At 70.0% G+C, this 56,866-nt stretch carries 51 protein-coding genes and 2 riboswitches; of the genes, 18 read left to right on the top strand and 33 right to left on the bottom strand.

The window, feature by feature from the left end; translation table 11 throughout:
* Positions 1-277 precede the first annotated feature (277 nt).
* Positions 278-604 carry a hypothetical protein gene (locus AB0368_RS34200; RefSeq protein WP_366158165.1) on the top strand — a complete coding sequence of 109 codons (327 nt, stop codon included), beginning with the start codon at positions 278-280 and terminating at the stop codon, positions 602-604.
* Positions 601-1,977 carry an MAB_1171c family putative transporter gene (locus tag AB0368_RS34195; RefSeq protein WP_366158164.1) on the top strand — a complete coding sequence of 459 codons (1,377 nt, stop codon included), beginning with the start codon at positions 601-603 and terminating at the stop codon, positions 1,975-1,977. The genes AB0368_RS34200 and AB0368_RS34195 overlap by 4 nt, the downstream gene beginning before the upstream one ends.
* Here the strand turns inward: AB0368_RS34195 and AB0368_RS34190 are convergent.
* Positions 1,971-2,390 carry a helix-turn-helix domain-containing protein gene (locus AB0368_RS34190; RefSeq protein ID WP_366158163.1) on the bottom strand — a complete coding sequence of 140 codons (420 nt, stop codon included), beginning with the start codon at positions 2,388-2,390 and terminating at the stop codon, positions 1,971-1,973. The two genes, AB0368_RS34195 and AB0368_RS34190, sit on opposite strands and share 7 nt — an antisense overlap.
* A 461-nt stretch (positions 2,391-2,851) precedes the next feature.
* Between AB0368_RS34190 and AB0368_RS34185 the strand changes: the two genes are divergently transcribed.
* A complete protein-coding gene (locus tag AB0368_RS34185) occupies positions 2,852-4,063 on the top strand; it encodes a cytochrome P450 (protein WP_366158162.1) in 1,212 nt (403 codons plus the stop codon).
* 453 nt (positions 4,064-4,516) lie between these two features.
* On the opposite strand, the gene def is transcribed toward AB0368_RS34185, so the two are convergent.
* The 7 genes from def to AB0368_RS34150 form a co-directional block, all read right to left on the bottom strand.
* The gene (def, locus tag AB0368_RS34180) at positions 4,517-5,053 is read right to left on the bottom strand and encodes a peptide deformylase (protein ID WP_366158161.1); all 537 of its coding nucleotides are present in this window, start codon (positions 5,051-5,053) and stop codon (positions 4,517-4,519) included.
* 23 nt (positions 5,054-5,076) lie between these two features.
* The gene (locus AB0368_RS34175) at positions 5,077-5,850 is read right to left on the bottom strand and encodes a sulfite exporter TauE/SafE family protein (RefSeq protein WP_366158160.1); all 774 of its coding nucleotides are present in this window, start codon (positions 5,848-5,850) and stop codon (positions 5,077-5,079) included.
* Between the two features lie 114 nt (positions 5,851-5,964).
* Positions 5,965-7,068: a M48 family metallopeptidase gene (locus AB0368_RS34170; RefSeq protein WP_366158159.1), complete on the bottom strand. Its 1,104-nt coding sequence runs from the start codon at positions 7,066-7,068 to the stop codon at positions 5,965-5,967.
* Positions 7,069-7,403: 335 nt separating this feature from the next.
* Positions 7,404-7,901: a pyridoxamine 5'-phosphate oxidase family protein gene (locus AB0368_RS34165; protein ID WP_366158158.1), complete on the bottom strand. Its 498-nt coding sequence runs from the start codon at positions 7,899-7,901 to the stop codon at positions 7,404-7,406.
* The gene (locus AB0368_RS34160; protein ID WP_366158157.1) at positions 7,901-9,088 is read right to left on the bottom strand and encodes a DUF6596 domain-containing protein; all 1,188 of its coding nucleotides are present in this window, start codon (positions 9,086-9,088) and stop codon (positions 7,901-7,903) included. The genes AB0368_RS34165 and AB0368_RS34160 overlap by 1 nt, the downstream gene beginning before the upstream one ends.
* Positions 9,085-9,414 (bottom strand): YciI family protein, encoded by a 330-nt coding sequence (locus AB0368_RS34155; protein ID WP_366158156.1) that lies wholly within the window; start codon positions 9,412-9,414, stop codon positions 9,085-9,087. Before AB0368_RS34155 ends, AB0368_RS34160 begins: the two co-directional genes overlap by 4 nt.
* Positions 9,415-9,494: 80 nt before the next feature.
* Positions 9,495-10,532: a LacI family DNA-binding transcriptional regulator gene (locus tag AB0368_RS34150; protein ID WP_366158155.1), complete on the bottom strand. Its 1,038-nt coding sequence runs from the start codon at positions 10,530-10,532 to the stop codon at positions 9,495-9,497.
* Positions 10,533-10,871: 339 nt separating this feature from the next.
* A riboswitch (S-adenosyl-L-homocysteine riboswitch) is annotated at positions 10,872-10,952 on the top strand.
* A gap of 17 nt (positions 10,953-10,969) precedes the next feature.
* On the opposite strand from AB0368_RS34150, the gene ahcY reads away from it, so the two are divergent.
* The 3 genes from ahcY to AB0368_RS34135 all read left to right on the top strand — a co-directional run bounded on the left by ahcY (position 10,970) and on the right by AB0368_RS34135 (position 14,661).
* Positions 10,970-12,430 carry an adenosylhomocysteinase gene (gene ahcY / locus AB0368_RS34145; RefSeq protein WP_366158154.1) on the top strand — a complete coding sequence of 487 codons (1,461 nt, stop codon included), beginning with the start codon at positions 10,970-10,972 and terminating at the stop codon, positions 12,428-12,430.
* A gap of 91 nt (positions 12,431-12,521) precedes the next feature.
* Positions 12,522-14,177 (top strand): Na+/H+ antiporter, encoded by a 1,656-nt coding sequence (locus AB0368_RS34140; protein WP_366158153.1) that lies wholly within the window; start codon positions 12,522-12,524, stop codon positions 14,175-14,177.
* Positions 14,170-14,661 (top strand): hypothetical protein, encoded by a 492-nt coding sequence (locus tag AB0368_RS34135; RefSeq protein ID WP_366158152.1) that lies wholly within the window; start codon positions 14,170-14,172, stop codon positions 14,659-14,661. The genes AB0368_RS34140 and AB0368_RS34135 overlap by 8 nt, the downstream gene beginning before the upstream one ends.
* A gap of 20 nt (positions 14,662-14,681) precedes the next feature.
* Here the strand turns inward: AB0368_RS34135 and AB0368_RS34130 are convergent, their stop codons facing one another.
* From AB0368_RS34130 to AB0368_RS34080, 11 genes are all read right to left on the bottom strand, one after another.
* Complete coding sequence (locus AB0368_RS34130; RefSeq protein ID WP_366158151.1) at positions 14,682-16,280, bottom strand: ABC transporter permease; 1,599 nt, start codon at positions 16,278-16,280, stop codon at positions 14,682-14,684.
* Positions 16,277-17,173, bottom strand: coding sequence for an ABC transporter ATP-binding protein (locus AB0368_RS34125; protein ID WP_366158150.1), 897 nt, complete (start codon positions 17,171-17,173; stop codon positions 16,277-16,279). The genes AB0368_RS34130 and AB0368_RS34125 overlap by 4 nt, the downstream gene beginning before the upstream one ends.
* Before the next feature lie 2 nt (positions 17,174-17,175).
* On the bottom strand, positions 17,176-17,799 hold the full coding sequence (locus tag AB0368_RS34120; protein WP_366158149.1) for a TetR family transcriptional regulator: 624 nt from the start codon (positions 17,797-17,799) through the stop codon (positions 17,176-17,178).
* Positions 17,796-18,437 carry an aspartate/glutamate racemase family protein gene (locus AB0368_RS34115; RefSeq protein WP_366158148.1) on the bottom strand — a complete coding sequence of 214 codons (642 nt, stop codon included), beginning with the start codon at positions 18,435-18,437 and terminating at the stop codon, positions 17,796-17,798. The genes AB0368_RS34120 and AB0368_RS34115 overlap by 4 nt, the downstream gene beginning before the upstream one ends.
* A 26-nt stretch (positions 18,438-18,463) precedes the next feature.
* On the bottom strand, positions 18,464-18,799 hold the full coding sequence (locus AB0368_RS34110; protein ID WP_366158147.1) for an STAS domain-containing protein: 336 nt from the start codon (positions 18,797-18,799) through the stop codon (positions 18,464-18,466).
* Positions 18,800-18,882: 83 nt separating this feature from the next.
* Entirely contained in the window at positions 18,883-19,455 is a 573-nt protein-coding gene (locus AB0368_RS34105; protein WP_366158146.1) for an LUD domain-containing protein, read from the bottom strand.
* Positions 19,452-20,870, bottom strand: coding sequence for a lactate utilization protein B (locus AB0368_RS34100; protein ID WP_366158145.1), 1,419 nt, complete (start codon positions 20,868-20,870; stop codon positions 19,452-19,454). The genes AB0368_RS34105 and AB0368_RS34100 overlap by 4 nt, the downstream gene beginning before the upstream one ends.
* Positions 20,867-21,604 (bottom strand): (Fe-S)-binding protein, encoded by a 738-nt coding sequence (locus AB0368_RS34095; RefSeq protein WP_366158144.1) that lies wholly within the window; start codon positions 21,602-21,604, stop codon positions 20,867-20,869. Before AB0368_RS34095 ends, AB0368_RS34100 begins: the two co-directional genes overlap by 4 nt.
* Positions 21,595-23,001 carry a rhamnulokinase family protein gene (locus AB0368_RS34090; protein ID WP_366158143.1) on the bottom strand — a complete coding sequence of 469 codons (1,407 nt, stop codon included), beginning with the start codon at positions 22,999-23,001 and terminating at the stop codon, positions 21,595-21,597. The genes AB0368_RS34095 and AB0368_RS34090 overlap by 10 nt, the downstream gene beginning before the upstream one ends.
* Positions 22,998-25,028 carry a bifunctional aldolase/short-chain dehydrogenase gene (locus AB0368_RS34085; protein ID WP_366158142.1) on the bottom strand — a complete coding sequence of 677 codons (2,031 nt, stop codon included), beginning with the start codon at positions 25,026-25,028 and terminating at the stop codon, positions 22,998-23,000. Before AB0368_RS34085 ends, AB0368_RS34090 begins: the two co-directional genes overlap by 4 nt.
* A 100-nt stretch (positions 25,029-25,128) precedes the next feature.
* Positions 25,129-26,163, bottom strand: a complete 1,035-nt coding sequence (locus AB0368_RS34080) for a LacI family DNA-binding transcriptional regulator (protein ID WP_366158141.1) — start codon at positions 26,161-26,163, stop codon at positions 25,129-25,131.
* A 138-nt stretch (positions 26,164-26,301) separates the two neighbouring features.
* Between AB0368_RS34080 and AB0368_RS34075 the strand changes: the two genes are divergently transcribed.
* From AB0368_RS34075 to rhaI, 5 genes are read left to right on the top strand one after another with little or no spacing between them, the layout of a single operon-like run.
* Positions 26,302-27,792 (top strand): sugar ABC transporter ATP-binding protein, encoded by a 1,491-nt coding sequence (locus AB0368_RS34075; RefSeq protein ID WP_366158140.1) that lies wholly within the window; start codon positions 26,302-26,304, stop codon positions 27,790-27,792.
* Positions 27,789-28,808: an ABC transporter permease gene (locus tag AB0368_RS34070; RefSeq protein ID WP_366158139.1), complete on the top strand. Its 1,020-nt coding sequence runs from the start codon at positions 27,789-27,791 to the stop codon at positions 28,806-28,808. Before AB0368_RS34075 ends, AB0368_RS34070 begins: the two co-directional genes overlap by 4 nt.
* Positions 28,801-29,790: an ABC transporter permease gene (locus AB0368_RS34065; RefSeq protein WP_366158138.1), complete on the top strand. Its 990-nt coding sequence runs from the start codon at positions 28,801-28,803 to the stop codon at positions 29,788-29,790. Before AB0368_RS34070 ends, AB0368_RS34065 begins: the two co-directional genes overlap by 8 nt.
* Before the next feature lie 25 nt (positions 29,791-29,815).
* Complete coding sequence (rhaS, locus tag AB0368_RS34060; RefSeq protein ID WP_366158137.1) at positions 29,816-30,892, top strand: rhamnose ABC transporter substrate-binding protein; 1,077 nt, start codon at positions 29,816-29,818, stop codon at positions 30,890-30,892.
* A 14-nt stretch (positions 30,893-30,906) separates the two neighbouring features.
* Positions 30,907-32,073, top strand: a complete 1,167-nt coding sequence (gene rhaI / locus AB0368_RS34055; RefSeq protein ID WP_366158136.1) for an L-rhamnose isomerase — start codon at positions 30,907-30,909, stop codon at positions 32,071-32,073.
* Here rhaI and AB0368_RS34050 read toward each other — a convergent pair.
* The 5 genes from AB0368_RS34050 to AB0368_RS34030 all read right to left on the bottom strand — a co-directional run bounded on the left by AB0368_RS34050 (position 32,070) and on the right by AB0368_RS34030 (position 36,777).
* Positions 32,070-32,624, bottom strand: a complete 555-nt coding sequence (locus AB0368_RS34050; RefSeq protein WP_366158135.1) for a DUF1062 domain-containing protein — start codon at positions 32,622-32,624, stop codon at positions 32,070-32,072. The genes rhaI and AB0368_RS34050 overlap by 4 nt on opposite strands.
* A 184-nt stretch (positions 32,625-32,808) precedes the next feature.
* The gene (locus AB0368_RS34045; RefSeq protein ID WP_366158134.1) at positions 32,809-33,867 is read right to left on the bottom strand and encodes a DUF2332 domain-containing protein; all 1,059 of its coding nucleotides are present in this window, start codon (positions 33,865-33,867) and stop codon (positions 32,809-32,811) included.
* Between the two features lie 53 nt (positions 33,868-33,920).
* Positions 33,921-34,694, bottom strand: coding sequence for an ATP-binding cassette domain-containing protein (locus AB0368_RS34040; protein WP_366158133.1), 774 nt, complete (start codon positions 34,692-34,694; stop codon positions 33,921-33,923).
* Positions 34,691-35,743 (bottom strand): ABC transporter permease, encoded by a 1,053-nt coding sequence (locus AB0368_RS34035; protein WP_366158132.1) that lies wholly within the window; start codon positions 35,741-35,743, stop codon positions 34,691-34,693. The genes AB0368_RS34040 and AB0368_RS34035 overlap by 4 nt, the downstream gene beginning before the upstream one ends.
* Complete coding sequence (locus AB0368_RS34030; RefSeq protein WP_366158131.1) at positions 35,716-36,777, bottom strand: sugar ABC transporter substrate-binding protein; 1,062 nt, start codon at positions 36,775-36,777, stop codon at positions 35,716-35,718. The genes AB0368_RS34035 and AB0368_RS34030 overlap by 28 nt, the downstream gene beginning before the upstream one ends.
* A gap of 142 nt (positions 36,778-36,919) precedes the next feature.
* Here AB0368_RS34030 and AB0368_RS34025 point away from each other — a divergent pair, with 142 nt between their 5' ends.
* Positions 36,920-37,909: a substrate-binding domain-containing protein gene (locus tag AB0368_RS34025; RefSeq protein ID WP_366158130.1), complete on the top strand. Its 990-nt coding sequence runs from the start codon at positions 36,920-36,922 to the stop codon at positions 37,907-37,909.
* Here the strand turns inward: AB0368_RS34025 and AB0368_RS34020 are convergent.
* The gene (locus tag AB0368_RS34020; RefSeq protein WP_366158129.1) at positions 37,893-40,076 is read right to left on the bottom strand and encodes a discoidin domain-containing protein; all 2,184 of its coding nucleotides are present in this window, start codon (positions 40,074-40,076) and stop codon (positions 37,893-37,895) included. The genes AB0368_RS34025 and AB0368_RS34020 overlap by 17 nt on opposite strands.
* A 500-nt stretch (positions 40,077-40,576) precedes the next feature.
* Between AB0368_RS34020 and AB0368_RS34015 the strand changes: the two genes are divergently transcribed.
* Positions 40,577-41,074 (top strand): metallophosphoesterase, encoded by a 498-nt coding sequence (locus AB0368_RS34015; protein WP_366158128.1) that lies wholly within the window; start codon positions 40,577-40,579, stop codon positions 41,072-41,074.
* An 11-nt stretch (positions 41,075-41,085) separates the two neighbouring features.
* Here the strand turns inward: AB0368_RS34015 and AB0368_RS34010 are convergent, their stop codons facing one another.
* From AB0368_RS34010 to add, 3 genes are all read right to left on the bottom strand, one after another.
* Complete coding sequence (locus AB0368_RS34010) at positions 41,086-42,177, bottom strand: L-dopachrome tautomerase-related protein (protein ID WP_366158127.1); 1,092 nt, start codon at positions 42,175-42,177, stop codon at positions 41,086-41,088.
* A 76-nt stretch (positions 42,178-42,253) separates the two neighbouring features.
* Positions 42,254-43,678, bottom strand: a complete 1,425-nt coding sequence (locus AB0368_RS34005) for a glycine hydroxymethyltransferase (protein ID WP_366158126.1) — start codon at positions 43,676-43,678, stop codon at positions 42,254-42,256.
* A gap of 19 nt (positions 43,679-43,697) precedes the next feature.
* Positions 43,698-43,789, bottom strand: a riboswitch (ZMP/ZTP riboswitch).
* 27 nt (positions 43,790-43,816) lie between these two features.
* Positions 43,817-44,740, bottom strand: a complete 924-nt coding sequence (gene add, locus AB0368_RS34000) for an adenosine deaminase (protein WP_366158125.1) — start codon at positions 44,738-44,740, stop codon at positions 43,817-43,819.
* Positions 44,741-44,786: 46 nt separating this feature from the next.
* On the opposite strand from add, the gene AB0368_RS33995 reads away from it, so the two are divergent.
* Both AB0368_RS33995 and AB0368_RS33990 read left to right on the top strand, forming a co-directional pair.
* Positions 44,787-46,346, top strand: a complete 1,560-nt coding sequence (locus AB0368_RS33995) for a sodium:proton antiporter (RefSeq protein WP_366158124.1) — start codon at positions 44,787-44,789, stop codon at positions 46,344-46,346.
* A 102-nt stretch (positions 46,347-46,448) separates the two neighbouring features.
* Complete coding sequence (locus AB0368_RS33990) at positions 46,449-46,616, top strand: rRNA adenine N-6-methyltransferase family protein (RefSeq protein ID WP_366158123.1); 168 nt, start codon at positions 46,449-46,451, stop codon at positions 46,614-46,616.
* Positions 46,617-46,702: 86 nt separating this feature from the next.
* On the opposite strand, the gene AB0368_RS33985 is transcribed toward AB0368_RS33990, so the two are convergent.
* From AB0368_RS33985 to AB0368_RS33970, 4 genes are all read right to left on the bottom strand, one after another.
* Positions 46,703-47,233, bottom strand: coding sequence for an NUDIX hydrolase (locus AB0368_RS33985; protein ID WP_366158122.1), 531 nt, complete (start codon positions 47,231-47,233; stop codon positions 46,703-46,705).
* Positions 47,199-48,665, bottom strand: a complete 1,467-nt coding sequence (locus tag AB0368_RS33980) for a DNA-binding protein (protein ID WP_366158121.1) — start codon at positions 48,663-48,665, stop codon at positions 47,199-47,201. The genes AB0368_RS33985 and AB0368_RS33980 overlap by 35 nt, the downstream gene beginning before the upstream one ends.
* 433 nt (positions 48,666-49,098) lie before the next feature.
* Positions 49,099-49,245, bottom strand: coding sequence for a hypothetical protein (locus tag AB0368_RS33975; RefSeq protein WP_366158120.1), 147 nt, complete (start codon positions 49,243-49,245; stop codon positions 49,099-49,101).
* An 11-nt stretch (positions 49,246-49,256) separates the two neighbouring features.
* Positions 49,257-52,217: a discoidin domain-containing protein gene (locus AB0368_RS33970; RefSeq protein ID WP_366158203.1), complete on the bottom strand. Its 2,961-nt coding sequence runs from the start codon at positions 52,215-52,217 to the stop codon at positions 49,257-49,259.
* A 463-nt stretch (positions 52,218-52,680) separates the two neighbouring features.
* Here AB0368_RS33970 and AB0368_RS33965 point away from each other — a divergent pair, with 463 nt between their 5' ends.
* Positions 52,681-54,138 carry a sulfatase gene (locus AB0368_RS33965; protein ID WP_366158119.1) on the top strand — a complete coding sequence of 486 codons (1,458 nt, stop codon included), beginning with the start codon at positions 52,681-52,683 and terminating at the stop codon, positions 54,136-54,138.
* Between the two features lie 7 nt (positions 54,139-54,145).
* Here AB0368_RS33965 and AB0368_RS33960 read toward each other — a convergent pair whose 3' ends face one another.
* On the bottom strand, positions 54,146-54,949 hold the full coding sequence (locus AB0368_RS33960; RefSeq protein ID WP_366158118.1) for an SDR family NAD(P)-dependent oxidoreductase: 804 nt from the start codon (positions 54,947-54,949) through the stop codon (positions 54,146-54,148).
* Between the two features lie 114 nt (positions 54,950-55,063).
* On the opposite strand from AB0368_RS33960, the gene AB0368_RS33955 reads away from it, so the two are divergent.
* Both AB0368_RS33955 and AB0368_RS33950 read left to right on the top strand, forming a co-directional pair.
* On the top strand, positions 55,064-56,248 hold the full coding sequence (locus AB0368_RS33955) for a zinc-dependent alcohol dehydrogenase (RefSeq protein WP_366158117.1): 1,185 nt from the start codon (positions 55,064-55,066) through the stop codon (positions 56,246-56,248).
* A 324-nt stretch (positions 56,249-56,572) separates the two neighbouring features.
* Positions 56,573-56,866 (top strand): sigma-70 family RNA polymerase sigma factor (locus AB0368_RS33950; protein WP_366158202.1); only part of this gene is annotated, 294 nt, incomplete at its 3' end.

Here is a 56,866-nt window from a genome sequence, read left to right as displayed (position 1 = left end):
CAGATGCCCCACGAACGCGGGCCATCACCCAGCAGCAGCAATTGTGTCCGGAGCGTGAAATTGCGGGTAGCCTTGCGGGCCGGTGGACCGAGACCGGGGGGATCGGGTGAGTCGGCTCCGCAGGCGCTGCGAACGACACCTCGACGGGGTGCCCATCCCCCAACCCTTCGACCTCGATGCATTCTGCGCCACAGTGGCCACCCACCGAGGACGCCCGCTCACGCTTCAGCCGCTGCTCGGTCTAGCCTCCGGCGCCCCCTGTGGACTGTGGATATCCGTGCCCGCCGCCGACTACGTGTTCTACGATCCGGACACCTCCCGGCTGCATGCCGAACACATCGTCCTGCACGAACTCGGCCACATGTTGAGCGGTCACACGACCGAGCTCGATCTGGGCAATGCCGCGGTTGCTCGGCTCGTACCAGACCTCAATCCCCGTACCGTTGAGAAGATTTTGGGTCGAGTCAGTTACACGACTGCCCAGGAGCGGGAGGCGGAGATGCTCGCCTCGCTGATCCGCGCGCGGGCCGCACAGGACCGGAGGGCCGATCTGCCCGGCGGCACGCTGGGTCGTGTCGCCGAAGTGCTGAAGTTCCGTCCTTGAACGGCGTACTCACCGGCGCCCTGCTGACACTGTTGTGGGCCACGGTGCTGGTCCGGTTTCCTACCCTGTGGCGCGATGCCCAGCAGCGCGCCATCTGGGCGACCCTCTGCACGCTCGCGCTGGCCAAGACGATCGCAACCCCTGGAGTGAACGCCCAGCTCCGCGATGTCGCCACTCAACCCCAGGTCATCCCCCACCTGATCGGCGTGGCGACCGCATTCTTCCTGCTGCGCTTCATCTCGCTCATCACCGACTACTACTCGTCACGACCGCGGGCGGCTCGCTACCAGCTGCTGCTCGCCGTTGTCGTCGCGGCGGTGCTGCTCACACTGATCATGATCACCCCGGGAGGCATCAAGACCAAGGGCACAGATCTCATGAGTACGGCCACAGCCCCGTCAGCAGCGGCGTACTGGGTGACGTTGAACGGCTACCTGGGTACGGTGCTCGCCATCGCGGGCGTGCTGTTCTGGCGGGTCAGCCGTTCGGCGTCCGCCGGTCTCCTCCGCAATGGGCTGCGAGTCATCACCGTGGGCACGCTGATCATGGCGGTGTACGCGACGCTCAAGACAGCCCTGATCGTCGTGCACGCCTTCGGTGTCACCATCGACGTCGAGCCGATCGAGCCGACCGCCAACGGGCTCCGCACGACAGGGACGATCCTGGCCGTGATCGGCGCCGCGGTCCCCGCGACAGGCAAGATTCGCTCGATCGTACGGTCGTATCGATCCCTGTGGGCGCTCCGTCCACTATGGCGGGTGATCCGCCGCACGTTCCCCGAGATCATCCTCTTCTCCCGGCGACGCGCCCTGGTGGAGTTGGCCGGATTGGACGACGTGCACCTGCGGCTCTACCGCCGGGTGATCGAGATCCGCGACGGCATGCTGGCGCTCCGCGACTACCTCCCGGCCGACGCGCTGGACGACGCCCGCACCTTCCTCGCCAACCCCGTCATAACACCGGAGTCAGCTGCTTCCGGCGCGGACGCAGCGCTTATCAAGGACGATGGCAACCCGACCACAGCACCGAAGTCAGCCCACTTCGTCGCGGCGCTGGTTCAGGCCTGCGGCGACCCCAGCACAGCATCGAAGTCAGCCGCTTCCGATGCGGCGCTGATCGAGGCATGCGGCATCGCCCTGGCGTTGCAACGGCATCGGGCCGGCGCCCCCGCCGCGACGAGCGGCCGGTGGTCCGACATGAGCACGTCTCCTGGAAGCGGCTCGGAGCCGTCCGATGAGCGAGCGTTGACCGACGAGGTTTCCTGGCTCAGTGCGGTCAGCGCCGCCTTCCGTCGCAAGGAGCCGCGCCGGTTCGCCGGTCACGCATGCGCGTCCGCGCGAGGCGACCCTTCGGACCACATCGCCGGTCAGTGACCGTCCTTGGCGCGGTCGCGTTCCAGCTCCCACACCTTCCGCACCAGCTCCCCTATCGTGTCGCGGCTGCTCGGCGACACGTCCGCCGCCCGCAGAGCGATCTCAGTGACCTGTGCGTCCTTCAGAGTCCGCAGCAGCTGCAGCTGGCCGTCGATCTTCCGGGCCTCGTCGTCGTCCAGAAAGTAAGCGACCGGAACCCCGAAAAACCCCGCCAGGCCCTTCAAGTGCTGAACCGTCGGGTTGTCGCGGCGGCCGGTCCGGAGCTGCCAGATGTACGTGTGGGAAATCTGAATCCCCTGCTCGGCACGGATCGCCTCGGCGACGGCCATATAGCTGATCTCGCCCTGGCCGGCGGCGCGGACCTGGGTGAACAGCCGGTCCAGCTTCTCGGCGATGGAGAACTCACGGGGCATGCCGTCCCCCTCCTCGCCGGATCCGGCGGCTCTTCCTCGGCCCGCACGGGGACATCGGTTGCCCTCGTGCGTGCTGTGCGCTGATACGAACCTTCGCGGCATCCGGAACGCAATCCGCGAGCACTGCGTCGCCGTTGGGACGAAGGAGCCACCCGACGAACCAGCCGCTGGAACGAAACAGCCGCTGGAACGATGAAGCCGCCCGGACGAAACTGCCGCCCGGACGAACGAGGCACTGGGCGAACGAGGTGCCGGGCAAACGCGGTGCTGGACGAACAATCACGCGAACGAAGGGATCGTACCGACCAGGCCGGCCGCCACATTGATGCCCATGAGCAACCATTGGCTGCACATCCCCCGATGCTGGGCACCACCGACGACCATAAACTCACGTTGATGACACTGAGGCTGAGCGTAAACCATGGACGACGGTCACTCAAGCCGCCGGTAGGCTCGGCATCATGACGGCCATCGTGGAGAGTTCAGAGGTATCGACGCTGCTCGACGAGTTGACGCGGATGACCGGGCGCGAGGATCCGTACCCGCGTTATCGCCGGCTTCGGGAGATCTCACCGATCGTGCGCGCGGACGACGGTGCTCTCGTGATCACTCGGCATGTCGATTGTGTGGCGGTCACTCGCGATTCCCGGCTCGGTCATATGCCGCCGCACATGATCGATTTCGTGAGTCCGGGGTGGCAGGACCACCCCGCTCTGCGACAACTTTTCACGAGCCTTCTGGTCACCAACCCGCCGGACCACACCCGCCTGCGCCGCCTGGTCAGTTCGTCGTTCACGGCGCGGCGGGTGCAGGCGTTGCAGCCGCGCATCACCGAGATGGTCGGCGAACTGCTCGATGGCATGACCGGCGATGTGGATTTCGTCGAGGCGTTCGCCTTCCCGCTTCCGGTCAACGTCATCGGTGAGCTGCTGGGGATCCCGGAGCCGGACCGCGCCCAGTTCCAGGGGCTTGTCCGGGACTGGACGCGGGTTCTGGAGCTCGTCGACTCGGACGTGCTGAAGTCGGCCGACCCCGCCGCGGCGACGATCCGGGAGTATCTCGCCGGCCTCACCGCCGAGCGGCGCCGGAAGCCCGCCGACGACCTGATCAGCGCGCTGGTCGCCGCCGAGGACGACGGCGAGAAGCTCACCGAGGACGAGTTGCTCACGATGGCCGCTTTGCTCTTCGCCGCCGGCTTCGAGACCACGACGAACCTGCTGGCCAACAGCGTGGTCGCGCTGCTGCGCAACCCCGAGCAGCTCACCCTGTTGCGCACCGATCCGGGCCTCGCGCCGAGCGCGGTCGAGGAGCTTCTCCGGTACGACACCCCGGTGCAACTCATCAGCCGGGTGACATGGGACGACGTCGAGGTGGCGGGCGTACCCGTGTCGGGAGGTGAGCGCGTCGTGGCGTACCTGGGTGCCGGCAACCGCGACCCGGAACGGTTCCCGGAACCGGACCGGCTGGATCTCACCCGCGCCGACAACGCGCCCCTGTCGTTCGGCGGCGGCATCCACTACTGCCTGGGTGCGCCGCTGGCCCGCCTGGAGGCGCAGATCGCGCTTCCGGCGTTGGTCGACCGCTTCCCGAAGCTCGATTTCGCGGCGGCGCCGGAGCGCCGGGACAGCCTGGCGATCCGTGGCTACACGAGGCTGCCGATCAGCGTCGGCTGAGGGCGGGAATGGCCGCGGGTGAAGGCTCCGGGACCGGAAATAGGAGCGCCGCTGCGAATTCCACGGGGGAAGAACTCGCAACGGCGTCGTGGGAAAGAGTATCGACCGTGGCGGTTGTTGTCCATCCGTACCGGCGATCATGAGTGACCGGCCGAAACGGCATACTCACCCGCCGGTCAGCAGGGGTTGACTCGGCGGATCCGGTGCCGGGGTCGGCCACTGCGTCACCCCAGGCCAGCCGGTTGGCCGAGGCGATCGGTGCGGAAAGCCCCGGCCGGCGCGCAACCCGCCACGACGACAGCAGCAGCGACAAGCGCGGCCACCCCAACGACGACGGCCACAAGACAGGGGCCGCCCGACAAAGAGGGAAACGAAGAGGGGGACGAAAGCGGGACGCGGGCGAGACAGGCAGCGCCGGCACGAGGGCGGCGATGGCGGCAAGGCGACGCGGCGTTACTCGGTAACGCCGACGCTCGGGGCGTCCGCGCTCTCGGTGAGCATCTTCTTCCGCTTCTTCGCCGGCAACCGGTCGACGTACAGCAGCCCGTCCAGGTGGTCGGTTTCGTGTTGCAGGCAGCGCGCCAACAGGCCCGTACCGTCGATCCGGACCGCATTGCCGTGCATGTCGACGCCGACCACCGAGGCCGTCGCCGGGCGGCCCACGTCGGCGCGGACGCCCGGGACCGACAGGCAGCCTTCGCTATCGACTTCCAGGCCTCGGTCCTGGGGCGGGTCGAGGACCGGGTTCACCACGTGGGCGACGACGTGGTTGCCGGTGTCGTCGGGGCAGTCGACCACGAAGACCCGGGCATCGACGCCGATCTGGTTCGCCGCCAGGCCCACGCCGTCCGCCGCCGCCATGCTGGCGAACATGTCGGCGATCAGTTGCTGGAGGTCGTCGTCGAAGACCGTGACGTCGGCGCAGCGGCGGTGGAGTACGGGGTTGCCGTAGCGCGTGATCGGTCGTGGGGTTCCGGCACGGGTCTGCACGCCGTCAATAGTACGAAGGTCGTTCAGGCCGAACCTTGCACGAGGTACAGGACGCCGATGCCCGTGGCCAGCGCGCCGAGGAGCAGCCGCAGTCCTTTCTCCGGCAGGCGTGGTTGCAGGCGGGCGCCCAGGTAGCCGCCGATCAGCCCGCCGGCGCCGCACGAGAGGCCGACCAGCCAGTGCGGTGCGATGGCGCCGTCCGCGCCGAGCGCGAGGAGTGCGAAGGTGCCGGCGCCCACGATCGACGTCACGAAGGTCGATGCGAGGGCGGCCGGTCCGACGACCGCGACCGGCATGCCGCGGCCGACCAGGATCGGGCCGAGGAGGGAGCCGCCGCCGATGCCGTAGATCCCGCCCACGACGCCGACCGCCAGGGACAGCAGGGTCACGCTGCGGGGGCTCGGCCTTGTGCCGGTCGGCACCCCGCTTCTGACGGTACGGACACAGAGCCACACGCCCAGCGGCAGCAGGAACACCGCCACGATGAGCCGGAAGGCGCGCGGCCCCGGCACGGCGTACACGCGCAGGAGCGCGCCGACGACCACGCCGGGCACGGTGCCGCAGAGCATCAGCCGGGTGAGCGGGCCCGCGAGTGCGCCGCGGCGGCCGTACCGGAGCAGGGCTCCCGGGCCGGAGACGACGTTGAAGAGCAGGTTCGTCGGGGTCACGGCCGGATTGGGTACGGCCAGGACGCTCAGCTGTACGGGCAGCAGGAACACCGCCCCGGACACCCCGACGGGAGTTGTGAGCAGCGCGATGACCAACCCGGCCGCAAGACCGGCGACAACCTCAAGCACCGGTCGAGTCTCCCCCGAGCCGGGCCGGGCAAGGGAATGACCGCCGCCCGTCGCCTCGAACGGGGGTCGTGGCGACGGGCGGCGATCGGGTCAGCGGACAGCGAGAGGCAACGATCAGGAAGCGGGGGTGTCGTCGGGCGGCGGGCTCGTCCGGCGGGCCGCCCGGCTGGCCGCTCCGGCCGCCGTGTTCGCCCAGTCGCGGGCCTTGCCGGCCTGGGTGCCGGCCCAGTCCCCGAGGTCCGCGGCGCCGCCCGTCACCCGGCGTGCCAGCGTCACCAGCGGGTCCTGGGAGGTCTCGAACGTCTCGCGGTAGTGCGACGCCGCGGCCTTCACGTCGGCGGTGACCGAGGCGTTGCCGTCGGAGTCGCGACGGTCGTACTCGCCGGTGAGGACGCGGGCGTACTCGCCGGAGTCGACCCAGCGGCGGAGCTCGGCGGCGCGGGCGACCGGGACCGGGTGGCTGCTCCACGCGGTCATGCCGATCTTGTGGATGCTGTCGCGGAGGTCGCCGCCGCCCTGGTACTCGGCGGCCTGCTCGAGGAACGCCGCCGTGTCGATCTGGGAGAGGTCGCCGCCGCCGGCGAGCTTCATCAGCAGGCGCGTCGAGGCTGCCGGGTCCTGGCCCGCGAGCAGGCCCGCGCGGTCGGCGGACAGCTCGGCCTTGCGCCACCACTCGTACATGGCGGCGATGATGGCGCGCAGGGCGATGGCGCCGATCGGGATCCAGCTGACGTTGGTCGCCCACCTGGTGAGGATCACCATGATCGTCTTGTAGACGGCGTGGCCGCTGCGGACGTGGCCGATCTCGTGACCGAGCAGGGCGCGCAGTTCGTCGTCGTCGAGCTTCTCCACGGCCGCGGTGGTGATGACGATGAACGGCTTGTCCATGCCGATCGCCTCGCCGTGGATCATCGGGGCCTGGGTGACGTACAGCTCGGGCAGCTCGGCCACGTCGAGCGTCGCGGCGGCCTCGGTGAAGCGCTCGTAGACGCGCGGGTACTGCCGGTGGTCGACCCGGATCGAGCCGGCCAGGTAGGCCAGGCGGAAGCCTCGTTCGTTCCACATGCCGAAGAACGCCTTGACGACGTCGTCGAAGCCGCGCAGCTCCCGCAGGGCGGTCAGGGCGCCGCGGTCGGCGGGGTGTTCCCAGGCGCGGGAGCTGATGCCGGTCAGCGTGACCCGCTGCCGAGCGGGCCGATTCTCGTCGTCGATCGTCATAGTGGTCCTTCCAGGCCGACGCCTTCCCGTGAAGGCTCTACGGCCTTAGAGCTTGGCCTCGCGCGCCCGGGTCGCGCATCGGCTCCGAGCCGGAACTGCACGCAAGCACCTCCGACTTTCGGCCGATCGGGGCAACGGGGGCTCCCCCTAGGGGTAAGGAACGGACAAAACCTCAACCTGAGGTGTTCTTGATGGATCGGCCGCCTTGTACGAACGCGTAACGCGCCCATCCTCTACAGGCATGACGGGTCTCGGCGGCGCTGCGCCGGCACGGGGCGGCGAGGGCCCGGTGGCCGACGTGCGGCGCAGCGCCGAGCGCCTCCGCGAGATCCTGCTCAGCTGAACCGGTAGCGGGTCTGGGTGTACGGGTTCTTGCCGAACGACAGCACCTTGTCCGGCGCGACCCCGAACACCCAGGCCGTACGCCCGTCCGCGTCGTGGAACGCCTCCTCGTCGACCTCGAAGTCCCAGTCCAGCTTGGTCTTCCACAGCGCGGCCAGGTGACTGAGGCGGTCCCGGCCGGTCACGCGTACGGCGGTGCCCTCGACCACCACGTCCAGCCCCTCGTGCAGCCGGTTGGTGCCGGTGGTGAGCACGCAGGCGGGGTTGGCCAGCAGGTTCGCCGACTTCTGCTCCTGATCGCCGGTGCAGAAGTGCAGCACACCCTCGTCCCAGACGGCGGGCAGCGGCGTGACGTGCGGGCGGCCGGATCGCCGTACCGTAGAGAGCCAGAACATCTCCGAGCCGGTCAGCACGGCGAGCGCGTCGGCCCAGGGCACTGCCGAGGCGCCCGGCTCGCTGAAGTCTCCGTTGAAGTCCACGATCGGTTCCATCAGCCCTCTTCCTCGGTGAGTTCTTCGGCGCGCGCCAGGAGGGCCCGCCGTTCGGTGTCGGAATGCGCGGCCGCGGCGGCCTGCTCGTACAGGGTCACCGCCCGCTCGCGGTCGCCGGCGCGAGCGGTCAGGTCGGCTTCTGCGGCCACGGTGAGCGGGTAGCCGTCGAGGCCGCCGGCCGCGCGCGCCTCGGCGAGCAGGGCCAGTCCCGCCGCGGGGCCGTGCGCGTACCCGTGGGCCACCGCTCTGTTGAGCCGGACGACGGGCGACGGCACCAGCGTCACGAGCCGGTCGTAGAGGGCGGCGATGCGTGGCCAGTCGGTGACGTCGGCGATGTGGCAGGCGGCGATGTGGGCCTGCACGGCGTACGGCCCGGTGGCTGCGGGCAGCAGGGACAGCGCCTCGGCGATCGCGTCGTGGTCCCAGCGGGTGCGATCCTGGCGGTCCAGGGTGAGCAGGTTGTCGTCCCGGTCGCGCCGGGCGTTCCGGCGCGAATGCTGGAGCAGGAACAGCGCGAGCACGGCGCGCACCTCCGGCTGGTCCGGCATCAACTCGGCGAGCAACCGGGCAAGCCGGATCGCCTCGCCCGCAAACGCCGGCTCGCCGTCGGCGTCGTAGCCGCGAGTGAAGAGCAGGTACAGCACCGCGAGCACGCCGGGCAGCCGCTCGGCCAACGCCGGCCCGGACGGCACCCGGTACGGGATCCCGGCCTGCGCAATCTTGGTCTTCGCCCGGGTGAGCCGCCGGGTCATCGTCGGCTCGGTGACGAGGAAGGCGCGCGCGATGTCGGCGGTCGGCACGCCCGCGACGGTACGCAGGGTCAGCGCGACCCGCGCCTCGAGCGATAGCGCGGGGTGGCAGCAGGTGAAGATCAGCCGGAGCCGGTCGTCGGACGCGGGGGCCGGCTCCGCGCCGGAGGTGAGCACCGCCAGCTCCGCCAGCTTGCGGCGTTCGACGGTCGCGCGCCGCAGCACGTCGATCGCGCGGTTGCGCGCGACCGTCGCCAACCAGCCGCCGGGATTCGCCGGCACGCCCTCGGCCGGCCACTTCTCCAGCGCGAGAGCGAGCGCCTCCTGCGCGCAGTCCTCGGCGAGCTGCCAGTCGCCGGTGACCCGGATCAGTCCTGCGACGATCCGGGCCCGCGACTCCACGCCCGCGGCGGCGACCGCGATGGCGACGTCGGTCATCCCTGAGCGAACGGCCGCAGCTCGACCCGGCCGTTCCAGGCCATCGGGTGGGCGCGGGCCACCTCGATGGCCTCGTCGAGGTCGGCGCACTCGAGAATGTCGAAGCCCACGATCACCTCCTTGGTCTCGGCGAACGGGCCGTCCGACAGCAGCAGCTCACCGCCGCGGACCCGGACCGTGGTCGCCGACGCCGGCGGAACCAGCTGGTTGCCCTCCACGCGGCGGCCCGCGGCGTCGTTCTCGGCGACCCACTGCTCGATGTCGGGCACCTGCGACTCGTCGGTCTCGGGCTCGGTGTCGGTGCAGACGAACATCATGTACTTCATCTCAGCGTCCTTCCCTCGGTGGTGATCCACCCTCGTGACGAACGGCCGGCGCGGATCCGGACAGCATCGCACCGCGAATCTCAGAATTCCGCCGGCGGCGCGTTGTGCGGGGTGATGACCTGGATCGCCGACGGGTTCGACCGTACGGGTCCGGGCAGCGCACCTTGCGCCTGCATGACGACGTGGCAGGCGCGGCGCAGGTCCTGCCGCAGGTCGTGGTGGAGCACCGCGGAGAGCCGGCGCTCGCGCAGCAGGACGGTGTTCTCCCCGTCCAGGTCGTGGGCGACGAAGACGTCGTAGCGCCGGTTCTCCCGATCGAAGGCGTCGACCACCGCCGCGTTCCCGCCGGCGCCCGCGTACAGGGAGTAGACGGCGCGGACCGCCGGGTTGCCGGCCAGCACCTCGCGGGTTCCGATGTGGACGGCCTCGGGACGGTTCTCCTCGTCCACGACCTCGAACATGCGGCGGCCCGCGGCCCGGGTGCGCATCTCGGCCCGGAATCCCATCTCCCGCTCGTCCTCGCCGCGGAACGAGCCGTGCCCCCGGACGACCAGGACGTCGCCGGCGCGTTCGGCCAGCCACTCCTGCACGAGGTAGGCGGCGGTGGCGCCGGCCGCGCGGTTGTCGATGCCGACGTACGCGGCGCGCGGGCTGGTCGGCAGGTCGGTCACCAGCGTCACCACCGGGATGCCCTGCCGGGCCAGCCGGGCGACGGCGGCCACGATCTCCGGTACGTCCGGTGCCTTGAGGATCACGCCGTGCGACTTGGTCCGGCCGACCTTGTCGAGCACCGCCACCAGATCGGTCACGCCGGCGCTGTCGAGCAGGTGGAACCGGGAACGGATCACTGCCGGGCGCATCGCGGGCACCTCGGCCTCCAGCGCCGCGCGGACGCCGGTGGAGAACCGCGCCGGGGCCTGCACGATCACGTCGATCATGAAGGTACGGCCGCCGACGCGCAGCTGGGACTGCTGCCGGTCGAGGTCCGCGATCGCCTGCTCCACCTCGCGGACGGTGCTCGACCGGACGCCGCCGCGCCGGTGCAGCACCCGGTCCACTGTGGCCGGGCTGAGGCCGGACTGGGCGGCGATCTCGCGGATGCGGTACGGGTGCTTCACCCCGTACACGATGAGTGGTTTTTGAGGTCTTTTCAAGGTAGTTTGATGTTGTTTCCCTCCCAAGCCTGACGGCATAGACATCTGCCTTGATGACTTCCCGGAGCTGGTCGGGCGGACCACCGACCCGGCCGACGCCGCCTTCTTCAACCCGGCCCCTCTTCCACGGCGCCGGCTCGAACCGCAGCTGATGCGGCAGGCACTCGCCGAGTAGTGGGACACGTCACAATTCGAGAAGGCCCTGCGCGATCAGCAGGAGCGACGCGGGACCTCCGCCGGAGCGGGTTCCCGATCTTGGAATCGCGGCGTTATGGTAGTTGGGCGCCCGACGTGGCGCTGCCCCTTGCCGAGAGGCGCTGCGACGGACCTGCCGGTCCGCCACGCTCGGCGTGCGGGCCAATGTCGCAAGGGCGCCTCCTTACGAGGGGGTGCCCTTCTCCATGTCGTCCCGTCTTCAGCAACTCAACGGCATCGACTTCGCGGTGGCGGACCTGTCGCTGGCCGCCTTCGGCCGGCACCAGATGCGTCTCGCCGAGCATGAGATGCCCGGCCTGATGTCGATCCGCGAAGAGTTCAAGGCCGCGCAGCCGCTGCGCGGCGCGCGGATCGCCGGCTCGCTGCACATGACCATCCAGACCGCCGTGCTCATCGAGACGCTCGTCGCGCTCGGTGCGCAGGTCCGCTGGGTCTCCTGCAACATCTTCTCCACCCAGGACGAGGCCGCCGCGGCCATCGTCGTCGGCCCCGAGGGCACGGTTGAGGCCCCCTCCGGGACCCCGGTCTTCGCCTGGAAGGGCGAGACGCTGGAGGAGTACTGGTGGTGCACCGAGCAGCTCTTCGACTTCGGTGACGGCCTCGGCCCGAACATGATCCTCGACGACGGCGGCGACGCCACCCTGCTGGTGCACAAGGGCGTCGAGTTCGAGAAGGCCGGCGCGGTCCCCGCGACCACCGCCGAGGACAACCACGAGTACACGATCATCCTCGACACCCTGCGCCGCAGCCTGGCGTCGGACGGCCGGCGGTTCACCAAGATCGCTGCCGAGGTCCGTGGCGTCACCGAGGAGACCACCACCGGCGTGGCGCGCCTCTACAAGTTCGCCAAGGTCGGCGAGCTGCTCTTCCCGGCGATCAACGTCAACGACTCGGTCACCAAGAGCAAGTTCGACAACAAGTACGGCATCCGCCACTCGCTGGTCGACGGCCTGAACCGGGCCACCGACGTCATGCTCGGCGGCAAGCTGGCCGTGGTCTGCGGCTACGGCGACGTCGGCAAGGGCTCGGCCGAGACGCTGCGGGGCCAGGGTGCCCGCGTCGTGGTCACCGAGGTCGACCCGATCTGCGCGCTCCAGGCAGCGATGGACGGCATGCAGGTCGCCCGCATCGAGGACGTGGTCTCCGAGGCCGACCTCTTCATCACCACGACCGGCGGCACCGAGATCATCACGGTCGAGCACATGGCCGCGATGAAGCACAACGCGATCGTCGGCAACGTCGGCCACTTCGACGACGAGATCGACATGGCCGGCCTCGCCAAGGTCCCGGGCATCGAGAAGGTCGAGGTCAAGCCGCAGGTCCACGAGTGGCGCTTCCCGGACGGGCACGCGGTCATCGTGCTCTCCGAGGGCCGCCTGATGAACCTGGGCAACGCCACCGGCCACCCGAGCTTCGTGATGTCGAACTCCTTCACCAACCAGGTGATCGCGCAGATCGAGCTCTGGACCAAGCCGGACGCGTACGACAACCAGGTCTACGTGCTGCCGAAGCACCTGGACGAGAAGGTCGCCCGGCTGCACCTGGACGCGCTCGGCGTCCGGCTCACCGAGCTGACCAAGAAGCAGGCGGAGTACCTGGGCGTGCCGGTCGAGGGACCGTACAAGCCCGACCACTACCGCTACTGATCCACGGGCTGGGGCCGCGCCGCAGGGCGCGGCCCCAGCGCATGACTCCTCCCCGCCTCGCACGGCACCTCCCGTCCGGGAGAATGTGCCGGTGAGTGTCGAGACCACGTTGCTGTTCATCCTCGCCGGTGTCGCGGTGATCGTCGGGGTCCGCTGGTTCGCCGACCGCACCGGATTGCCCGCGGCCGCCCTTCTCACCCTCCTCGGGATCCTCTACGCCCTCCTGCCCGGCCCCAACGTCGACCTCGAACCCGAGCTGATCCTGACTCTGGTCCTGCCGCCGCTGTTGTACAGCGCGGCGCTCGACTCCTCACTGATCGACATCCGCCGCAACCTGCGTACCGTGATCAGCCTGTCCGTGGTCCTGGTCCTGGTCACCGCGCTGCTGATCGGCATCGGATTCCACTTCTTCGTGGCCGGGGCGACGCTCGCCGCCGGCGTCGCGCTCGGCGCCGCGGTGGCCCCTCCCGACCCGGTCGCGGCCCTGGCGGTGGGCAAGAAGGTCGGCCTGCCACGCAACATCGTCACGCTGGTGCAGGGTGAGGGCCTGCTCAACGACGCGACCGCGCTGACGCTGCTGAGCGTGGCGGTGTCCGCCGCCGTGGGCCACAAGTTCTCGTTCTCCGCCGCGGTCGGCGAGTTCGTCATCTCCGCGACCGGAGGGGTGATCGCGGGCATCGTGGTCGCGTACGTGGTACGGGCCGCCCGCCCGATCCAGCGCGACCCGCTGATCGCGAACGCGGTGTCGCTGGCCACGCCGTTCGTCGCCTACCTGCTGGCCGAGCGGGTGCACGTGTCGGGCGTGCTCGCGGTGGTGGTGGCGGGCCTGATCGTCGGCCACGACGCGGGCCGGCTGGCCTCCGGCGCCAGCCGGCTGCAGGTCACCGCGGTCTGGCGGCTGGTCGACTTCCTCCTCGAGGGCCTGGTCTTCCTGCTGATCGGCCAGCAGCTCCCCCGGGTGATCGACGGCCTGTCCGAGTACCCGACCTCGACGATCGTCATCGCGGTGGCGGTCTCGGTGGGCGTCGTGCTGCTGCTCCGGCCGCTGTTCCTGGTGCTGACCCAGATGTTGCCCCGCTCGATGCACGCTCGGCTCGGTGGCGATCCCGCCTCGGACGAGGACACGAGCGCGCGGGAGCGCCGCCTCGACGGCCGGGAGATCGTCGCGCTCAGCTGGTCCGGCACCCGGGGCGTGATCACCCTCGCGGCGGTCTTCACGATCCCGGCGCGGACCCGCAGCGGGCAGTCCTTCCCCGACCTGGACCTGCTGTTGTTCTGCGCGTTCGTGGTCGTCCTGGTTACCCTGGTGGGACAGGGCATCACGTTCGCACCTCTGGTCCGGATGTTGGGCCTCAAGGCGAACGAGGCGGACAAGGTGCGGCTGCGCAACGAGGCTCGCTCGGCGTCGGTGCAGACTGCGCTCGACCGGCTGGAGGAGATCCAGCAGCAGCGCCACGACCACGTGGAGGACCACGCCATCGAGACGATGCGCAAACAGCTCGGCTCGCGCCTGGATCGCTACCGGCGGCGCCTGGACCTGCTCGAGCTGGCGGACTCGGACGAGGTCCCGGTCTCGCCGCAGTACGAGGCCGCGCTGCGGGTCCGCCGCTCGGTCATCGATGCCCAGCGCGAGGAACTGCTGCGCTGGCGCGACGCCGGCCGGCTCTCGGACGAGGGGATGCGGGTGCTCGAACGCGAACTCGACCACGAAGAACGCCTGCTGCCCGACAGGCCGGCCCATGGATGAGCTGATCCGGATCTTCCGCCGGTGCCGCCGCTTCGAGGAAGTGCTCGCCGCCGGGTACGGCGACCTGAGCAGCAGCCCCGAGCGGGTCCTCCTGTACGGCAAGCAGGTGTTCATCGGCGCGCCCGGGCAGGGCTACGTCACCCTGACCGTCCCGGAGCTCGGCCAGTTGCTGCGCATCGGCGTGGCCGACGAGCCCACGGTGCATCCGGACCTCGACGCCGAGGACCAGCTGCGACCGGTCCTGATCGACCTCACCAGCATGTACCTGAGCGTGCACCGAGCCATCGAGTGCAAGACGGTCACCCTCTACGTGGACGACGATTTCGCCGACGGGCGGGTCCGCGGGGTGGCCTTCCAGCTCGACGACGGGACCAGCCTGGTCGTCGACCCGGCCACGGTCGACGGCATCGCCCTGGGCGACGAGCGCGACCTGTGGCGGATCGCGGACAACGGCGACGTACGCGCGGTCGAGATCCCGGTCTAGCCGGCGCCGCGCGGGCGCGGTCAGGTGGCGGGCACGTCCCGGCGCCGGAACCCGGCCAGGCCCGCACCGGCGAGAACCACCGCGATCGCCGTGAGCACCACGAACGGGGTGGCGGACGGCTCCCCGCCGGGCAGGTGCGGGATGTGGGTGAACGGCGAGACGTCCATGACCCACTGGCTCAGGTCGAGGGTCGCGCCCACCAGCAGGAGCAGCACACACGCCGCCACCGCGCCCCAGGCCGCCGGGGCCGCCCCGGGCACCGCGCCGAAGAGCAACACGGTCAACGCGGCCAGCACCCAGACCGCGGGGAGCTGGGCCATCATGCCGCCCAGCACGGCCGGGAACTCACCGCCGAGGTCGTCCATCGCCAGCCCGGTCACCACGCCGCAGACGGCACCCCCGACGGCCAGCGCCAGCGCCGGACCGGCCAGCGAGAAGAGCAGGTGGCTGCCCATCCAGCGCAGCCGCCCCTGCGCGGTGGCCAGGACCGACTCCGCGTGGCCCGAGCTCTCCTCGTCGCGCATGCGCAGGGTGGCCTGTACGGCGTACGCCGCGGCGACCAGTCCCATGACCCCGCTGACCCCGGCGAGGAAGCTGTCAGTGGCACCCGACGCGCCGCCCATCCGCTCGAACATCCGCGCCAGCTCGGGGTTCTCCGCGGTGAGGTCGGCGACGCTGCGGACGACCGCGCCGAAGACCAGGCCCAGCGCCGCGAAACCGGCGATCCAACCGGCCAGCAGTCCACGGTGCAGCCGCCAGGCGAGCGCAACGGGACCGCGAAGTCCGGCGGCCGCCCGTGCGGGACCCGGACGGGGCGCCAGCAGGCCCGCGCCGACATCCCGCCGGGAGGCCAATGCCACCGCCGCCTGGGCGAGCAGGGCCGTGAACGCGATCGCGAGCGCGCCGGGCCACCAGCGGTCGGCGCCGTACGGGAACACCTGCTGCACCCACCCGATCGGCGACAACCAGGACAGCCAGGAGATCGCGCCGCCACCGATGGCGCTGACGTCCCCGGCGAGGCGGAGCACGTACGCGACGCCGAGCGCGACGACAGCGATCGACCGGGCGCTGCGGGCGCCGGCGGCCACCTGGGCGGCGACCGCACCGACGCCGGCGAACACGCAGCCGACGAGGGCGAACCCGGCGGCCATCAGCACCGAACCGGTGCCGGGCAGGCCCTGGGCGATCATGGCCGCGGTCAGGATCAGACCCAGCAGCACGTTGGCGCCCCACGTGACGATCAGCGCCGCGGCCAGCCCCGCGTGCCGCCCGACGACACCGGCGCCGATCAGCTCGGTCCGCCCGGCCTCCTCGTCGGCCCGCGTGTGCCGGATGACGGTGAGGAGGCTGAACAGCCCGATCATCACCGGCAGGAAGCCACCGCGCCAGGCCACCAGCTCGCCCAGATCGGAGCCGTGCAGCGGTCCGTAGAGCCCGACGAAACCCGCGTTGCCGGCGCTGACCCGGGCGTACTCCAGGCGGTCGGCCGCCGTGGGGAACAGGTCCTTGAAGGAGCTGGCGTACAGGGCGGGAACGAGGCCCAGGACCACGGCCCACAGCGGCAGCAGCAAGCGGTCGCGCCGCAGGACGAGGCGGATCAGCCGCCCGGTGCCGGTCATCGGACCGGGTCCTTCTGGTACTGCCGGAGGAACAGCTCCTCGAGCGTCGGCGGCTGGCTGGTCAGGCTGCGGACCCCGACGTCGACGAGCCGGCGCAGCGCAGGCTCGAGCGCATCCGTGTCGACGTCGAAGGTGACCCGGTGGTCGTGCGTACGCAGCCCGTGCACCCCCGGCAGCGCAGCGAGGCCGTCGACCGGGCCGGTGAGCTCCGCCTCGATCGTCGTACGGGTGAGGTGGCGCAGCTGCGACAGGGTGCCGGTCTCGACCGTCCGGCCCTCCCGGATGATGGTGACCCGGTCGCAGAGCGCCTCCACCTCGCTGAGGATGTGGCTGGAGAGCAGGACGGTCCGGTCCCCGCGGCGCTGCTCCTCCCGCACCACATCGCGGAACACCGACTCCATGAGCGGGTCGAGGCCGGAGGTCGGCTCGTCGAGGATCAGCAGCTCCACATCGGACGCGAGCGCGGCGACCAGGGCGACCTTCTGCCGGTTGCCCTTGGAGTAGGTACGGCCCTTCTTCCGCGGGTCCAGGTCGAAGCGCTCCAGCAGCTCGTCCCGGCGCCGGGGGTCGACGCCGCCGCGGAGCCGGCTGAGCAGGTCGATGACCTCGCCGCCGGACAGGCTCGGCCACAGCGTGACGTCGCCGGGCACGTACGCGAGCCGCCGATGCAGCGCGGTCGCGTCGGACCACGGGTCGCCGCCGAGCAGCCGGGCACTGCCGCCGCCCGCACGCATCAGCCCGAGCAGGATGCGGATGGTGGTGGTTTTCCCGGCGCCGTTCGGGCCCAGGAAGCCGTGCACCTCACCGGTCTCCACGTGCAGGTCCAGGCCGTCGAGGGCCCGGACGCGCCCGAAGCTCTTGGCGAGCCCGGTGACACTGATCGCCTCGGTCATCGCTACTCCTGAGATGAGATGAGCCGGTCCAGGACGGCGTACGCCTGGTCGGCGAGGTCGGCGGAGAGCATGGGCTGGGCGAAGATCTCGACGGCAGCCCGGAACATGCGGGCCTGCCCGGCCGGGGTGCGGGTGTCCACCCCGATCGCCGCGGAGATCTGCTCGCGCAGCAGGTACATGCCCATCTTGAGGGCGACGAGGACGGCCGCGTACGCCCGCGGGTCCGAGGACTTGACGGGCGCGGTCGCCAGCCAGCGTTCACCCTCGTCGACCATCCGCTCGAACATCTTGGTGCCCGTCGGTGAACCGTCCATCGTCGACCGGACCACGTACGTCTGCAGTACCAGCGGAGCGGCCTGGATCGCGTCGAGCAGACCCTGTTCGCCGTAGCCGGTCCCGTCGAGGTAGGGCGCGCGGATGCGGGCGAGCTCGGCCATGACGTAGTCGTCGCAGGCGTCGCGCAGGCCTTCCTTGGAGCCGAAGTGATGCCGCAGCAGGCCGGAGGAGACCCCGGCCGCCTCGGCGATGTCGCGGATGGTCGCGCCGCCGATGCCGCGCTCGGCGAAGAGGGCGATCGCCGCCTCCCGGATGCGGGCGCGGGCAGTCAAGTCCGTCGAGCTACTCACATGTATAGCTTACTACACAACTGTGTAGCGTGCTGCACCGCGATACGCGGGCTGCTCAACACGGGCTTGCCGCAGTCGGCCAGCAGTGGTTCGGCGGGCGCCATGCTCGCCTGCGCCAGCACGATCACCTCTGTCTCCAGCGTGCGGGCGTAGGCGGCGATGCGGTGGGCGTACCCGTCGAGGTCACCGGCCTCGAACAGGGGCCAGGCGTGCGGGCAGAGCGCGTCGATGATCTCGGTGCCGGGCGAGGCGCACGACGTCAGCAGCTCCCGGGTCGGCGCGAGCGTCGAGGCTACGGTCGCCAGGATCGCGATCCGGCGCCCCGCGGCGACGGCCGCCTCCGCCATCGGACGGTCGACCCGCACCACCTGCACGCCGGCCGCGTCGCTCAGCCGTTCGGCGTACCCGCTCAGGGTCGAGCATGTGCAGACCACCACGTCGGCCCCCGCGGCGGCCACCTCGCGGAGCCGGAGCAGCAGCCGGCGCCGGATCGCCTCGTCCACCCCGCGCTCCCGGGCCTCGGCGAGCAGGCTCTCGTCGACCACATGGACGTCCTGGCCAGGACCGAGCTCGCGCACCAGGGCGCGGAACGTGTCGACGTGGGCGTACGCGGTGTGCAGGAATCCGATCGTGGTCACCGGCTCAGCGTGCCGGACGGCCGCGGTCAGGGACAGAAGATGTGATCCAGGGCGGTGATCTCCAGGACCCGGCGGATCCGCGGCGGGACCTTGATCAGGACCAGCTCGCACTCGGGCGTCCGCTGCTGGACCAGCGCGTTGATGCCCGAGGAGTCCATGAACGTGACCTTGCTCAGGTCCACCTCGACACGCCGGCGACCGGGCACGGCGGCGGCCAGCGCCTCGGCGAACAGGCCGGCCGTCGACTGGTCGATCTCCCCCACGCACCGCAGGCGCAGGTAGTCGGCCGTCTGCTCCACCGTGGCCACGCTGAGCTCGGTTTCCGGCACGACGAGCGGTTCGCCGGTCAGGCGTTCGGGCATCGAAGGCCTCCCCACACGGTCGAGCGTCAGCCTAGCGGCAGTGACGGCTCGGACACACCCCGATGAATCCCATTCCGGCGGGTTCACTCCGGTGCGGTGAGGATGACGTGCAGCCGACGCGGGCCGTGGACCCCCTCAACCCGGTTGAGCTCGATGTCGCTGGTGGCGGAGGGACCGCTGATCCAGGTCAGCGGCCGGAGCGGGTCGAGGCGGGCGATCGCGTCCGGCACGGCGGCGACGACCTGGTCCGCGCGTACGACGCAGATGTGCAGGTCCGGCAGGAGCGAGACGGCGCGGCGCCCCTGGTCGGCGGAGCCGTCGAGCACGATGGTGCCGGTTTCGGCCACCGCCACCGCTGCCGCCGTCAGCACGGCGTCGGCCTCGTGCTCGTCGTCGACCACCTCGGCGCCGGCGGGCAGCCAGGACGGGTCGACGCCCGGTGGTACCACGAGCCGGCCCGGGTTCAGCGACGCGACGACGGCCGCGACATCGGTGCCGCGGTGGACCACTGCTTTGTAGTCCACGAGCCGGTCTACCAGCAGCTCCAGGTCGGCGCGCAGACTGCCGGCCGTACGGTAGGCGCGCGGCACCTCCGGCACTTCCGTGTCGCCCAGCGCCGCCCGGATCCGGCCCAGGATCAGGTCCCGGCTGCTCATCGCCCGGCCCACCAGTCACGGAAGGTCTCCGGCGGCGGATCCGGCAGGTCGCGGCTCGCCGTCCAGCCGTTCAGCGGCGGCGGCAGGTGCGTGACCCGCCGGGTCAGCTTCGCCGCATGTTGCGCGCGGGTGTAGAGCGCCGGACGGTCCATCGTGTACGCCGCGGCCGCCATCGCGATCCGCTCGGTGCGCGGATGCGGCGCCTGGTTCCGGAGGTGGACCAGGATGGCCGGGATGTCGATCTTCACCGGGCAGGCGTCGAAGCAGGCACCGCAGAGCGAGGATGCGTACGGCAGGGAGGCGTTGTCGGCCACCCCGGTGAGCTGCGGCGACAGCACGGCTCCGATCGGGCCGGGGTACACCGACCCGTACGCGTGCCCGCCCGTGCGCTCGTAGACCGGGCACACGTTGAGGCAGGCCGAGCACCGGATGCAGTGCAGAGCCTGGCGACCCAGCTCGTCGGCGAGCACCGCGGTGCGCCCGTTGTCGAGCAGCACCAGGTGGAAGCTCTGCGGCCCGTCGCCCGGCGTCACCCCGGTCCACATCGACGTGTACGGGTTCATCCGCTCCCCGGTCGACGCCCGCGGCAGCAGCTGCAGGAACACCTCGAGGTCGCGCCACTTGGGCACCACCTTCTCGATGCCCATCACGGTGATCAGGGTCTCGGGCAGGGTCAGGCACATCCGGCCGTTCCCCTCGGACTCCAGCACGGCCAGGGTGCCGGTCTCGGCGACCGCGAAGTTGGCGCCCGAGACCGCCACCCGGGTGCTGAGGAAGGTCTCGCGCAGATACCGGCGGGCCGCCGCGGCGAGTGCCGCCGGGTCGTCGGTGAGCTCCGGGTCGACGCCCGGCATCTCCCGCAGGAAGATCTCGCGGATCTCCGAGCGGTTGAGGTGGATCGCCGGAACCAGGATGTGGCTCGGCCGGTCGTGTCCGAGCTGGACGATCAGCTCGGCCAGGTCCGTCTCGACCGGTGCGATCCCGGCGGCCTCGAGCGCCTCGTTGAGGCCGATCTCCTGGGTGGCCATCGACTTGACCTTGATGACGCGGTCGTGCCCGGTGGCCCGGACCAGGTCGGTGACGATCCGGTTGGCCTCGTTCGCGTCGGCCGCCCAGTGCACCACGCCACCCGCCGCTGTCACCTTCTCCTCGAGCTGCTCGAGCAGCTCGGGCAGGCGCGCCATGGTCGCGGCCTTGAGCGCGGACCCGGCGGCCCGCAGCTCCTGCCAGTCGGGCAGTTCCGCGACCACCGCACCGGACTTGCGGCGGATGGTGCTGGTCGCGTGGCCGAGATTGCGGCGCAGCTGGTCGTTGGCGAGGGCCTTGCGGGCGGCCTCCGGGAAAGGCTCGTCGCCACGCAGGTTGCCCACCCCGCGCGGCGCGGTCGCCGGCATCCCGAGAAAGGTACGGCTCATGAGGCTTCCTCCGTGGCGGCGAGAATCTCGGCCAGGTGAACGGTCCGCACCTTTGCGTCCAGGCGGGACAGTCCGCCACCGATGTGCATGAGGCAGGAAGAGTCGCCGGCCGTGCAGACCTCGACGCCCGTCTCCAGCACGTGGCGCATCTTGTCGGCGAGCATCGCGGCGGAGGTGTCCGCGTTCTTGATCGCGAAGGTGCCGCCGAAGCCGCAGCACTGCTCGGCGTCGGGCAGGTCCACCAGCTCGAGGCCGCGGACATGACGCAGCAGCCGCAGCGGCTTGTCGCCCACCCGGAGCATCCGCAGCGAGTGGCAGGTCGGGTGGTACGTGACCCGGTGCGGATAGGAGGCGCCGACGTCTTCGATGCCGAGCACGTCCACCAGCAGCTCCGAGAGTTCGTACGTGCGCGACGCCACGTCCTCGGCCCGGGCCGCCAGCGACGCGTCCCCCGCCGCCCGGGCGACCATCGCGTGCTGGTGGCGTACGGATCCGACACAGGAGCCCGAGGGTGCCACCACCGCCTCGTACGGGGCGAAGGTGCGCACGTGGCGGCGTACCAAAGGAAGCGCGTCCTTCTGATAGCCGGTGTTGATGTGCATCTGGCCGCAGCAGGTCTGGCCCGGCGGGAAGACCACCTCATGCCCGAGGCGCTCCAGGAGCTGGACGGTGGCCTTGGCCGCCGCGGGGAACAGCGTGTCGGCCAGGCAGGTCACGAAGAGGGCTATCCGCATGTCAGACTCCCCACCCGGCGCTCGGCCGCCCGCCACGCGGCCTCGTCGCCGCGCGGCTCGTAGCGCACGATCCCCTGAGTCTCCCGCAGCAGCGCCCGCAACGCCGAGAGGTCGCCGCGGATCGCACCGGCCGCGCGCGCCTGGACGAGCACGTTGCCCAGGGCCGTGGCCTCGACCGGGCCGGCCAGTACGGGCAGCCCGCAGGCATCGGCGGTGAGCCGGCAGAGCAGCTCGTTGCGGGCGCCGCCGCCGACGATGTGCACCGCGTCGACGTGCCGGCCGGAGAGTTCCTGGGCCTGGCGCACCGCGCGCCGATGCGCCAGCGCAAGGCTGTCCACGATGCACCGGACGATCGCGGGCGGTTCCAGCTCACGTCCGGCCTGCCGGCAGATCCGCCGCACCATGTCGCCGGGCGGCAGGAACCCGGGGTCGTCGAGGTCGACCACGGCACCGAACGCCGGCTCGGCCGCCGCCGCCCGCAGCAGGTCAGGAAGGCCGGGCTGCCCCCACTCCCGCAGGCACTCCTGCAGCGGCCAGAGGCCCATCACGTTGCGCAGGTATCGGATCGTGCCGTCGACGCCGCCCTCGTTGGTGAAGTTGGCCAGCCGCGATTCCTCGGTCAGCACCGGGGCGTCCAGTTCCACCCCGACGAGCGACCAAGTGCCACAGGACACGAAGGCGAAGTGCTCGGACGCGGCCGGCACCCCCACCACCGCCGACGCCGTGTCGTGCGAGCCCACGGCGATGACGTCCGTCGCCCCGAGTCCCAGCTCCGGCAGCACGCGGCCGATCGTCTCCCCAGGGCGCCGGAGGGCGGGAAAGAGCGCGGGACGGATGCCCAGCCTCTCCATCAGTCCGGTCGCCCAGGTCCCCGATCGCACGTCCAGCAGCTGGGTGGTGGACGCGTTGGTGGCCTCGGCGCCCGGCTCGCCGGTGAGCCAGTAGGCGATCAGGTCGGGAATCATCAGCAACTGCCGTGCGATCTCGAGCTGGGGCGTCCCGGCGGCCGCTACGAGCTGGTAGATCGTGTTGAACGGCAGCTTTTGCAGCCCGGTCAGGGCGTAGAGCTCATCCTCGGGAACCATTGTCGCAATGCCGTCGGTGCGGGCGTCGCGATAGTGCACCGGGTTGCCCAGCAGCGCGCCGGTCGCGTCCAGCAGGCCGTAGTCGACCGCCCACGAGTCGATGCCGATGCCGTCGACCGGGCCGGCCCGCCGCAGCCCTTCGAGGACGCCGCGATAGAGCGCGAGAATGTCCCAGTGCAGCGTGCCGCCGGCCCGTACCGGCTCGTTCGGGAAGCGGTGCACGGCGGCCAGCTCGAGCTTTCCGGGACCGGCGCGGCCGGCCATGACCCGGCCGCTGGACGCGCCGAGGTCGACGGCCGCGAAGGTCCTCACCGCAGGAACGCAGCCGCGACGCCGGCGTCCACCGGGATGTGCAGACCCGTGGTGTGCGACAGCTCCCCGCCGGTCAGCACGAAGACCGCGTTCGCCACGTGCTCCGGCAGCACCTCGCGCTTGAGCAGGGTGCGCTGGGCGTAGAACTCGCCGAGTCGCTCCTCCGGTACGCCGTAGACGACCGCCCGCTGCGCGCCCCAGCCGCCCGCGAAGATCCCGGAGCCGCGTACCACGCCGTCGGGGTTGATGCCGTTGACGCGGATGCCGTAGGCCCCGAGCTCGGCGGCGAGCAGCCGGACCTGGTGCGCCTGGTCGGCCTTGGCGGCGCCGTACGCGACGTTGTTCGGGCCCGCGAACAGCGAGTTCTTGCTGGAGATGTAGACGATGTCGCCCCCCATGCCCTGCCCGATCATGACCTGGGCGGCCGCACGGGACACCAGGAACGAGCCTTTGGCCATCACGTCGTGCTGGAGGTCCCAGTCCGCCTCGGTGGTCTCCAGCAGCGGCTTGGAGATCGACAGCCCGGCGTTGTTCACCACCAGATCCACCCCGCCGAAGGCGAGGACGGCGTCGCGAAGGGCGGCCGCCACCGCGTCGGCCGAGGTCACGTCAACCTCGGCTGCCACAGCCGAGTCGGAGCCTCCGATCTCATTCGCGACGGCGACGGCCGCCTCCACGTTGCGATCGGCGACGACTACGCAGGCTCCTTCGGCGGCGAGCCGCAGCGCGACGGCCCGCCCGATGCCCGAACCGCCGCCGGTGACGAAGGCGATGCGGGTCGCCAGCGGCTTCGGCTTCGGCAGGCGCCGCAGCTTGGCCTCCTCCAGCGCCCAGTACTCGATCCGGAACTTCTCCGCCTCGTCGATCGGCGCATACGTGGAGACGGACTCCGCCCCGCGCATCACGTTGATCGCGTTGACGTAGAACTCGCCGGCGACCCGGGCGGTCTGCTTGTTCGCGCCGAAGCTGATCATCCCCACGCCCGGGACGAGCACGATCGCCGGGTCCGCGCCACGCATCGCGGGACTGTCCGCGGTGGCGTGCCGTTCGTAGTAAGCCCGGTAATCCTCCCGGTAGGCCGCGTGCAACTCCCTGAGCCGGGCTTCGACTTCCGCCAACGGCACGTCGGGCGCGGTGTCCAAGACCAACGGCTGCACTTTGGTACGCAGAAAGTGGTCGGGACACGACGTGCCGAGCGCCGCCAGCACGGGCATCCGTTCGCGTCCCACGAAGTCGAGCACCACCTCGCTGTCGGTGTAGTGCCCGACCTGCGGCCGATCCGTCGACGCCAGCCCCCGCACGATCGGCAGGAGCGCGGCCGCCCGTTCCCGCCGCGCCTCCTCGCCCAGCGGCGCGTGCACCAGCGGCCCGAACGGCTCGGGCCGCCCGTGCTCAGCCAGGTACGCCGCCGCGGCGTGAATGATCTCCAGGGACCGGGCCTCGCACTCCTCGCTCGTGGCACCCCACGCCGTGATCCCGTGCCCGCCGAGGACGACCCCGATCGCCTGCGGGTTGGCGCGCTGCACGGCGGCGATGTCGAGACCGAGCTGGAAGCCCGGCCGGCGCCACGGCACCCAGAGCACCCGGTCGCCGAAGATCTCCTTGGTCAGCGCGGGGCCGTCGGCGGCGGTGGCGAGCGCGATGCCCGCGTCCGGGTGCAGGTGGTCGACGTGCGCCGCTTCGACCAGGCCGTGCATGGCCGTGTCGATGGAGGGTGCCGCGCCGCCGCTGCCGTGCAGGCAGTAGTCGAACGCGGCGACCATCTCGTCCTCCTGCTCGACGCCCGGGTAGACCCCGGTGAGGGCCCGGAGCCGGTCCAGGCGCAGCACCGCGAGCCCGGCCTCGGTGAGGGTGCCGAGGTCGCCGCCCGAACCCTTGACCCAGAGCAGGTCGACGGGCGTACCGGTGACCGGATCGGTCGCGGTGGCCTTCGCGGACGTGTTGCCGCCCGCGTAGTTCGTCGTGCGCGGGTCGGCGCCGAGGCGGTTGCTCCGGCCGAGGAGATCGCTCACTGCGGGGTGGGACATGACCGTCCTCCGACTCGATACCATGAAACGTTTCACAGATGCCGAGGAGGCTACGTCGACGTCGCGACCGGGGTCAATAGCCTCGCCTGGATATGAAAGCTCAGAGGGCGCGCGGACGGGACACCGTGGACGCCCGCGCCACCAGCTCCGGCTCGAAGGAGAGCTGCCGGTGCCGGTGCTGCGGATCGGCCGCCTCGTCCAGCACGAGCCTCGCGGCGGCCCGGCCGAGCTCCTGGCGCGGCTGGCGCACCGAGGTCAGCGGCACCGCGGCCGCCGCGGCGAATTCGATGTCGTCGAAGCCCACGATGGCCAGGTCGTCCGGCACCCGCATCCCGGCACCGATCACCTGTTGCAGCAGCCCGAGCGCGAGCAGGTCGTTGGCGCAGAAGGCGGCCGTGGGCCGCCGCCGCCCCGGGATGCCCGCGAGCCGCTCCCCCGCCGAGCGCCCCTCGGCCACGGTCAGGGCCGAGGTGGGCAGGTGGATCAGGTCCTCGGGCCGCAGTCCCAGCTCCGCCCAGACCTGCCGGGCCCCTTCGAGCCGCTCGCGCACCTGGCCGAGGCTCTCCGGGCCGCCGACGACCGCGACCCGGGTGTGGCCGTGCTCGGCGAGATGCTCCGCGGCGATCCGGCCGCCCAGCACGTCGTCCACGGCGACGGAACAGAAGGCGCCGCCGGCACCGACCCGGTCGACGATGACGATCGGGATGCCGCGGCGGGCGATCTCCGCCAGGTGCGGCGCCTCGGGGTCGACCGGCGTGATCAGTACGCCCTGCACCCGCTGCTGCACGAGGCGGTCGAGGTGCACCGCCTCGCGGTCGGCACGCCCGTTGCTGTTGCAGATGAACAGCGACAGGTCGGCTGTCTCGGCGGCGAGCTCGATGCCCTGCGCCACGTCGTGGAAGAACGGGTTGCTGCCGTCGAGCATCACGTACGCGAGGGTCCGGCTCGTCCCCGCACGGAGCTGGCGCGCCGACTCGTTGCGCACGAAGCCGAGCTCGGCCATCGCCCGCTCGACCCGTTCGCGGGTCGCGGGGCTGACCACCTCGGGGCGGTTCATCACGTTGGAGACGGTGCCCAGGGAGACGCCCGCGGTCGCGGCGACGTCCTTGACGGACGGGCTCCTGCCGTTGGCCACCGGCCACTCCCCCCGTTGAAACGTTGAAGGCGACATCCTAGCCCAATCGTTTCGGGTGAATGCTTGACACGTGTGATCGGCGCCACCTACCTTCGTTCCACGGCGTCTGAAACATTTCAATGGAGCCCGGAGGTGGCCGTGAGCGCTCTGCTCGACGTGCGCGACGTGTCCAAGTCCTTCGGCGCCGTGGCGGCCGTCCAGGGGGTCAGCTTCTCTCTGCACGGGGGCGAGGCCCACGCCCTCGTCGGCGAGAACGGCGCCGGTAAGTCCACGATCGTCAAGATGCTCGCCGGGGTGCACCGGCCCGACACCGGCACCCTCGCGGTCAACGGCGTGGAGACGGAGTTCGCGGGCCCGGCCGACGCGAAGGCCGCGGGCATCGCCGTGATCTACCAGGAGCCGACCCTCTTCCCCGACCTCTCGGTCGGCGAGAACATCGCGATGGGCAACCAGCCGCTGACGCGGCTCCGGCAGATCGACCGCAAGGCGATGACCGCGACCGCGCACCGGCTCTTCGCGCGGCTGGGCGTGCACCTCGACCCGGGCCGTCCCGCGCGGGGACTGTCCATCGCCGACCAGCAGCTGGTCGAGATCGCCAAGGCCCTGTCCAGCGAGGCCCGGATCCTGGTCATGGACGAGCCCACCGCGGCGCTCAGCGGCGTCGAGGTGGACCGGCTGTTCGCGGTCACCCGGGCGCTGCGCGACGAGGGCGCGGCGATCATGTTCATCTCGCACCGGTTCGAGGAGATCACCGCCCTCTGCCAGCGGGTCACGATCATGCGCGACGGCCGGCACGTCTGCACCGAGCCGGTCAGCGAGCTCAGCGTCGACGACATGATCCGGCGCATGGTCGGCCGCGACCTGAGCGCGCTCTACCCCAAGCAGGAGGCGGCCGTCGGCGAGACGGTGCTGGAGGTCGAGGGGCTGAGTCGCGAGGGCGTCTTCCGCGACGTCAGCTTCGCGGTCAGAGCCGGCGAGATCGTCGCCCTGGCCGGCCTGGTCGGCGCCGGCCGCTCCGAGGTGATGCAGGCTGTCTTCGGCGTCGACCGCTACGACCGGGGCACCGTCCGCCTCCTCGGCAGGAAGCTCAAAGCCGGCTCCCCGCGCGCCTCCATGGCGGCCGGGATGGGCCTGGTGCCCGAGGATCGCCGCCAGCAAGGCCTGGTCATGGAGCTCTCGATCGAGCGCAACGTCACCCTGCCCCGCTCGCGCGCCCTGGCCCGGCTGGGACTTCTGCTCGGCGGCACCGAGCGGCGCGAGGCGGCGACCTGGACCCGGCAGCTGCAGACCAAGTTCGGCCGGCTGTCCGACCCGGTGGGCACGCTCTCCGGCGGCAACCAGCAGAAGGTCGTCCTCGCCAAGTGGCTGGCCACCGGGCCGAAGCTGCTCATCGTGGACGAGCCCACCCGCGGCATCGACGTCGGCACCAAGGCCGAGGTCCACCGACTGCTGTCGGCCCTGGCGGCGCGGGGGCTCGCCGTCGTCATGGTCTCCTCCGAGCTCCCCGAGGTGCTCGGCATGGCGGACCGGATCATCGTCCTGCGCGAGGGCCACGTCGCCGCGCGCCTCACCCGCGAAGAGGCCACCGAGGAGGCCGTCATGTACGCGGCAATGGGACAGTCGGCATGACCGCCGCGCTGGCCACCGCCACCCCGGCGAAGCGCGCGCCCGGCGGGCTGGTGAAGACACGGGAGCTGGGCATCATCCTGGCCCTGGCGGCGCTCGTCGGCTACACCGCCGTCAGCAATCCGCGGTTCCTCTCCGGGCAGAGCATCCGCGACATCCTCCTCAACACGGCGATCCTCGCGGTCATGGCGGCGGGGCAGGCGGTCGTGGTCATCACCCGCAACATCGACCTCTCCGTCGGCTCATTGCTGGGGCTCAGCGCCTTCACCGTAGCCACGATGATGAGCGCGAACCCGGGCCTGCCGATGGTCGTGGCGGTCCTGGTCGGCCTCTCGGTGGGGGCGGTCGCCGGCGTGGTCAACGGCGTCCTGGTCCGCTTCGGCCGGGTGCCCGCGCTCGTGGTCACCCTCGGCACCCTCTACATGTACCGCGGCATCACGTACTCGTGGGCCGGCGGGCAGCAGGTCAACGCCGACGAGCTGCCCCGGCACTTCCTGCGGTTCGCGAACGCCTCGATTCTGGGCGTACCGTGGCTGGTCCTGATCGCCCTGGTCGTGGTCGGCGGCGTCTCGCTGATCATGCGCAACTACCGGGTCGGCCGCGAGCTGTACGCGATGGGCTCCAGCCCGCAGGCCGCGGAGCTCGCCGGCATCCGCGTCGCCCGCAACCTGCTCGGCGCGTTCACCGTCAGCGGCGCCCTGGCCGGCCTGGCCGGGGTCCTCTTCGCGGCCCGCTTCGGCACGGTCGACGCGGCGGCCGGCACCGGCTACGAACTGAACGTCGTGGCCGCAGTGGTGGTCGGCGGCGTGGCCGTGTTCGGCGGCAGCGGCACGGTCTGGGGCGCGGGCCTCGGCGCCCTGCTGCTCACGGTCATCGGGAGCGCCCTGGCCGTCCTCGACATCAACCAGTTCTGGCAGCAGGCCATCGTCGGCGCGCTGATCATCCTCGCCATCTGCGCCGACCGCCTGGTCGCGGTCCGCATCGCCCGTTCCCTGAGGAAGAGGGACAGCCATGTATGAGCTGCGCAAGAGACTCGCGAGCTGGGACAGCATCATCATCCTGCTGACCGTCGTGGTGCTCGTGGTGGCGTCGTTCGCCGTGCCCAACTTCGGAACGAGCCGCAACTTCACCTTCCTCGTCCTCGACCTGATGCCGATCGTGCTGGTCGCGCTGACCATGACCTTCATCATCGTGACCGGCGAGATCGACCTGTCGGTGGCCAGCACGCTGGGCCTGACCAGCTCGCTGATGGGCTGGTTCTGGAACAACGGCCTGTCGATCGAGATGATCATCCCGCTCTGCATCGTGGTCGGCGCGACCCTCGGCGCCTTCAACGGCTTCCTCGTCACCGGCCTGGGCCTGCCCTCGCTGGCGGTCACCATCGGCACGCTCGCCCTCTACCGCGGCCTCGCCTTCGTGGTGCTCGGCGACGGGGCGGTGGCCGACTTCCCCTGGAACTACACCGGCTGGGTCACCGGCACGATCGGCGGTGGCGCCGTACCGAATGTGCTGGTTCTGATCGTGACCCTGGCCCTGATCTCCGGCGTCGTCCTGCACGCGACGCCCTTCGGCCGCTCGCTCTACGCGATCGGCGCCAACGCCCAGGCCGCCCATTTCTCCGGCATCCGGGTCGCACGCACCAAATTCTGGCTGTACGTGGCCAGCGGCGCGATGGCCGGCCTGGTGGGTGTGCTGTGGACCCTGCGCTACTCCAGCGCCCGCGCGGACAACGGCTCCGGTCTCGAGCTGGCCGTGGTCGCCGCGGTGCTGCTCGGCGGCGTCTCGATCTTCGGCGGCCGGGGCACCCTGCCCGGCGTCCTGGCCGGCGTGGTCCTGCTCGCCGCCCTCCAGAACGCCCTGCGCCTGCAGGACGTGTCCGGCCAGGCCCTCAACATCGTCACCGGCGCGCTCCTGGTCCTCTCGGTGCTGCTGCCCAACATCGCCTCGTCCGTCCGCACCACGTGGGCCCGGCGGAGACTCCGCCAGGCCGCCGCTCACTGAATTCCTCCCGTCCTAGGAGTCCGTCATGCTTCGTTCCCCCCGTCGGCTACTGACCGCAGCCAGCGCCTCACTCCTCGTTCTAGGTCTCGCCGCGTGCAGCGGCACCACCAAGGACAGCGCCTCCTCGAACGGCGGCGCCGCGGCCCCGGGCGGCGCTTCCGCCGACCCCAACGCGAAGATCAAGGAAGGGCTGAAGATCGCGTACCTGCCCAAGCAGCTCAACAACCCGTACTCCGACGTCGAGACCGCCGGCGGCAAGGCGGCGGTCGGCGAGCTCAAGGGCGACTACAAGCTCGTCGGCCCGAACGACGCCAGCGCCTCCTCCCAGGTCAGCTACATCAACACGCTGATCCAGCAGCAGCAGGACGTGATCGTGGTGGCGGCCAACGACCCCAACGCGGTCTGCCCGTCGCTCAACCAGGCCCGGCAGGCGAAGATCAAGGTGGTGTCCTTCGACTCGGACGCCTCCAAGGACTGCCGCGACGCCTTCATCAACCAGGCCACCACCCAGGGCATCGGCGAGAGCCTCGTGAAGATGGCAAACGAGCTGGCCGGCGGCGAGGGCGAGATCGCGGTCCTCTCGGCCACCCCGAACGCCACGAACCAGAACGCCTGGATCGAGGTGATGAAGAAGGAGCTGGCCAAGCCCGAGTACAGCAAACTCAAGCTGGTCAAGACCGCGTACGGCAACGACGACGACCAGAAGTCCTTCCAGGAGGCGCAAGGGCTGCTGCAGTCGTACCCGAATCTGAAGGTCATCGTCTCCCCCACCACCGTGGGCATCGCCGCGGCCTCGCGCTACGTCAGTTCCTCGAACTACAAGGGCAAGGTGGCGATCACCGGCCTCGGGCTGCCGAACCAGATGCGCGAGTACGTCAAGGACGGCACGGTGAAGAAGTTCGCGCTGTGGAACCCGGCCGACATCGGCTACCTGGCCGCGTACGCCGGCGCCGCGCTCGCCTCCGGCCAGATCACCGGCAAGGAGGGCGAGAAGTTCACCGCCGGCAAGCTCGGCGAGTACACGATCGGCGCGGACGGCGAGATCGTCCTCGGCCCGCCCACCGAGTTCACCGCTCAGAACATCGACCAGTTCAACTTCTGAAGAAGAGTGACGCCATGACCGACCATGCCGCAGTCAAGCGGGCGCTCGCCGCGCAGCGGATCGAGACCCCGTCGTGGGCCTTCGGCAACTCCGGCACCCGGTTCAAGGTCTTCGCCCAGCCCGGCGTGCCCCGCAACCCGCAGGAGAAGATCGCCGACGCGGCCGTCGTGCACCGGTTCACCGGCGTCGCGCCGACGGTCGCCCTGCACATTCCGTGGGACAAGGTGGACGACTACCGCGAGCTGGCCGCGTACGCGGACTCCCTCGGCGTGGGCATCGGCGCGATCAACACCAACGTCTTCCAGGACGACGACTACAAGCTCGGGTCGGTCACCAACCCGGACGCCGGCATCCGCCGCAAGGCGACCGACCACCTGCTCGAGGCCGTCGACATCATGGACCGCACCGGATCACGCGACCTCAAGCTGTGGTTCTCCGACGGCATCAACTACCCGGGCCAGGACGACCTGCGCAACCGTCAGGACCGGCTCGCTGCGGCGCTGCGCGAGGCGTACGACCGCCTGGGCGAGAACCAGCGCATCCTGCTCGAGTACAAACTCTTCGAGCCGGCCTTCTACGCCACCGACATCCCGGACTGGGGCACGTCGTACGCCCACTGCCTCGAGCTGGGCGAGAAGGCGACGGTCTGCATCGACACCGGCCACCACGCGCCAGGCACCAACATCGAGTTCATCGTCGCGTTCCTCCTCCGGCAGAAGAAGCTGGGCGCGTTCGACTTCAACAGCCGCTTCTACGCCGACGACGACCTCATGGCCGGCGCGGCGGACCCGTTCCAGCTCTTCCGCATCATGTACGAGATCGTCCGCGGCGACGCGCTGGATCCGGCGTACGGGATCAACTTCATGCTGGACCAATGCCACAACATCGAGGCAAAGGTGCCGGCCATCATCCGGTCGATCCTCAACATCCAGGAGGCGACCGCCAAGGCACTGCTGGTGGACCGGAACGCACTGGCCAAGGCCCAGAACGACGGCGATGTCCTCGAGGCGAACGCGGTGGTGATGGACGCGTACAACACCGACGTGCGGCCGCTGCTCGCCGAGGTGCGCGCGGACATGGGCCTCGACCCGGACCCGGTGGCCGCGTACCGGCGCAGCGGCTACCAGGACAAGATCGTGGCCGAGCGCATCGGCGGCGAGCAGGCCGGCTGGGGCGCCTAGCCCCAGCACTTGAGCGTGAAGGTGAAGTCGCCGGAGAGCTTGCCGCTCAGCCGGAATGCCGAAACGAGCTTTCCCTCCTTGATCAGTCTCTCGACCTCGGCCCGCGAAAGACCGCAACCTTCGGCGATCAGTCGCACCGGCCGGACCGGGATCCGCGCCGCGAAGCGGACCGACACGTCGATCACCTCGCTGTCCAGGTCATCCGATCCGCCGGTGTCCAGGCGCCAGGCGTCGCCCCAGTCGAGGGCGATCCGATTACGGCGGCGCAGGACCGGATCCTGAAGCAGCTCAGCTGCCAGGCCGGGGTCGTTGTCATGCAGCCGGTTCAGCAGCTCGGGTGCTATGGAGCGCACATTCGTCCGCTCGAAAACCGTGAGCTTCGCCGTTTCCCCGCAAGCGGTGCAGAGCGCGAGGAGCCAGGCGTCGAGGAGCTTGTGGTTTGCGTTGACGCGAAATTTCCCGCTTGCCCGGAAGCGCTCGGACGCGCAAGCGTGGCAACGGCGGAGAATGAGCGGTAGGCAGGTGGGCACGACGGCCCAGGTTTTGAGCACAGGGGTACACCGATTTCAGTGAGAAGTCCGCAGCAAAAGGAAGCGCGGCGCACATGCGCGACGCGCGACGAATCAGCGCTCGGGAGGTCTCACAGGGTGTACAACGGCACGTCCTTGCCCAGACGACTTGGTTGGGCAGCACGGTAATGGCGCGCAGTGGCGCCGTTCCACCGGTTTTCGAGCGCTAGTGCCGGGGGTCCGCCAGCCACGAAAGCAGGCGACCCTTCGACCAGCACCGGCCGACGCCCTCGACTCGCAAGGTCGAATGCTCGAACACGGCCAGGCCGGTGATGCTGTGGCCGGAGGCGCGGCGGTCGCCGAACGTCGGAATCGCCGGCGCGACCCCGACCCCCTCCACCGACACCCACGCCACCGTTCGGCCGGTCGCCATTTCGTCGAGGCGGTGCAGGAAGCGCAGGCGGCTCTCGAGCGGGAACTGCGACAGCGCCCACGTCGTGGTGACGACGGGCAGCGCGTCCGCGGGCACCCGGGCGAAGGCGTCGTACAGCACCTCGACAGCGTCACCTTGCAGCAGCAGCGGAGGGTCTGTGGCCGCCAGTGCTATCTCCGCCTCGAGCCGCGCGACCCGCTCCGCCTGGTCCGGCCACACGCAGGCGCGCAACCATCGGGCCTCGTCCACGTCGGTCACGTCGACCGGATCGAGGTCGACGCCGACCCGGGCGACGACCTCGGGCATCGCCCGCGCCGGGACGGGCCGATCCCCCACAATCGAGGCCGATATCTGTACGGGAGACGACGGGTCGCCCAGCGTCTGTCCATCGCTGTACGCGATCCCGACGCGATCGACGTTGAGGTTGAGCCCCGCCGAACACCCCACGTCGATCAGCCCGACGGCATTCGCCCCGACCCGGTGCGCCGCCTCGGCAATGGCCGGATACAGCACGGCGCAGCGTCCGGTCTCGTCAGTCCGTACCCGTCGGCGCCCGGCGATGGCCACGACGGCGTCGGTCATTCGCACCAGCGTGTCAATGGCCGCGCCGGCGGCAGCGTCGACGTCCGCAGCGGCATAGGCCGCGGCAAGCGCCGGGGCGTGCCCGGCCAGGGCGAGGTCGTGCAGCGCAGCGAGGATCAGCGCCGGATGCCGCTTGCGTGCCGGCGCCTTCTCGATGGCGCGCAACGCCTCGCCGGACTCGCTCAGGGCGACGGCGATGCGCTCGTAAAGCGGCGATGTCCCGGCGGCGTCGACCTCGCCGAAACGTCGGTACATCTGAGCGAGTGGCATCCCGGGGATTCTAGGATGTCTCGCGGGCCGTGGCGGCCCGCGAGACACCCCCTTCAGCCGGCTTGCGGTGGTGGCGGGGCGGCGCCGGTCATGATGGCGACCGCCTCCGACATGGAGTGCGACTTCGGCGTGATGACGGTCGCCCGGCGGCCCAGGCGCTGGATGTGGATCCGGTCCGCCACCTCGAAGACGTGCGGCATGTTGTGGCTGATCAGGATCACCGGCAGGCCGCGGTCGCGGACGTCGCGGATGAGCTGGAGCACGCGGTTGCTCTCCTTGACGCCCAGCGCCGCCGTCGGCTCGTCGAGGATGACCACCTTGCTGCCGAAGGCCGCCGAGCGGGCCACCGCGACCGCCTGACGCTGGCCGCCGGAGAGCGACTCCACCGCCTGGCCGATGTTCTGCAGGGTGCCGATGCCCAGCTCCGACATGTGCCGGCGGGCCTCCGAGCGCATGTGCTTGCGGTCGAGCATCCGGAAGACCGAGCCGAGCGGGCCGGAACGCCGCTGCTCGCGGCCCAGGAACAGGTTGTCGGCGATGTCGAGACCCGGCGCCACGGCCAGGGTCTGGTACACGGTCTCGATGCCGGCCTCGCGCGCCTCCATCGGGTTTCGGAAGTGCACCCGCTTCCCGTCGAGGTAGATCTCGCCGCTGTCGGGGATCAACGCCCCGGACAATGCCTTGATCAGGCTGGACTTGCCGGCGCCGTTGTCGCCGATGACCGCGAGGATCTCGCCCGGGTAGAGCTCGAGGTCGCCGCTCTCGATCGCCGTGACCCGGCCGTATCGCTTGGTGATCCCACGGGCCTCAAGGACAGGAGTCGTCACGTCTTCACCTTCCTGATCCACTGGTCGAGGGAGACCGCCACGAGGACCAGCAGGCCGATGGCGAAGCCCTGCCAGACCACCTCGACGCCGCCCAGCTGGAGGCCGTTGCGGAAGACGCCGACGATCAGGGCGCCGATCAGGGTGCCGATGACCCCGCCGCGGCCGCCGAAGAGGCTCGTGCCGCCGAGCACCACAGCGGTGATCGAGTCGAGGTTGTAGTCCGCACCGACGTTCGGGCTGGCCGACGCCAACCGGCCGATGAGGATCCAGCCGCCGATGGCGTACAGCAGGCCGGCGATGGTGTAGACCGAGAACAGCACCCGGTTCGTCCGGATACCGGCGAGCCGCGCCGCCTCGATGTCGTCGCCGCTGGCGTACACGTGCTTGCCCCAGGCCGTGGACCGCAACGCGTAGAAGAAGTACGCGAAGAGCAGCAGCATGATGATCGATCCGTAGGTGAGCCGGAATCCACCGATCGGGATCGTGGTACCCGTCCAGGTCATCAGCGACGGCATGTCCGAGCCGCGAGTCGTCTCGCTCTTGGAGACCACGGAGTTCAGCGAGACGAAGATGGTCAGGGTGCCGAGCGTGACGATGAACGGGGGGAGTTTCATCCTGGTCACCAGGAACCCGTTGACGGCGCCCATGGCCGTGCCGCAGGCGAAGCCGAGCAGCAGGGCCAGCCCCCCGGGCATGCCCAGGTCCGTGCAGAAGCTGGCCGTCAGGATCGAGGAGAAGACCGCGATGGCCCCGGCCGCAAGGTCGATGCCGGCGGTGAGGATGACCAGCGTCTGGCCGAGCGCGAGCGTCGCGATGACGGTCACCTGGGCCAGCACCAGCGACAGGTTCGACGCCGAGAAGAAGCGGGTGTTGACGAGCGAGAAGGCGATGATCGCGACGATCATGACGGCGAGCGGGCCGAGGACCGGGTTGCCGTGCAGGACATGCTGGACGCGCAGGCCGAGTGAGTCGTGCCGGCGGGTCTCGAAGTCGGTGGCGCTCTCGGTTGCGGTCGCCATGGTCAGCCCCAGCAGTTCTGCTTGCCCCACGCGGAGTCCTTGGCCTCCACGCCGGCTTGCGGTTGATCGGTGATCAGCTGGGCGCCGGTGTCGACGAAGTCCTTGCCCTCGGTGGCCTTGGGCTTCTCGCCGTTCTTCGCGAAGGTGGCGATCGCCTCGACGCCCAGCGACGCCATCTTCAGCGGGAACTGCATGGAGGTCGCCCCGATCACGCCCTTCTTGACATTGTCGACGCCGGGGCAGCCACCGTCGATGGACACGATGGTGACGGCCTTGTCCTTGCCGGCCGCCTTCAGCGCCTGGTACGCCCCCGCCGCCGCGGGCTCGTTGATGGTGTAGACGAGGTTGATCGACGGATCCTTCTGGAGCAGGTTCTCCATCGCCGTACGCCCGCCGTCCTCAGCGCCGTCGGTCACGTCGTGGCCGACGATCCGCGGGTCTTTCTCATCGCCGATCCGGTTGGCGTCGCCGACCGGGATTCCGAAGCCGTCGAGGAAGCCCTGATCGCGCTTGACGTCGACGGAGACCTGGTTGGCGTTGAGGTCCAGCATGGCGATCTTCGCCTGCTTGCCGTCCTTGTCGAACTTGGCCTTCGCCCACTGTCCGACGAGCTTGCCGGCCTGGTAGTTGTCGGTGGCGAAGGTGGCGTCCACCGCGTTCGCGGGGTCGGTGGGCGTGTCCAGTGCGATGACGAGCATTCCCTGCTGCTTCGCCTTGTCGATCGACGGCACGATCGCCTTCGAGTCGTTCGGCGTGATGAGGAAGCCCTTGGCGCCCGACGACATCAGGTTCTCGATCGCCTGCACCTGGGCCTCGTTGTCACCGTCCTGCTTGCCGGCGAACGACTGCAGCTTCAGTCCCTGCTTCGCCGCGGCCTGCTGCGCGCCCTCCTTCATCTTGACGAAGAAGGGGTTCGTGTCGGTCTTGGTGATCAGGCCGACGATCTCCCCTCCGCCCGATCCCCCGCCGTCGTCGCCTCCGCACGCCGCCGTGCCGAGCAGCAGCGCCGCGGCGGTCAGTGCGGGGCCTAGTCGCCCACGCCTGATCAGCGTTGATCCACGCATGTCTCCTCCAAATCGATTTAGCAGGAATCCAGAGACAACGTTGTCTTGCAGTAGACGACTCGGGGGATCGACTGTCAACAATTAGTTTCCGGTTCGTTGCTATCAGTGATCATCCGCAGGGGGAGAGATGGGGCGGCCCACGATGAACGACGTCGCCCGTAGGGCGGGCGTCAGCCTCAAGACCGTGTCGCGCGTGGTCAACGGCGAGAGCACGGTCGACCCCGAACTCGCCGCGCGGGTCCGCGCCGCCGTCGCCCTGCTCGGCTACCGCCCGAACCTCGGCGCCACGATGCTGCGCCGCAACGACCGGCGTACCCGGACGATCGGGTTGCTGCTCGAGGACGTGAGCAACCCGTTCTCGGCGGCCGTGCACCGGGCGGTCGAGGACGAGGCCCACGCCCGCGGCGTCCACGTGCTGACCGGCAGCCTCGACGAGGACCCGGCCCGGGAGCGCGACCTGGCGGGGGCGTTCGCGCGCCGGCACGCCGACGGCCTCATCGTGGCGCCGACCGCTTCCGATCAGAGCTACCTCTCGCGCGAGTTACAGCCGGACATCCCGGTCGTGTTCATCGACCGGCCGGCCTCCGGCTACCGCGGGGACACCGTGCTGGCCACGAACCGCTCCGGGGCGGCGCAGGCCGTCCGGCATCTGATCGCCCACGGGCACCGCCGGATCGCCTTCCTGGCGGACGCCCCGCGGATCGCCACCTCGCGCAGCCGGCGGCTCGGCTACCGGGACGCGATGCGCGACGCCGCGCTGCCGGTCTGCGAGGCGGTCGAGCCGGGGCCCGACGCGCAGGCCGCGACGCCGGTCCTGCTGGCCCTCGATAACCCGCCGACCGCCCTGTTCACCGCCCAGAACCTGATCACCATCGATACGGTGCGGGCGCTGCGGCAGCTGGGCCTGCACCGCCGGGTAGCACTGGTCGGCTTCGACGACTTCCCCCTCGCCGACCTGCTCGACCCCCCGGTCACCGTGGTCGCCCAGGACCCGGCCGCGATGGGCCGGGCGGCGGCACGAGCGCTCTTCGAGCGCATCGACGGAGACACATCGGAACCGCGCGAGATCAGCATCCCGACGATGCTGATCCCGCGCGGTTCCGGAGAGCTGCGGCCTACGGGAAGTTGGTGACCGTCACCGGTACGGTCGCCGTACCCTGTGCCGCCGCGCCGGTGTTGTTGACCACGTGGTCGATCACCCCGACGCCACCCAGCGAGACAGTGAAGACGTTGTGCAGCCGCACCCCGCCGTTCACCGGGACCTCGAAGCCCCGGTCCGAGTGCACCTGCGGGTTGACGTTGAAGTAGCAGTAGCTGCCCATCGCCCACGCCTCGTGGCTCGTGACGTTGTCCGCCACCTTGTACGCGGCGTACCCGTTGGCACCCGAGCGCCACGCCGCGTTCGACGGCGGGTCGTACGGCTGCTCGTTCTGCAGGAAGTACGTGCGGCCGCCGTTGCCGTTCCAGATGACCTCGTACTTCTGGTAGTGCTCGACGAACAGGCCGTACGCGGTCACGTTCTGACCGTTCACGATCAGGCCGGTGTCGGCGGTGTTGACCGTCCAGCCGTAGGTGCCCGCGTTGCCGTGGTCGGCGCGCCACGCCCAGATGTGGTCGATGATCGTGTTGTTGCTGTTCACCAGCAGGCTGTTGGTGGCCTTACCGGCGACCGAGCCGCCGATCCGGAAGAACACGTCCTGCACGGTGGTCGGGTTGCCGGCGTGGTTGGCCGAGGACCCGTTCGGGCCGACGACCAGCAGGTTCGCCGAGTTCTGGGTGCCGGCGTCGAAGAGCAGGCCGGCGATCTTCACGCCGTCCACGTCGGCCACCTGCATCGGGGTCACGCCGTTGTCCGGGATGATCGTCGCGTAGCCCAGGCCGAGCACGACCGTGTTGGCGCGGGTCACGTTGATCGTCTGATTCACGTGGTAGATGCCGGGCTGGAAGATCAGGTTCAGGCCCTGCGCGAGCGCCTGGTTGATCGTCGCGGCGGAGTCACCGGGCTTGGCGACGTAGAACTGGGTCAGCGGGAGGCTGGTGCCCGGGGTGTTGCCGTTGACCCAGGTCGCGCCCGAGGCGTTCTGCTGGAAGTTCGGCACGAAGACCGCGTACTGGCCGCCGGTCTGGTAGAGGTACGGCTTCTCCCGGATCACCGGCGTCGTGCCGATGGTCGTGTACGGCGGGTTCGGGAAGCTCGAAGCCGGAGCACCCTGCACGCCGACGAACATCTGGTTCCACACCGCGTTCAGGCTGGAGCCGATCTGGCTGTTGCGGGTGAACCACTGCTGCTGCGAGTACTGCTGCTCCGAGCCGCTGATCCGCGAGTCGGCGATGTAGCCGCCGGACGCCCAGCCGTACCCGGCCGGAGCGAGGTTGAGGTCGCCGTGGATGTCCATCCGCCGGAACGGCGCGGCCTGCGAGACGGCCCACCGGTCGGCACCGTTCACCGGGTACAAGGACACGTTCTCGACCGACCGCCAGAAGTTCTGCGTGGCGTTGCCCTGGAACCAGCCGGCGTCGACGGTGATGTCACCGTTGATCCGTACGTCCTGCGGGTTCTGGCCGAGGCCGAGCACCGAGGTGTAGAAGCCGACCTGGATGTTGAGGCCGTTGTACGTGCCGGGTTTGAAGGCGAGGACGTACCGCTGGAGGCCGAACTGGTTCGACTCCTGCTGCCGGAAGATGGTGTCGGCCTGGCTCTGGATCGACGCCGACGACATCGACGGGTCGAACACGATGACGTTCGCGCCGAGGCTGCCGCCCCCGGGGATGGTCGGGTCGGTCGTGGTGCCGCCGAAGACCTTGAACTCCCACAGCGAGTAGCCGTAGGGGGTCGCCCGTGCGGTGCCGGACATGCGCACGTACCGGGCAGTGGCGCTGACGGAGACGCTTTGCGTGCCGAGCTGGCCGGCGAGCGCCGGGCTGGCATCCGTCCAGGTCGAGCCGTTGGTGGAGGTCTGAATCTTGAAGGTCTTCGCGTACGCGGCCTCCCAGTTCAGCTCCACCCGGGTGATCGCTGAGCTGGCGCCGAGGTCGACCTGGAGCCACTGCGGGTCGGCGAAGGCGGAGGACCACCGGGTGCCGGTGTTGCCGTCGACCGCCGCCGAGGCCGGGTAGACGCCCGGGTTCTCCGACGACGAGGCGGTGGCGGGCTTGCCCTGGGAAAGCAGTGTCTCGGCGGCGTGCGCGGCCGGCGTCGTGGACGCGCCGAACGCCGCGACGATCGCGACGACCAGGCCGCCGGCGGCACCGAGGCGCCACCGGCGGCGAGATCGGGGGATGACTGCGGGGACGGTCATGACATCTCCTCGTACGGAGGGGACCGGACGCGCGGGGTTCGCGTCCGGAGTACCTCGCCGCGGGAAACGGAGCCGGTTTCGCGCGGCGAGGACGAAGCCGGGGAAAGCTCCGTACGGGAAGGCGATCGTGTGAGAGAGCGCTCCCCCGTGCTGTGACGTTAAGTTCGTTACGTCGATGTGTCAAAGGTTCGGCGGACTGGTTACGCGAACGGTTCCGGAACCGGTTCCGCCGTCCGGTCAGCCCAGTTCCGGTCCCCTTGCGTCATCCGGTATCGTCAGCACTCCTCACCGTCCACTGTCGAGCCGCCATCACCGCTCTGAACAGGGAATATGCAATCCGGCTCCATTCGGAGACGCGCCGCCGCGACGGCGCTCGCGGCGGCCGGATAACGCTTTTCCGGACGGCCATCGATGCGCCCGAATGAGCTGTTTCGAGAAGGACGGGCTTACGCGGCATTCCGGTCACGCCGGGCAGCGCCGGACCACCTACAGTGGCCCGTATGCGGCTGGTGCTGACGACCGACACCCACGTCCCGAAGCGGGCCCGCGACCTCCCGCCCGAACTATGGACCGCGATCGACGCGGCGGACGTGGTGGTCCATGCCGGCGACTGGGTCGACGTCGGGATGCTGGACGCCCTCGAGACGCGGTCCCGCCGGCTGATCGCCTGCTACGGCAACAACGACGGCCCCGCGCTGCGCTCCCGCCTGCCGGAGATCGCCCGAGCGGACCTCGACGGCGTACGACTTGCGGTGATCCACGAGACCGGCGACGCCAAGGGCCGCGACGAGCGCTGTGCGGCGGCCTTCCCGGACACCGACGTCCTGGTATTCGGCCACTCCCACATCCCCTGGGACACGACGGCGCCCGGCGGCTTGCGGTTGCTCAACCCCGGCTCGCCCACGGACCGGCGCCGGCAGCCGCACTGCACGTACATGACGGCGACGATCTCCGACGGTCGGGTCTCGGACGTGGTCCTGCACCGCCTCGCTCGGTGACGGCCGCCGGGTCAGATCAGCCGGACCGGACCGGCGTCGATCGCGACGCGGAACAGCGAATACGGGTAGCGGCGCAGATCCCGGCCGTTCTGGTACGTGGCCTGCCGGTGCAACTGGTTGGCCGTCACGTACAGATATCCATCCGTCACCGACATGGTGTCCGTCCACAGGAGCCGCGGGTCGTGCACGAGAGTCTCGATCACGCCGTCCGGCAGCCGTCGCAGGATCGCGTTGTGCTCGGCGTTCGTCAGGTAGAAGCGGCCCTTGTCGTCGGTCTCCAGCCCGTCCGAGACGCCGCCCTTGTCCCCCTCGTCCACCACCGTCGCCGCCACCTCGTCGTCACTCATGGCGCGGTCGACCAGGGCGTCCGTGGAGACGCTGTACCAGCGCCGGGACATCAGGGGGCAGTAGTAGAGCCGCTCGCCGTCGGCCGCGATCGCGATGCCGTCCGCGCCCATGGTGACCGGCTCGGGCGGCCCGTCCGCGGGCCGTTCGAGGAACGGCGCGCCCTCCACGACGGGAAGGAAGCCCGGCGGCCGCTCAGCCTTGGTGGACGGGTGGTCGTGCAGGCGCCGCCACGCCGTTCCGCTCCTGAGGTCGACCACGATGATGCCGTTCGGGCCCTTGTCCGACGAGTCGGTGATGTATGCGACCCGGCGCCGCAGGTCGAAGCGCACGTCGTTCAGGTACGTCGTGGGCAGCGCCGTCCCGCGGTCGAAGCAGATCGTGTGCACCACGGTGTCGGTGGCGAGGTCGATGCAGACCAGCTTGGGGCCGCCGACCTGCGTCTCCTCGAACATCGGGGAGCCGGTGTCGAGCACCCAGAGCCGGTTCGCCGGGTCGACGACGACGCTCTGCACGGACACGAACGCCCGCGGGTCGTCGTTGCTGGACGGGGTGTTGTGCGCCTGGTCGGGGTAGGCGACCACGCTGCCGTCCCGCAGCTCGCCGACGGTGAAGACGACCTCATCGCCCCACTTCGGGAAGTTTACGAAGATCCGGCCGCCGGCCGACACGGTGACGCCGGTGGGCATCGGGCCGCAGTCGAACGTGTGCACCGTCTCCAGCGAGCCGATGGGCTCGTCGGTGGGTTGGTCGCTCATCGAAAGCGCATACCCCCGGCACCACCCGGTGAAACAGACAGAACGGGCCCGGCCGGAGCCGGGCCCGCCCGCGGTCTCAGACGCCCAGGTCGACGCTCGGGTAGAGCGGGAAGGCGCCGAGCAGCTCGGTCGCCTGCTTGCTGATGCGGTCGGCGACGGCCGGGTCCAGGTCGAACTTGGCCTTGGACGCGCCGGCCTTCGTCTGCGACAGGACCGTGTGCATCAGCTCGGCGATCTGGTCCATCTCCGCCGTACCGAGGCCGCGGGTGGTCAGGGCCGGGGTGCCGACGCGGATGCCGGAGGTGTACCAGGCGCCGTTCGGGTCCTGCGGGATCGAGTTGCGGTTGGTGACGATGCCGCTGTCCAGCAGCGCCTGCTCCGCCTGGCGGCCGGTCAGGGCGTACTTGTCGACGTCGATCAGGACCAGGTGGTTGTCGGTGCCGCCGCTGACCACGGTCGCGCCGCGCTTGATCAGGCCCTCGGCGAGCGCCTGGCTGTTGTCGACGATGCGCTGCGCGTAGTCGGCGAACTCCGGCCGGCGGGCCTCGGCGAAGGCGATCGCCTTGGCGGCCATCACGTGGCCGAGCGGGCCGCCGAGGACCATCGGGCAGCCGCGGTCGACCTGGTCGGCCAGCTCCGGCTGGCAGAACACCGCGCCGCCGCGGGGGCCGCGCAGGCTCTTGTGGGTCGTCGTGGTGACGATGTGGGCGTGCTCGATCGGGTTGAAGTCGCCGGTGAAGACCTTGCCGGCGACCAGGCCCGCGAAGTGCGCCATGTCGACCATGAAGGTCGCGCCCACCTCGTCGGCGATCTCCCGCATGATCCGGAAGTTCACCTTGCGGGGGTACGCCGAATAGCCACCGACGATGATCAACGGCTTGAACTCGCGCGCCGACTCGCGCAGGGCGGCGTAGTCGATCTGGCCGGTGGCCGGGTCCACGCCGTAGCTGCGCTGATCGAACATCTTGCCGGAGATGTTGGGGCGGAATCCGTGGGTGAGGTGGCCACCCGCGTCCAGCGACATGCCGAGCATCCGCTGGTTGCCGAACGCCTGGCGCAGCTCGGCCCACTCGGCGTCGGTGAGGTCGTTGACGTTGCGCTTCTGCACCTTGGCCAGCGCCGGCGCCTCGACCCGGTCGGCGAGCACAGCCCAGTACGCGACGAGGTTGGCGTCGATGCCGGAGTGCGGCTGCACGTACGCGTACGGCGCGCCGAACAGGGCCTTGGCGTGCTCGACGGCCACCGACTCGACGGTGTCGACGTTCTGGCAGCCGGCGTAGAAGCGGCGGCCGATGGTGCCCTCGGCGTACTTGTCGGAGAGCCAGTTGCCCATCGCGAGCAGCACGGCGGGAGACGCGTAGTTCTCGGACGCGATCAGCTTGAGGGACTCGCGCTGATCGTGCAGCTCTTTGGCGATCGCGTCGGCGATCCGGGGCTCGACGGCGCGCACGGCGTCCAGCGCGGCGCGGAAAGCGGTCGATTCGGCGTTCAGCTCAGACATCGGACCTCCCTATCACAGGTGATGAGGCCCAGGCGCACGGCAGTCACCCCGGTGGGTGGGACCGCTCCCCGATGGTCATCCATCTTGAACGCGCCAGTCACGGCCCGCCGACGAGCATACCGGCGCCGGACGCCTCGGTCACATCCCTTCCAGGCGTGACCGGGTCTTCTCGTCGCAGAGCGCGCCGGCCAGGCCTGCCTCGAACGCAGCATCCTCCGTGACGCCCAGTTGCGCGGCGAGGGCGTACTCATGAGAGAGGTCGATGCCGAACATCGCCGGGTCGTCGGTGGAGACCGAGCAGAGCACGCCGGCCCCGACGAGCCGAGTGATTGGATGGTCGCACTCGGTGGCATAGCCGAGCCGGATGTTCGACGTCGGGCAGACGTCGAGCACGATGCGGCGCTCGGCCATTTCGGTCAGCAGTTCCGGATCGCCTACTGCGGTGATGCCGTGCCGGATGCGGCTCGCGCCCATCCGCAGCGAGGAACGGACCGACTCCGGGCCCGCCGCCTCCCCCGCGTGCGGGACCAGGCCGAGCCCGTGGTCCGCGGCGTAGCGCATGGCCGGCTCGTACGGCTCGTCCGGGAACCGGCCCTCGCGACCGGCCAGGCCGAACCCGACCACACCCCGGTCGCGGAAGCGGACCGCGGCCTGGGCAACGCGCATGCCGAAGCCGGGGTCGGAGCCGCGGTACTGCTCGGGGGTGAGCCGCACGATCACCCCGTGGGTCTCCTCGGCTTCGGCCGCTCCGTCGCAGTATCCCGCCATCATCGCGTCGAGCCCGATCTCGTCGGCCAGCGCCGGATCGGGAGTGAAGATGCCCTCCACGTACACCGCGCCGTGCTGTTTCGCCTCGCCGGCGTAGTCGACGACGATCCGCCGGAAGTCGTCGGGCGTCCGCAGGCAGGCGGTCGTCACGTTCCACAGGTCGATGAAGTGGTGCAGGTCGCGGAAATCGGTGGCGACGTCCGGCACCGGGAGCCGATTACGGCGCGCGATGGCAGTGAGGGTGTCCGGGCGTACAGAACCTTCGAAGTGGATGTGCAATTCGATCCGCGGCACTCCGGCATTGTGCCCGGGTACGAAACCCGATCATTAGCCTGGGCGGGTGAACGGTGTCCAGATCCTGCTCATCGCCGCGGCCGGCATCGCGATCTCCGCGCTCGCGCACCGGCGGGGCATGCAACCCGGCCTCATCGTCGTGACGCTCGCGGCGGCGGTCAGCTTCGTGCCCGGAATGCCGCGGCTCGAGCTGGAGAGCGAGCTCCTGCTCGCGATCGTGGTGCCGCCGCTGCTGTACTCGGCCACCCGCGCCGCCTCGTTCTCGGGGTTCAACCAGAACCTGCGCGCGATCGTGAACCTCGGAGTGCTGCTGGTGGTGCTGACCGCCGGCGCGCTCGGGGTGCTGTCGTCGTGGCTGTTGCCGTCGTTCGGCCTGGCCGCGGCGTTCGTCATCGGCTCGGTGCTGGCGCCCCCGGACACGATCACCACCGTCTCGCACGGCGCGGAGCTCGGACTGCCACGCCGGGTCACCACGATCCTGACCGGTGAGAGCCTGGTCAACGACGCCACCGCGCTGACCCTGTTCAGCATCGCGGTGGGTGCGGTGAGCGGCGACCACGCCACGTGGGGTGGCGGCATCCGGGAGTTCTTCTACAACGCCGGCGTCGGTGTCGCGATCGGGGCCGGGCTGGCGGCGGCGACCCTGTCGATCCGCAAGAAGCTGCGCAATTCCACGCTCGAGACGGCGCTCGTGCTGCTCGTACCCTTCACCGCGTTCCTCCTGGCCGAGCAGGTGCACGCCTCCGGCATCCTCGCCGTGGTCATGGCGGCCTTCTCCATCAGCATCAACACCTCGATGGATCCGCGGCACCAGTACCCGGGCGCGTACCGGACCCGGCTCCAGGAGGAGGCGTTCTGGCCGGTCGTCGACTTCCTCCTCGAGACGTTCGTGTTCGCGTACATCGGGCTGCAGCTCCGCTTCGTCGTCGAGGAGCTGCGCGCGGACGAGGATCCGGGTCTGACCCGTACCCTCGTCGCCGCCGGCGTCCTGCTGCTCGCGGCGATCGTGGTGCGGCTGGTCGCCGTCTACCTGCTGTTCGGCCGCTGGCGGCTGAACGAGCTGCTGAACCGGCGGCGCCGGGAGGCGGACCCGGAACGGGCGCGCCGCGCCGAGGAGCACCGGGCGCGCCGGATGCGCGGCCGGAAGCGGTTCGACACCCCGCTCGGCCCGCCGACCGCGCGGGAGACCCTGGTGGTCGGCTGGACCGGCATGCGCGGCATCCTCACCCTGGCAGCGGCGGCCGCGATCCCGGAGACGACGTCCGACGGCCGGCTGTTCCCCGGCCGCGAGGCCGCGCAGGCGATCGCCCTCGTCGTCACCTTGGGAACCCTGCTCATCCAGGGAACAACCATCCGTTGGCTCGTACGCCGGCTGGGCATGGACGTCCGCGCCGAGCGCGAACAGGCGGCCGCGATGCGCGCCCACGGCGAGGAGATCGCGGCAGGTGCCGCGACGGGCACCGAGGACGGCGACTTCGACCGCCGGCGCAACGCCCTGAGCAGGGCGGTGATGGAGGGCACCCTCGACGAGGAAACCGCCCGGGACCTGATCGGCGAGCTGGACCTGCGCCAGGCCGCCGAGCACACCATGCCGAAATTGCCGTGAAGCCGGCGGCCCTCCCCCGCAGGGTCACGCCATGTCCACGACGCATGTCTCGCTGACGCCTGTCCGCGTTCGCCGCCCCACGCGGCAGACAGGACCATGGTCATGGCGCTCGACCGACCCAAACACGCCCGCGCACGGCGGGCGTTCGGCCAGAACCTGCTCACCGACCCCCGCGCCCTCCGGCGGCTCGCGGACGCCGCCGAAATCGCCCCCACCGACCTGGTGTACGAGGTAGGCGCGGGCCGCGGCCGCACGTCGGCGGAGTTCTGAGCCCCCCGGCTCACCCCGGACGTGCCGGTGGTCTGGCCGGAGCTCTGGCTGACTCTGTTTCACCTGCTGGACCGGTGAGAGCCTGGTCAGCGTAGATACTGCACGCGCCCGGTCTCCAACACGTCCAACGCGACGGCTACTCGCCGCCACACATAAGGCCGGAGACGTTGTTCTGCCTGCTGAGGAGTACAAAACTCAAATGCGGACAGCTCATCATCCGCGATCTCGAGTTCCGCCACTTGGTCATCTGTCAGCTCGCCCCCGTCGAACAGGAACGCGAGCAGATCGTCCCACGGGCCATGCGGCGGCACCCAGTCGACGATCAACAGGCCGGCCACTGTCACGTCCAGGCCGAGCTCTTCCCGCAACTCGCGGCGAACGGCTTCATGTGGCGCCTCGTTGGCTTCCGCCATTCCGCCCGGCACATCCCAGTCCGGCTTGTACCGCGGATCGACGAGAAGGATGCGCCCCTCCCGATCACGGATGAGGATGTCTGCGCTGACCCGCTTACGGGGTTGTTTGGCGTTGCCTTCTGCCAGATAGGCCCGCCAAGCCTCCGGATCACGCTCGTACAGCGGAACGTCAGCGTTCACCGTCTCCCCCAGGCGCCGCTCCATCGCCGACACCGTCCCGCGCCCGCCATTCGTAAAGCCACACCCGCTCTCTGAGCGTCTCATCGAGGCAACTCAAAAAATCGGCAACCAACCGATTGTCACGGTTGGGCTTCAACAGGCGTCTGAGACCAACAAGCTGCTGGAGAACGAGACTCGAGCCAAGTTGCTGAGTGGTCTCCAATACCTCCTGAGCAACGGCGCAGGCCTCGTCCGGCCTGCCCTGGCCGACAAGGACGGTCACCAGGATGAGCTGCCCGAATGCCCGGCTGCGGGTGTGTTCAGCCGAGCGCAATTCAATCACTCGCTGTGCCTGACGTTCGGCCTGAACCAGATCTCCGAGCTGGCGCGAACAGCGCGCAGCCTCGCTCGCCAGCGAGCCTTCGTCGAAGTGGCTGACCCACGGCGATCTCTCCTCTGCCGGCTGAGTATCAAGTACTCGTTCTGCCTGTAAGAGCAAGTGCATGCACTCGTCAGGCCGTTGCAGCGCGGCGAAGCCTCGAGCCTGCATCGCAAGAAGCCGAGCCTCGAGTTCCGGCCACCGCGGACCGCGGGCCAACGCCTCACGTCCTCGGCGCGCATGCCGGATGGCGTCGGCCGGCTTGCCCTGGTGATGGGCGAGGTGGCTCATGCTGGCCAGGATGTGCACGCCGAGTTGGCGATCGCGGCCCAACTTGATCAGATCAAGGGACCGCGCAAAATGCTGCTCAGCAGCACGGTCACGCCCAGCATCGTGAGCCATCCAACCCGCCATCTCGGTCAACGCGGCTGCGGCCGTGAAGGCCAGCGGTCCGTCGCAGCCTGAATCGCCTCCGAACATGCGCGGGGCGACCTCGGCTTGCAAATACTTGACGACCGTGGCGTAGAGGTGGCCGCCACCGACCCGGCGGTCTGCGGCTCGGAACGATCGCACGGCGGAAACGAACTCGTTGCCGCAGGGCGGCAGCCCGAAGGCCGGAGCTTGAAGCGGCATAGGCTGCGGCATAGCTGTGCGTTCTGCTCTGGCTGCACGGCCGCTGCGGCCTACCGACGGCTCACCGGGCAATGTGAACCACAAGAGACGCTCGGGTATTTTCAGAATTCGCGCCCAGCGCGTCAGGCTGTCAAGATGCCGAACGGGTGGACCGTTCTCGATACGACTGATCTGCGCCTGCGTGAGTCCGAGCCAACCGGCTACAACACTCTGCGAAATGCCGTCCTTGCCGTATGCGGCGATGTGCTGCGGATGCTTGCGATAGGCCCGCGACACGCGACCGACGTGCTGAGCGGTAAACGCGTCACGGAACTGGTCGGTGTCCCAGAAGTCTTCCGGCAAGACTTGTGGCTGAATCCTGAGGTCGCGGGCCTTGGCTTGGCAAGGGGCGCACTGCCCGCCCTTGTTGTCACGGGTCAGGCGTGTCCCGCAGCGGCAGTAACGCGCCGAGCGGTTCGCGTCCATGATCGCCCCGAGCCTCCGTGTTGCTCCCTGGGCAGCAATAGTAGAGGTCGAGCTCCGGCCCGGCGGACCGCATACGTCGCATGCATGGCGTTCATACCTCTGCGGTCATGCCCTGCACGGCCCCGCCGCTCCATCCTCGGGTTGCCGGCCACGTCCCGGCCGGCGCGGACGATCTATGACCTGGCAACGATCAGGAGTTAGATGTGAGACATCGAGCGGTACGGGTGTGGTTCAAGCCCTGGAAGAAGCGGTGCACCTGTGGATGCCGGTGGTTTCCCTGTCCGGACTCGATCCGGGTCAACAGGCGCCCGGTGTCCTGGAACGAGGCAACAGTAGCTCTGCCTCCGGTAGGCCCTCGGCCAATGCCCCGCAACGAGCGGTCGCTGATGACTCCTGGCCAGGAATGGCGGACACGGAGGTCGGCTCAATGGGGTTAGCCGCAACAATCCGGCCGGATGTTCTGACCGAAGAGGATCTCATGGGCCTCGTGGCAGATCTGCTGACGCGGCATGAATACCGTTTCATCCCGGACTCCGAGCTTGCCGACATGCAGCGCGCATTGCGGCCGTTCCTGGCTCACCGGGCGGACGGTCAGGTGACCGCCAGCTCCACGAGCTCGGCGTCTCCCGGCCGCCACCCCTCCACCACGACGGCGACATAGCGGGCCTGCTCGCCGAGCGGCCCATAAGTCAGGCCGTCCGCCGAGGCCTCGCTACGCCACGCAGGACGGCGACCCTTCGTCCAGGCGACCCGGACGCTCTCGACGGGAACCACGCCGCCCAGGTCGACCACCATGCGCCCGGCAGGACCCGGACGCCACGAGGTAGCCGGGTTGCCGTCGACCGCGTGATCCGGCGACGTCATGCCCGCCGGCAGCGGTGAGGTCGGGAACGTGGTTCGGCCGCGGGCGAGGTCCGCCGTCGGGGTCACCGGGGCGCCCGGCATCGACACGCTGCGGGATTTGCCGGCGGGTACGCGTACGGTCGCGGACCACGAACCGCAGTGCAGCGTGACGACGGCACGGTGCTTGGCCGGGGCGGTGACGGTGACGTGGTGCGAGTCCCGTACGTCGTACCGGGTGCCGACCGGCGGGTTGCCCGTGACCGTGAAGCGAGGCGGCTCCACGCAGGCCGTACCGCCGTTGAGGCTGACGGGCCATTCGAGGCTGTCCTTCGTCAGCACCTGACTGCCGCGGTAGAGGTTGTGCCGCTCCGGGATGTGGACCGTCACGTTGCGTACCGTGTTCGGTGAAAAGTTGAAGATGCTGAGGTGGCCATCGGCGTCGCTGACCGCCAGTCCCTCGGCGGTGGGCAGTCTGCGCGCGGCGGCCTCGGCCAGGTTCTTCCGGGTGTTCGCGTACCCCTCGATGATCGGAGCCGGCGCGCTGACCGAGGCGGCCGTCACGGTGATCTTTCCCTTGCCGCCGTGGGTGACGATCCCGGCGCGGCCGTCGATGCCTACCCAGCGGGTGGTTGTGCGGGTTTCCGGCACGGCGGCCGCGTCGGTCCAGGTGCGGCCGTCGGTCGAGGTCTGGATGACGAAGCTTTTCCCGTACGCGGCCTCCCACGCGATCCGGACTCCGGCGACCTGGACGGGGGAACCGAGGTCGACGGCGAGCCAGCTGTCGGCGCGGCCGCGCTCCTCACGGGCTACGGCCCAGCGGGTTTCGGGGTTGCCGTCGGTGGCGTTTCGCGCCGCGAACCAGACGTCCTCTGAGGACGCGGTCGGCATCGCGCCCTGGGCAAGGTCGGCGCCGCGTACGTCGAGGACCGAGAAGGTGTAGATCGAGTAGCCGTACTCCGTACCGGGTTCGCGGCCGAGCATGCGGACGTAGCGGGCGTCGCGCGGGGTGAAGGTGATGTCACCGGTCATCTGGTCGGTGAGCTCGGCGTGGCCGCCGGCGAAGGTGAAGGTGCGGGTTCCGTCGAGGCCCGGCACCCCGGGCATGGTCAGGTTGAACAAGGTGAGGCCGCCCTCTCCGGGCAGTCCCGTGCTCGCGTAGACGACGGTGCCGGTGGGCAGCGTGGCGTATCCCGCGTAACCACCCTTGACGGCGAGCACGGTCGCGGTCGCGTCGACGCCGTCCCGCGTCTTGGACCACACTCCGGTCCATCGGCCGGCGGCGGCCGAGCCGGCGGGCAGGAAGGCCGGCGCCCGGGTGTCGACCAGCCAGTTGTCGTGGGCGGGCTGCCAGAGGAAATTCACCATGTCCGGCTTGGTGACCGCCGCCGCGAAGGCCGCCTGCGACTGGTGGACGGTGAGCCCGACCTCGTCGCCGAAATTTCTGGTGCCGCTCGCCTCTCGGAAGAACTGAGCTTTCGGTACGGGCGTGACCGGCGTTCTGCGCAGCTTGTGGAACAGGTACGCGACGGCCAGCTCGGCACGGGCCTCGGGCTCGTACTTCTCCTCGCCGCTGAACTTGGTGAGCCGGTACGTCGGTTCGTAGCGCAGGTACGGCATCAGCCGCTCGGCGAGGTCGGCCTCGGCCCGGGCCGCGTGGCGGTCGCCCTGGACCTGTGCCAGGAACGCGAGCGGGAGCACGTCCCGGCCGTACAGGTGATAGCGGTCGGCGATCATCGGCATGACCGGCTCGCCGGCGTCGCTGGCCAGCAGCCGCAGGGTGCGCCACAGCTGCTCGCCGTTGGGCTGGTGGGTCAGCACCTCGGGCAGCTGGCGGCCGGCCACGAGGAAGTGGATGGCCGCGCGTCCGGCCGTACGCCAAAGTTCTGCCTGGTAGTGCGGGTTGGCGGACCCGTGGTTCTCGACGATGAAGGTGTCGTGCAGGTTATGGGCGGTGCTGCGCCGGTCGACCCGGTCCCCGTCGACCATCGCGGGATTGGCGCGGTCGGCCGCGGGCAGCGCGCTCGCGTTCGACGCCCAGTAGAGAAAGCGCGCTCGCCAGGCCGAGGCCGACGCGGTGTCCGCGGTCCACGCGATGCCGGGTGCCATCGCCTGCGCGTAGACGCCCATCTCCTCGAGCTTGGTGTCGCCGCGCCAGCCGCCGTCGGTGCCGTTCGGCGTCCACCCGTCGCTCATCGGGTCGTCGCCGGCGTTGAGCTGGTACGCGTACGCCGCCTGCCCCTCGGCGATCAGCTGCACCTTCGCCCGGGTGGGCTCGTCGAGGTCGGCCCACATCAGCCGCGCGGCGAGCACGAAATAGAGCTCGAAGGTCGAGTCCCAGAAGAGTCGGCGTCCCCACTCGGTGCCGCCGGCGAGCCGGTTGCTCGCGGCGTAGCGCTGGATGGTCGCGACGGTCCTGGCCTTCAGCGTCGCCGCGTCGACGCTCGCGAGCCGGGGGTCGTAATCGTCCATGCCCAGCAGGACGGCGTTGCCCAGCACGGCCGCGAAGCGGAAGTCGGCGGCCTGATATGCCCCGATCGAGGGATCCCACTGCTCCTCCACCCATTGGGTGTGGACATGCAGCAGTTGGCGATAGATGTCCGCCACCGGGTCGGCGACCGCCACCGGGCCGACTGCCGTCGCCGGGGACGACGTGAACGCGCTGCTCACGCCGCTGATGCCGGCGAGCGTCAGCAGCCGGCGGCGGGACATGGCGAACAAGGAACCTCCCCGGCGGAACAGGATGCCCTGCATACCCTTCGCGTCCGCCCCGAAGACTGTCAAATTGCCCCGGGGCGTGCGGCGGTAGTCGCCGAGACCCGCCGGCCCGGTTGCACCCATCGACCGGTGGGCCAAGTTTCCGGGGCATGACGGTTCCGGAACCAGAACTGCTTGCTTGTTAATTAATGCATCGATGAGACTGGTCAGCACCGTCCCCCGACACCGCACGTTCCCCACAGCGAGGCGCCGGTCCGCAGACATTCGGAGCCGGCGCCTCGACGTGTCCGCTCAGCAAGAGGTTGTCTCCAGATCGGTGGCGTGTGCACGTTCGTGCACCACATTGAGGATGCGCACGTACGTTCCCATCGGCTACGGCGCGCATGAACGTCCGCCTTTACACATTTCGTACGCCGGCCTGATCGTCGTCGATCGATGAGCGCCTAGCGTCCGGGCGATGAAGGTCTCACTCTTTCGTGCCGGAGCGGCGCTCGCTGCGGTGACGCTGTTACTCGGCGTGACAGCTGGATCCTGCGCCGGGCCCGGATCCGAGCCGGGTGGCCCGGCGGGCCGTACGAACGTCGTCTTCGTGCTCACCGACGATCTCTCGGCGAACCTGGTGCAGTACATGCCGAACGTGCAGAGCCTGTCCAAAGACGGTACGACGTTCTCGCAGTACACCGTGACCGACTCGCTCTGCTGCCCGTCGCGGTCGTCGATCCTTACCGGCCGCTTCCCGCACAACACCGGCGTGTTCACCAACGGCGGCGACGACGGCGGTTTCCACGTGTTCCAGAGGGAGCAGGAGCGGGACACCTTCGCCACCACCCTGCAGCAGCGGGGCTATCGGACCGCGATGATGGGCAAGTACCTCAACGGGTATCAGCCTCAGGAGCACGGCGTGCGTCCGGGATGGACCGAGTGGGATGTCGCCGGGGGCGGATACAACGAATACAACTACAACCTCAACGAGAATGGCGTGGTCAAGCACTACGGCAAGGGGCCCGGTGACTACCTGACCACGGTCATCGAGGGTAAGGCGAAGGCGTTCGTCAGCTCGGCGGCCGCGGCGGGCGAGCCGTTCCTGCTGGAGGTCGCCACCTTCACGCCGCATGGGCCGTACGTCCCGGCACCGCAGGACGAGCAGGCGTTTCCTGGGCTGAAGGCGCCGCGCGGGCCGTCCTTCGACAGGGTGCCCACGGATGCGCCGGCCTGGCTGGCCGGGCGGGAGCCGCTGACCGCCGAGCAGATCGCGGCCATCGATACGGCGTACCGGAAGCGGGTGCAGTCGGTGCAGTCGGTCGACCGGATGATCGGGAATCTGCGGCAGACGCTGGAGTCGGCCGGGGTAGCCGACCGCACGGTCGTGGTCTTCAGCTCGGACAACGGCTTCCACCTGGGCGAGCACCGGCTGGCGGCGGGCAAGCAGACCGCCTTCGATCACGATGTGCATGTGCCGCTCGTGGTGGCCGGGCCGGGCGTACGCAAGGGGGTCGCCGTGGGCGCCACAGTGCAGAACATCGACTTGCGCCCGACGTTCGAGGAGCTCGGCGGCGTGCTGCCCGGTCCGGCGGTGGACGGGCGCAGCCTGGTCCCGCTGCTGCGCGGCGGCGGGGCCGCGGGCTGGCGGAAGACCGGTCTGATCGAGCACCACGGCCCCGGCAACGCCCTCGACGACCCGGACAGGCAGACGCCCGCCAGCGGAAACCCGCCGACTTACACCGCGCTGCGCGGGCCGGATTTCACGTACGTCGAGTACGAGGGCGGAGCACGGGAGTATTACGACCGGACCTCCGACCCCGACGAACTCGTCAACACCGCGGCGAAGTTGCCCGCAGAGCGCGCCGCCCAGCTGCATGAGGCGCTGGACAAGATGCGGGAGTGCAAGGGCGACGAAGCCTGCGGCGGCCGATAGCGGGGACTCAGTCCGCCGAGCCCGGCTCGGCCATCTTCCGGTGCATCTCGGCCTTGGCGCGGTCCGGCATGATCTTGGATGCGGCCCCCTGCACCCGGGTCTTCAGGGACCCGGCGACGACCTTCTCCTCGCCCTTCATCAGGGCCTTGAAGCCCTGCTCGGCGACCTGGGCCGGATCGTCTTTCTCACCGGCGCCGACCCGGGTGTCCATCATGTCGGCGCGCTCGAAGAAGTTGGTGTCCGTCGGGCCGGGCATCAGCGAGGTGACCGTGACGCCGGTGTCCTTGAGCTCGGCGCGTACGGCCTCGGCGAAGGACTGCACGAACGACTTCGACGCGTTGTAGACCGCCTGGTAGGTGCCGGGCATCATCGACGCGATCGAGGAGGTGAACAGCACCCGGCCGGAACCGCGCGCCACCATGTCCGGGAGTACGCGCTTGGCGAGGTGCACCGTCGACGTGACGTTGACGTCGATGATGTTCAGCTCCTCGCGCAGGTCGGTGTCGCGGGTGAAGTCGCCGCCGAGCCCACGCCCCGCGTTGAGGGCGAGCGCGTCGACCGGGCGGCCGGTCTCCCGGAGCTGCTCGTACAGCTTCTCGACGCCGTTGTAGGTGGCCAGGTCGGCGCGGACGGCGATGACCTCGTTCTGCCCGTCCCGCCGCAGACCGGCCGCGGCCTGCTCGATGCCGTCGTCCTCCGCGGTGATGAGCAGGTCGTACCCGTGGTCGGCGAACTGCCGGGCGAGTTCGTACCCGATGCCGCTCGACGCTCCGGTGACCACGGCGAACTCGCGGCCGGTGGGTGTAGTCATCTGATTCGACCTCCTCGTCCTCTCATCGCGGTGTGCCCGGCAAGGGACGCGTTAATCCTGGCGATATCCGGGCACTTCCCTGGCGAACGCCGTTCACGAGAGCCGGAGGACCGGATGCGCGCACTTACCTGGCAGGGCACCTCGAAGGTGTCGGTGGAGACCGTCCCGGATCCCAAGATCCAGGAGCCCACGGACGCGATCGTACGGATGACCTCCACCGCCATCTGCGGCTCGGACCTGCACCTCTACGACGTCCTGGGGATGTACATGGAGGCGGGCGACATCCTCGGCCACGAGCCCATGGGCATCGTCGAGGAGGTCGGGCCCGAGGTCACCCACATCCGCCCGGGCGACCGGGTGGTGATCCCGTTCAACATCTCCTGCGGCTACTGCTGGATGTGCAGCCGCGGCTACTACGCCCAGTGTGAGACCACCCAGGTCAAGGAGCACGGCAAGAACGCCCGCATGTTCGGCTACACCAAGCTGTACGGCCAGGTCCCCGGGGGCCAGGCCGAGTACCTGCGCGTGCCGCAGGCGCACTTCGGGCCGATCAAGGTGCCGGAGGGCCACCCGGACGAGCGCTACCTCTTCCTCTCCGACGTGCTCACGACCTCCTGGCAGGCGGCCAAATGGGCCGACGTCGAGCCCGGCCGCACGGTCTTCATCACCGGCCTCGGCCCGATCGGCCAGATGACCGCACGGATTGCCCGCCACCTGGGCGCCGAGCGGGTCATCGCCACCGACAACGTGCCGGAGCGGCTCGACATGGCCCGCCGCCACGGCATCGAGGTGATCGACTTCAACGAGGTCGACGACGTCCCGGCGGCCGTGCTGGACCTGACGTCCGGGCGCGGCGCCGACAGCGTGGTGGAGGCGGTCGGCATGGAGGCGCACGGCACGCCGTTCCAGGAGTTCGCTCAGAAGGCAGCCGGCTTGCTGCCGGACGCGATCGCCCGCAAGGCGATCGACAAGGCCGGGGTCGACCGCATGGGCGCCCTGCGCACGGCGTTCGCGGCGGTCCGCCGGGCGGGCACGGTCTCGATCATCGGCGTGTACGGCGGCCAGGCCGACCCGTTCCCGATGTTCGACCTCTTCGACAAGGGGGTGACCCTGCGGATGGGCCAGGCCCACGTGAAGCACTGGGTCGACGACATCATGCCCCTGCTCACCGGCGACGACGACCCGCTGGGCGTGGATGACCTCGTGACGCACCGGCTTCCGCTGGAGGAGGCGCCGCACGCGTACGAGATCTTTAAGAAGAAGGAAGAAGGCTGCATCAAGGTGGTGCTGAAGCCCTGACGCGGCAGAATACCGCACTGTAGTGGTTCTCTCACGCAAAGTGACTCATACTTTCGGCTAGTCATGACTGGGCCGGTCAGCTAAGGTCGTCTTAACCGAACGGCCCAGCATGCGCGGGAAACGGTGATCCATCGATCGCCGTCCACCCACGAACCGAGACGACACCCTGCCCGACTCGGGCCCGGCTTCCCCCGCCGGACCGGCTCTCCGGACAGGTGCCAGGGAGGACCACGAATGACTGTGACCCAGTCGGCCCCGTCGAAGCACACCGCGACGGCGAACACCGAGGTGCCCGCGGACAGCGCCGCCGATCTTCTCAACGCGATGGCCGCGATGCCGGCCGGTCACCCGTCCCGCGCGTCGCTGCGCGATCGGGCGATCGAGGCCTGGCTGCCGCTGGCCCGCCACCTCGCCCACCGCTACTCCGGCCGCGGCGAACCCACCGACGACCTCGTCCAGACCGCCACCGTCGGACTCATCAAAGCCGTCGACAAATTCGACCCCGACCGCGGCGTCGACTTCTCCGGCTACGCCATCCCCACCATCATCGGCGAGATCAAACGCCACTTCCGCGACCGCACCTGGTCCGTACGCGTCCCCCGCCGCCTGCAAGAACTA

Source organism: Actinoplanes sp. NPDC051475, from assembly GCF_040689425.1.
Lineage (GTDB): Bacteria > Actinomycetota > Actinomycetes > Mycobacteriales > Micromonosporaceae > Actinoplanes.
This window is presented reverse-complemented; position numbering and strand designations above follow the sequence as displayed.

Excerpts from the sequence above, each read along its gene's own strand:
- AB0368_RS34025 (WP_366158130.1), top strand. The coding sequence starts at position 36,920 with ATGAACGACGTCGCCCGTAGGGCGGGCGTCAGCCTCAAGACCGTGTCG.
- AB0368_RS34165 (WP_366158158.1), bottom strand. The coding sequence starts at position 7,901 with ATGGAACCGATCGTGGACTTCAACGGAGACTTCAGCGAGCCGGGCGCC.
- AB0368_RS34190 (WP_366158163.1), bottom strand. The coding sequence starts at position 2,390 with ATGCCCCGTGAGTTCTCCATCGCCGAGAAGCTGGACCGGCTGTTCACC.
- AB0368_RS34065 (WP_366158138.1), top strand. The coding sequence starts at position 28,801 with ATGTATGAGCTGCGCAAGAGACTCGCGAGCTGGGACAGCATCATCATC.
- AB0368_RS34070 (WP_366158139.1), top strand. The coding sequence starts at position 27,789 with ATGACCGCCGCGCTGGCCACCGCCACCCCGGCGAAGCGCGCGCCCGGC.
- AB0368_RS34185 (WP_366158162.1), top strand. The coding sequence starts at position 2,852 with ATGACGGCCATCGTGGAGAGTTCAGAGGTATCGACGCTGCTCGACGAG.
- AB0368_RS33970 (WP_366158203.1), bottom strand. The coding sequence starts at position 52,217 with ATGTCCCGCCGCCGGCTGCTGACGCTCGCCGGCATCAGCGGCGTGAGC.
- AB0368_RS34135 (WP_366158152.1), top strand. The coding sequence starts at position 14,170 with ATGGATGAGCTGATCCGGATCTTCCGCCGGTGCCGCCGCTTCGAGGAA.
- AB0368_RS33955 (WP_366158117.1), top strand. The coding sequence starts at position 55,064 with ATGCGCGCACTTACCTGGCAGGGCACCTCGAAGGTGTCGGTGGAGACC.
- AB0368_RS33965 (WP_366158119.1), top strand. The coding sequence starts at position 52,681 with ATGAAGGTCTCACTCTTTCGTGCCGGAGCGGCGCTCGCTGCGGTGACG.
- ahcY (WP_366158154.1), top strand. The coding sequence starts at position 10,970 with ATGTCGTCCCGTCTTCAGCAACTCAACGGCATCGACTTCGCGGTGGCG.
- AB0368_RS34105 (WP_366158146.1), bottom strand. The coding sequence starts at position 19,455 with ATGAGCAGCCGGGACCTGATCCTGGGCCGGATCCGGGCGGCGCTGGGC.
- AB0368_RS33980 (WP_366158121.1), bottom strand. The coding sequence starts at position 48,665 with ATGGACGCGAACCGCTCGGCGCGTTACTGCCGCTGCGGGACACGCCTG.
- AB0368_RS33990 (WP_366158123.1), top strand. The coding sequence starts at position 46,449 with ATGGCGCTCGACCGACCCAAACACGCCCGCGCACGGCGGGCGTTCGGC.
- AB0368_RS34170 (WP_366158159.1), bottom strand. The coding sequence starts at position 7,068 with ATGACGATCGACGACGAGAATCGGCCCGCTCGGCAGCGGGTCACGCTG.
- AB0368_RS34020 (WP_366158129.1), bottom strand. The coding sequence starts at position 40,076 with ATGACCGTCCCCGCAGTCATCCCCCGATCTCGCCGCCGGTGGCGCCTC.
- rhaI (WP_366158136.1), top strand. The coding sequence starts at position 30,907 with ATGACCGACCATGCCGCAGTCAAGCGGGCGCTCGCCGCGCAGCGGATC.
- AB0368_RS34030 (WP_366158131.1), bottom strand. The coding sequence starts at position 36,777 with ATGCGTGGATCAACGCTGATCAGGCGTGGGCGACTAGGCCCCGCACTG.
- AB0368_RS33960 (WP_366158118.1), bottom strand. The coding sequence starts at position 54,949 with ATGACTACACCCACCGGCCGCGAGTTCGCCGTGGTCACCGGAGCGTCG.
- AB0368_RS34045 (WP_366158134.1), bottom strand. The coding sequence starts at position 33,867 with ATGCCACTCGCTCAGATGTACCGACGTTTCGGCGAGGTCGACGCCGCC.
- AB0368_RS34125 (WP_366158150.1), bottom strand. The coding sequence starts at position 17,173 with ATGACCGAGGCGATCAGTGTCACCGGGCTCGCCAAGAGCTTCGGGCGC.
- AB0368_RS34155 (WP_366158156.1), bottom strand. The coding sequence starts at position 9,414 with ATGAAGTACATGATGTTCGTCTGCACCGACACCGAGCCCGAGACCGAC.
- AB0368_RS34085 (WP_366158142.1), bottom strand. The coding sequence starts at position 25,028 with ATGTCCCACCCCGCAGTGAGCGATCTCCTCGGCCGGAGCAACCGCCTC.
- AB0368_RS34010 (WP_366158127.1), bottom strand. The coding sequence starts at position 42,177 with ATGAGCGACCAACCCACCGACGAGCCCATCGGCTCGCTGGAGACGGTG.
- AB0368_RS34160 (WP_366158157.1), bottom strand. The coding sequence starts at position 9,088 with ATGACCGACGTCGCCATCGCGGTCGCCGCCGCGGGCGTGGAGTCGCGG.
- AB0368_RS34095 (WP_366158144.1), bottom strand. The coding sequence starts at position 21,604 with ATGCGGATAGCCCTCTTCGTGACCTGCCTGGCCGACACGCTGTTCCCC.
- AB0368_RS33985 (WP_366158122.1), bottom strand. The coding sequence starts at position 47,233 with ATGGAGCGGCGCCTGGGGGAGACGGTGAACGCTGACGTTCCGCTGTAC.
- AB0368_RS34005 (WP_366158126.1), bottom strand. The coding sequence starts at position 43,678 with ATGTCTGAGCTGAACGCCGAATCGACCGCTTTCCGCGCCGCGCTGGAC.
- AB0368_RS34100 (WP_366158145.1), bottom strand. The coding sequence starts at position 20,870 with ATGAGCCGTACCTTTCTCGGGATGCCGGCGACCGCGCCGCGCGGGGTG.
- rhaS (WP_366158137.1), top strand. The coding sequence starts at position 29,816 with ATGCTTCGTTCCCCCCGTCGGCTACTGACCGCAGCCAGCGCCTCACTC.
- AB0368_RS34110 (WP_366158147.1), bottom strand. The coding sequence starts at position 18,799 with ATGCCCGAACGCCTGACCGGCGAACCGCTCGTCGTGCCGGAAACCGAG.
- AB0368_RS34130 (WP_366158151.1), bottom strand. The coding sequence starts at position 16,280 with ATGACCGGCACCGGGCGGCTGATCCGCCTCGTCCTGCGGCGCGACCGC.
- AB0368_RS34015 (WP_366158128.1), top strand. The coding sequence starts at position 40,577 with ATGCGGCTGGTGCTGACGACCGACACCCACGTCCCGAAGCGGGCCCGC.